Source organism: Pontibacter anaerobius (genome assembly GCF_026241195.1).
Taxonomy (GTDB): Bacteria; Bacteroidota; Bacteroidia; order Cytophagales; family Hymenobacteraceae; genus Pontibacter; species Pontibacter anaerobius.
Map to the genome: position 1 here is coordinate 230,687 of NZ_JAPFQO010000007.1, position 57,005 is coordinate 287,691.

Sequence of the window (57,005 nt, forward strand, 5' to 3'; positions counted from 1 at the left end):
ACTATGTCTGAATCTCAGACAGATGGGTTTGCCAGAACGCTTGATATGACACATCTTATACAGGATAACTCACTTGAGCCAACGTATGTGTATGTGAAGTACTCGCCAATAGACGCGGGTACATATAATGCAACAATCGATCATACTACTGAAGATGCAGATGTTGAGGTGATGGCAATTAGCGGAACAGCAATTATCACCCCTCTCCCAGTAGAACTGATGTCCTTCAACGCGGCGCTGCATAACAACAACGTGCTGCTGACGTGGGTAACGGCTTCTGAGGAGAACAACTCACACTTCGAAGTAGAGATGTCGAACAACCCGAAGAATGGGTTTGAGAAGATAGGTCGCGTAGACAGCAAGGTGACAAACAGTGTACTAAGAACAGATTATGAGTTCACACACAAGTTGGGCAACGAAACAGGTACTATCTATTACCGCCTGAAGCAGGTTGATACCGACGGCACTACAGACTATAGCAAGGTGGTAGCTATTAACGTGAAATCACGTGTGGCACTGCAGCAACTGATGGTAGCCCCTAACCCTATCAACTACAACACGAAGGTGTTTGTGTCGGCAGAAGTAAGCGGCAAAGCGAACCTGGTGATGCACAGCATGACTGGCCAGAAAGTATACAACAATGTGGTAGAACTGCAGGCAGGCCAGAACGAGGTGCAGCTGCCGGTATACGACAAGCTAACCAAAGGTATGTACGTGCTGACAGTAGAACTGAACGGTCAGGTTTCTCAGATCAAAGTGATAAAAGAATAACAACACTAGCATAAGCTAAACTGCAAAGGCCCGGTGCAATAAGCGCCGGGCCTTTGTTTTTATACCTGTACAAATCTGGTGGCAGGAGGAGCCCCGTATATAAACTTCTGAAACATTGGTTTATTCCGGTGCATACTTTAATTTTGGGAGCTTACAAAACCTAACCAAAACTGATGCAAAAAGATACCGCTATATTTGACCTGATTGCGAAAGAAAAAGCGCGCCAGAAGCATGGCATAGAACTGATCGCCTCTGAAAACTTTGTTTCGGAGCAGGTGATGCAGGCCATGGGCAGCGTGATGACGAATAAGTATGCCGAAGGGCTGCCAGGCAAGCGCTATTATGGAGGCTGCGAGATTGTAGACCAGTCGGAGCAGCTGGCCATTGACCGTGCAAAAGAGCTGTTTGGCGTGGAGTGGGCAAACGTGCAGCCGCACTCTGGTGCGCAGGCAAACGCAGCGGTTATGCTGGCGGTGCTGCAGCCGGGTGATAAGATCCTGGGCTTCGACCTATCGCACGGCGGCCACCTGACGCATGGTTCTACCGTGAACTTCTCCGGAAAGCTGTACAACCCGACTTTTTATGGAGTAGAGCAGGAAACTGGTCTCATCGATTTTGATAAAGTAGTAGAGATAGCCCGCCGTGAACAGCCAAAGCTGATCATCTGCGGCGCTTCTGCCTACAGCCGCGACTGGGATTACAAGAAGCTGCGCCAGGCTGCCGACGAGGTAGGTGCCCTGCTGCTGGCTGATATCTCCCACCCTTCCGGCCTGATTGCACGCGGCCTGCTGAACAACCCGTTTGAGCACTGCCACATCGTGACCACCACTACCCACAAGACACTGCGCGGCCCTCGTGGCGGCATGATCATGATGGGCAAGGATTTCGAGAACCCATTCGGGTTAAAGACTCCGAAAGGCGAAACACGCATGATGTCGTCGGTGCTGGATGGTGCTGTGTTCCCTGGTACGCAGGGCGGCCCGCTGGAGCATGTGATCGCGGCCAAGGCTGTGGCATACTTTGAGGCGCTTTCTGACGATTACCTAGGTTATGTGAAGCAGGTGCAGCAAAACGCACAGGCAATGGCCAAAGCCTTTCTGCAGCGCGGCTACAACATCATTTCCGGTGGCACCGACAACCACATGATGCTGATCGACCTGCGCTCGAAAGGTATAACTGGCAAACTGGCTGAGAACACACTGGTTAAAGCTGACATCACCATCAACAAGAACATGGTGCCGTTCGATGATAAGTCGCCGTTCGTGACCTCGGGTATGCGTGTAGGCACGGCTGCCATCACAACACGTGGCCTGAAAGAGCAGGACATGGAGCGCATCGTGGAGTACATCGACCAGGTACTGATGAACCATGACAACGAGAGCAAGATCAGTAGTGTGCGTGGCGACATTAACAGCTGGATGCAGGAATACCCGCTGTTTGCATATTAATCGTAACAGAAAGTATAGGAGGAGCCGCTTTTGATGGATCAACCGTTTGTGGAGGAAGAAGAACCGCAGGAGATGTCCTTTGTGGACCACCTGGAGGAGTTAAGATGGCATATCATCAGGGCTCTGGGGTCTATCTTCGTGTTTGCGACCATTGCTTTTTTGGCGAAGAGCTTTGTGTTTCATGATATTATACTTGCACCCTCGCGCACTGACTTCCTGAGTTACCGCGTGATGTGCCAAGTGGGGCAGTACTTTGGCTCGGATGCACTATGCTTTGACGAGATGGGCTTTACCATACAGAGCAGGCAGATGAGCGGACAGTTTACCATGCACTTGCTGGTATCGGCGATTTTGGGTCTTGCCTGCGCCTTTCCGTATGCTTTCTGGGAGATCTGGCGGTTTGTAAGGCCGGGGCTTTACCCGCAGGAACGCAAAAACTCACAGGGTGCGGTGTTCTTCGTGTCTGTCCTTTTCGCACTGGGGCTGCTGTTCGGGTATTATGTAGTGTCGCCAATCTCGATCAACTTTTTGGCGGGATACCAGGTGGACCCAACCATTGTGAATGAGTTTGATTTGTCGTCCTACATCTCTACGCTCACCACGCTTTGTCTGGCCTGCGCCTTTATGTTCGAGATGCCGGTGATTGTGTTCTTTCTGACGAAAGCAGGACTGATTACGCCAGAAACAATGAAGCTTTACCGCCGCCACGCTTTGGTAATCATATTGGTGGTGGGCGCCATTATCACACCGCCGGATGTGGTAAGCCAGATACTCATCTCCATGCCGCTCATGCTGCTCTATGAGGCAAGTATCCATGTGTCGCAGAACATACGTAAAAAAGATTTGAAGCGACTTAACGAACAAAACTCAGAATCCTAATGGCACTTAAAATAGCAATTGGCGGCGATCATGCCGGTTATACGTACAAGAAAATGCTGAAGGAGGTGTTGGCCGAGCTTGGGCATGAGGTGCAGGACTTCGGGCCTGGCTCCGAGGCATCGGTAGACTACCCTGACCATGTGCACCCGCTGGCGAAGGCCGTGGTGAATAAGGAGGCTGATATGGGTATCCTGATCTGCGGAAGCGGCAACGGCGTGGCCATCACGGCAAACAAATACCAGGAGATACGCGCAGCGCTTTGCTGGCTGCCTGAGCTGGCGAAGCTGGCCCGGGAGCATAACGATGCCAATATTCTGTGCATACCGGCCAGGTTTGTTTCAGAGGAGGTGGCGAAAGAGATGGTGCGTATTTTCCTGAAAACTGACTTTGAAGGAGGTCGCCACCAGAACAGAGTAGACAAGATAGCTGCCTGCTGAGGAAGTATAAAGTATAAGTATAAAATGACAACAGCCACTCTTTTCAGAGTGGCTGTTGTCATTTTAGAGGGGATGCATTAGCATATTCTAGCCCCATCCACGGCAAAGGAGCAAGTATAAATACTGCCTTATTTTAACCTGTAAACCCCGGAGTGCTCTGTCTCCTCATACTTGCCGAAGATATCCGGAAGCTTGTAAGAGAGTTCCGGCATCAGCCCGGCTTTGTCTACCAGGTACTGGGGCATCTCATGCCTGAAGTTATTGTGCAGCTGAAATACCGCCTGGTATTCGCTTAAGTTGCCGAAATGGCGCTGCGCCAGCTCCCAGTTGAGGTAAGGCGTAACCGGCTTGTTCTGCATGTAGTAGCTGATGTCGCTGCCCAGCACCAGCACGGTGCTGTTTTGCATCGGTACCTGGGCCTGCTCCGGCAGCAGCAACGGGGACTCGTCCATCTGCAGCACCTGGTTAATGCCCAGCAGCAGCCGGTAGCGCAGCACCAGCACACTCGCCAGCATCACCAGGAAAACCGTGTTTAGGATCCAGCCCTTGCGGTTGGAAGTGAAGAAGAACTCCCCGAAGTATGCCACCGGCGGCAGCACGATCACAAAGGTCGCCACCGAGATTTCATCCCTGGTAAAGATGACCAGCAGGCTTGCTGTGAGCCACACCCACATGAGTTGCTGAAACTTAACCTGGAACACCAGGCGCTGCGGCAAGGAAGCGGCGCTAAGCAGCGACAACACAAGTATAAGCCCGGGGATGGTCATGAGCTTGGCCACGTCGGCAGGGGGGCGCAAGAAGGCTACCTTCAGGTGCCAGGGGCGTAGCAGGTGCAGCTCCAGAAACTCCTGGTTTGTGTTGGTGTACATGTAATAGGTCATCAGTACCGCATATGGGAAGGCAAAGCCGCAGAGCATGAGCATGCTGCTCCGAAAGGTGTTAGAGGCAAAGAAGATGACGGCAAAAATGCCCACCAGCAGGAACACAGCCAGCGGCAGAAAGCACATAGCCGCCAACCCCAGCATAAACCCGCCCACAAAAAGCCGGTTGTTGTCATACCCTTCGCGGGAGAGGGTGATGATGTAGGGCAGCGAAAGGATAAGGAAGGTATTGCCGATGAGCAGCGGCGTAAGCATGTTATACTCAAACGAGAGGCTGCCGATAACGAGGTAAAGCAGTGCCGGCAGGTAATTTTTGCTGGCGTAAACGTTATGGCGGTTCAGGATGCTGTTGAGCAGCAGCGCTTGGAGCAGAACAAGGGCCATGGCGGTGAGCCGGTACGCCAGGAAAGAGCGCCCTGCCACCACATCCAGCAGCCAGTAAACCAGGGCCGAGATGGGAGCCGTGTTATCGTATATTTCGCGGTACATGTTGTAGCCATCCGCCAGCCGCTCCCCCACCAGCATGTGCAGCAGCTCAGGCGCTGTGGGTTGGAAGCCAAGAAGTATAAGCGGCAGCTGTATCCCAATAAACAGCAAAATCAATAGGAAAAGGCGGGAAGGCAGTATGCTACGGAAGTAACTAATCAAGGAAAGACAGAGTTAGAAGAAACTATATTAGCGTATAAAAAGACACCCGGCAAAGTATAAAAGCTGCCTCGCGCACCATGCTAAAGCGCAAAGTGGTAGCCAGCACAGCAAGTGCCTTTGCCCCAGCGGCGTCTGCTTTAAGTGCCCGACTTGAAATGAGTAAGGCACTTTTGGGGTAAAAATGCGAAATTAATATGATATTTGCATCTTCGTATGGAAAGTAAAAGACAACAGAAATTCTCGCGCCTGATTCAGAAAGAGCTGGCGGACATCTTCCAGAGGGAGGTGCCGCACCTGTTCGGAGGTGCTTATATATCGGTAAGCGTGGTGCGCGTTTCGCCTGACCTGGGTGTGGCCAAAGTATACCTGAGCGTGATGATGGCCCAGAACAACGAGGCCGTGCTGCAGGAGGTGCGCATCAACGCCAAAACCATCCGTCACCAGCTGGCCCAGCGCATCAAGAACCAGGTGCGCATTATCCCGGAGCTCATCTTCTACCTGGATGACACGGCCGAGTATGCCGCCAAAATCGATAAATTGTTCGAAAATATTGACATCCCGCCGGCCAGTGAGGAGGACGAGGACGACGAAACATATCCTAACAAGTAGGCTTTTAGCCGCACATCACCCCTATGCAGTACGACCCTATTAAGCGGGTGCTTGGCGACGTGTTCAACAAGACACCGTTCCTGCGCCGCGTATTTTACAACCTGCTGGACCTGCTGTTGCTGCGTGCCTGGCACGTGCACAAAGAGCTGAATGCATGGGCTGACAACCGCCGTGGCGGGGAGCAGCACATTCTGGATGCCGGCTCCGGTTTTGGACAGTATACGTACAAGCTCTCCGGCATGAGCGGCAAGTGGCGCATACTTGCCGTGGACGTGAAGGAGGAGCAGGTATCGGACTGCAACCGCTTTATGCGCGCCATTGGCCGGCACAACGTGCTGTTCAAAATTGCCGATCTCGTGAAATTCCGGGAGCCCGAGAGCTACGACCTTATACTTTCGGTGGATGTGATGGAGCACATTCTGGAGGATGTGGAGGTGTTCCGCAACTTCCAGGCATCGTTGCGCCCGGGCGGCATGCTGCTTATCTCTACCCCATCAGACCAAGGCGGCTCCGATGTGCACGGCGACGATGAGACCTCGTTTATCGAGGAGCACGTGCGCGATGGCTACAACATCAGGGAGATTGAGGACAAACTGAAAATGGCCGGCTTTAGCAAAGTAGACGCGCGTTACTCGTACGGCAAGCCGGGGCAAATCTCCTGGCGCCTGTCCATGAAGTACCCACTGCTGATGCTGAATGTTTCCAAAATATTCTTTTTGCTGCTGCCGTTTTACTACCTAGTAACCTTCCCGGTAAGCCTGGTGCTGAACTGGCTGGACGTGAACGGCAAGCACCCCTCAGGCACCGGCCTGATCGTGAAAGCCTGGAAGTGATTTAATTGATAAATTGCTACATTGTTTAATTGTTAAACTCGAACAACGGATAACGATTAACAAATAACTAAATAAATGAACGTACCTTTTCTGATAGCGAAGCGATACTTTTTCTCTAGAAAGAAGAGGAACATCATCAGTATTATCTCCAACATTGCCATGATCGGGGTGGCAGTGGGCTCGGCGGCCCTGATTATCGTGCTGTCGGTGTTCAACGGCCTCGAGGACCTGATCCGTGAGATCTACTCCAGCTTTGACCCGGACCTGAAGATAACGGCGGTGGAGGGCAAATCCTTTGAGACGGACACGGAGTTCATGAACCGCATACGCCGCACACCGGGGGTGGCCGTGGTGTCGGAGGTGATAGAGGATAATGCCCTGTTGCGCTACAATGACCGCCAGATGGTGGTGAAGGTGAAGGGCGTGAGCGAGAACTTCTTTGAGCAGAACGACATAGACTCGTCTGTAGTGGAGGGTAGCAGCAATTTATACTTCAATAAGACCTACCGCGCCCTGGTAGGCCGGGGGGTGCAGTACCAACTGTCTATCCGGCCGGGCAACCAGTTTGTGCCGATGCAGTTCCTCTACCCGCGCAACGTAAAGTTTAACCCCCTTAACCCGGAGGGCTCCTTCAATAACATGAACATTCTGCCCGGCGGCATTTTTGCCATTGAGCGGCAGTATGACGACGCCTATGTGTTTGTGCCGCTGAACTTTGCCGAGGAACTGCTGGAGTATGGCCGGCGCCGTACCGCTCTCGAGATAAAAGTGGGCCGTGATTTCCGCATAGAGCAGGTAAAAAAGGAGCTACAGCAGCTGCTGGGCGATAGCTTTAAAGTGCAGAACTCCGATGAGCAGCATACGAGCCTGCTGCGCGCCGTAAAGGTAGAGAAGCTGTTTGTGTTCATCACCTTTGCGTTTATACTTGGCATCGCTTCCCTCAATATCTTTTTCTCGCTCTCCATGCTGGTCATCGATAAGAAGAAGGATATTGCCATACTTGCCTCCATGGGCGCCACTGCCAAAACTATCCGTAACATCTTCCTGATGGAAGGGGCGCTGGTAGCGTGCATCGGGGCGGCATACGGGCTTACGCTGGGCATGCTTATCTGCAACCTGCAGCAAACCTTCGGGCTGGTAAGTATGGGTATGGCCACCTCGGTGGTAGAGGCTTACCCGGTTAAAATGGAGATAGAGGACTTTGTGTTTACCGGGCTGGCGATCGTGATTATCACCCTGTTGGTGTCCATCAGGCCTGCCAACAAGGCCGCCGCCATGTCTGTTACCGAAAACATCTAAGTTCCTCCTCCCCTGCTGCAGTACAATCTTCATACTTCAGAAACATCTGAAGCCGGTTCCTGTTTAAACCTGGAATTTTAGGCAACCTCTCCAAAGTACAAGCCAAACGGTATGCTTTTGATAGGAAATGACCGCCTTTTCTGTTAAATTTGGAGTTCCCAAAATGTCTTTGGCATGAATGTTTATACCACGCAGCCTTTTCAGGTGGTCTACTCGCTCTTCGAGCACGAATACCTGGGTTACCTGTTTGAGTCATTTGTGGTACAGGTAAACTCCAAAGGGCAACTTACTCTGCAGCATCAGAACATCTCGGCAAAAAACGCGGATGAGTTTGCGTCGCGCCTTGATGCGGAGGATTTTAAGCTGATCCAACTCATAGACCAGATACAGCAGGACGCTGTGCTGAAGCGGTTTTCCCCGAAAAAGAAGCTCTCGCCCGCCGATTTCTTCCTGAAAGTATACGACCCCGAGAAGGGCGACAAGGCGCTGCAGGAAACCATCAGCCACTATGTGCAGGGCCACATGGGCAAGATTCTGGAGCTGCTGCGCCCCGGCAAGATGACCTTTATTATGGGCAAGGACGGGGAGCCGACCTGGCGAAAGATCCGCATTGCGCCGGAGCGTGCCACGGTGCTGTTCCATTTCAGGCGCAACCAAGATAATACCCACTATTTCCCGACGGTAAAGTATGGCGGCGAGAAGCTGGAGTTCCAATACAAAAATGCCACGCTGATCTGCCATGAACCTGCCTGGCTGATGCTGAACGACACCGTGTACAGCTTTGAAAAGAACGTGGATGGCAAGAAGCTGCAGCCTTTCCTGAATAAGAAGTTTATCGTGGTGCCACGCTCGGTGGAGGAAAACTACTACCAGAAGTTTGTGGCGCCGCTGGTGGAGCAGTTTGACGTGTACGCCAAAGGCTTCGACATACGGGCGGAGAAGTTTGTGCCCAGCCCATACCTGACCTTTTCGGAGATTGCCGCTGAAGCTCCTGCCGCTTTTGCCACCAGAAACGAGGCGCCTGCACAGGAAAGCGGAAAGATCCTCTTCGACCTCTCGTTTAAGTATGGCGACCACATGGTGGAGACGCGGGAGGCCAAGCGTGTTAGCGTGAGCGTGGAGAAAACCCCCGAGTCCTATGTGTTCCACAAGCTGATCCGAGATGTGAGCACCGAGAAGAAGTATGTGAAAGAGCTGAACAAGCGTGCGCTGGAGGTGAAGAACGGCTACGTGGTACTGGAGAAGAGCACGGCGTTTGCATGGCTCAACAGTAACCTGCAGGGGCTGGAGGAGATGGGCTTTAAGGTGCAGCAGAGCCGGGGCAACGGCAAGAACTACTTTATTGGCGAGATAACGCTGGATGTTGGCATCACGGAGAAGAACGACTGGTTCGATATTTACGGCACCGTGCGTTTTGGTGAGTTCACGATCCCGTTCATCAGGCTTAAAAACCACATCCTTACTAAAAATAACGAGTTTGTGCTGCCTAACGGGCAGGTTGCCATTATTCCGGATGAGTGGTTTACGCAGTACATAGAATTGTTTGCTTTTGCCGAGGGAGAGGAGCACCTGACGCTGAAGAAGCACCACATGGCGCTGGTAAACGACCTGCAGAACGGAAACCTGGCCACCGTTACCATGAGCCGAAAGCTTGAAAAGCTGCGCGAGTTCGATACTATTGAAGACCAGCCGCTGCCGGACGGATTTGTGGGTGAGTTGCGCCCTTACCAAAAAGCCGGCTACAATTGGCTGCATTTTGTCCAGAACTACAAGTTTGGGGGTTGCCTGGCCGATGACATGGGCTTGGGCAAAACCGTGCAAACGCTGGCCATGCTGCAGCACCGCAAGGAGAACGGGGCGGAGTCGGCCTCGCTGCTGGTTATGCCTACCTCGCTGGTGTACAACTGGATGAATGAGGCCCAGAAGTTTACGCCAAACCTGCGCATCCTCAACTATACCGGCACCTACCGCGACAAAAACGTGGAGCTGTTTTCGGACTACGACGTTATCCTGACTTCGTACGGCATCGTGCGCCTGGATGCGGACCTGCTGCAGAGCTATTATTTCGATTACATTATCCTGGACGAGTCGCAGGCCATCAAAAACCCAGACTCCAATACCTCGCGCTCGGTTAGGTCGCTCAAGTCGCGGCACAGGCTTATACTTACGGGCACACCGGTGGAGAACAGCACCATGGATTTGTGGTCGCAGATGTCGTTTATCAACCCGGGCCTGTTGGGCAACCAGCACTTCTTCCGCAACGAGTTCCTGAAGCCGATCGAGAAGGAGAAGGATGAGCAGAAAACCCGGCGGCTGCACGCGCTCATTAAGCCGTTTATACTTCGCAGGCACAAATCGCAGGTGGCCAAAGAGCTGCCGGCAAAGATAGAGCAGACCTCTTTCTGTAAAATGACCGAGGAGCAGGAGCATGCCTACGAGGAGACAAAATCATACTACCGCAACAAGATCCTGACGAGCCTGGAGGAGAACGGGCCGGGCAACACCCAATTTATGCTCTTGCAGGGCCTGACCAAGCTGCGGCAGATCGCTAACCACCCCCTGATGACGGACCCGGGCTACGAAGGTGAGTCTGGTAAGCTGAAAGAGGTGCTGCGGATGACGAAGAATATAGTAGGCAAAGGGCATAAGGTTCTTATATTCAGCCAGTTCGTGAAGCACCTCGAGATTATCCGTAAGGCACTTAACGAGAAGGAGATAAGCTATACTTACTTGGATGGCAACACCAAGAACCGCCAGGAGCAGGTAGAGCGTTTCCAGACAGACGAGAGCATACAGGTGTTCCTGATCTCACTGAAAGCCGGGGGCGTGGGCCTGAACCTGACAGCCGCCGACTACGTGTTCATACTTGACCCCTGGTGGAACCCGGCAGTGGAGGCCCAGGCCGTGGACCGCGCGCACCGCATCGGGCAGCAGAACACGGTGTTCACCTACAAGTTCATCACGAAGGATACCGTAGAGGAGAAGATACTGGCGCTGCAGAATCGTAAGATCCAGCTCGTTACCGACCTCATCAGCACAGACGAAACCGTTATCAAGAGCCTCACCAAAGAGGATATCGATAGCCTTTTGAGCTAAGAACGAATTGTTGATCAGCGCCAGGTTTAAAGTATAAAAAGCCGCTGCAAGTATGCTTGCAGCGGCTTTTTTGTTTAGGTAAGTATAACTTTTGGTTTGGGAGGAGGTTTAAAGAATAAGTAAGAACTCCCCTCCCTTGACTTTGTCGAGAGGCCCAACCCCCAGAAGGGTAAGGGTGGACGGATCCGGGACTACCGCTAATGACATTTTAACCATTCAACAATCTATCAATCAACGCATGCGGCTCCACCTCAAAACCGATGTTGCTCAGGACTACCTGGTGGTGTTTAATGCCTTCGACGAACGGCTGTTCAGGAAGCTGTCGCCGCCCTACCCCAGGCTGAGGCTGCTGCGGTTTGACGGCTCCGAGCCCGGCGATGTGGTGGAGGTAGAGCTGCAGACGGGCGTAAAATCTTTCCGCTGGACCAGCCTGATCACGGATAGAAGTATAACCGGCACCGGGGCATACTTTGTGGATGAGGGCCAGGAACTGCCCCCGCCCCTGCGGTTGTGGCAACACAAACACCTGGTCACCAAAAAAGGCAGCGACGCCACCATCCACGACATTATCACCTACAGCACAGGCTATAAACTGCTGGACCTGCTGCTCTACCCGCTCATGCTGGTGCAGTTTGGCATGCGAGGGCCTGTATACAAAAAGGAGTTCGGGAAAGTATAAAACCTTTCCGCTGGGCTGGTAGTTAAGCACGAAAAGTATAAAACCGTATATTAGGGTATGAGGAAAGCAGCCGTTATCGGGGCAGGGATAGGAGGCATTGCCACAGCCGTGCGTCTGGCCGTAAAGGGCTATGAGGTAACGGTGCTGGAGGCCAACCCTACCTTTGGCGGTAAGATGCACGAATTCTGGCTGGGCGGCTATCGGTTCGATGCCGGCCCCTCGCTGTTTACGCTGCCGCACCTCGTGGACGAGCTGTTCACGCTGGCCGGGCGCACGCCCTCCGACTACTTTCGCTACACCCGCCTCGACCCGATAACGCACTATTTCTGGCCCGACGGAAGCCACGTGAAAGCCTATTCCGACGCCGGAAGGTTTGCGCAGGAGGCCGAGCAGCAGCTGGGCGTGCCGAAGCAGGCGGTGCAGGAGGCGCTGGCCAAAAGCAGCAGGCTCTACAAAGGCACTGCAGACACGTTTCTGCGGAAGTCGCTGCATAAACTGGATACGTACCTGAGCCCGGATGTGCTGAAGGCGCTCAGTTGCCTCTCAGACCTTGGCCTGTCCACCACCATGCATGAGGCCAACGCCAGCCAGTTCTCCGACCCGCGCTTTGTGCAGCTGCTCGACAGGTTTGCCACCTATAACGGCTCTGACCCGTATCAGGCCCCTGGCACCCTCAACATCATTCCGCACCTCGAGCACAACATCGGCGCTTTTTACCCGGAAGGCGGCATCTATGCCATCGCGGCGAGTTTGGTGAAACTGGCTGAGAAATTGGGCGTTGCGTTTAAGTATAATGAGCAGGTAGAGCGCATCATCACTGAAAATAACAAAGCCACAGGCGTAGAAACCAGCAGCGGCAAGTATAAAGCCGATGTGGTGGTGAGCAATATGGATGTGGTGCCAACCTACCGCAGACTCCTCCCCGATCAGCCGGCACCGGAGAAAACATTGCAGCAGCCGCGTTCCAGCTCCGCACTCATCTTTTACTGGGGCATTAAGAGGGAGTTCCCGCAGTTGCACGTGCACAATATCTTCTTCAGCCAGGATTATAAAACGGAGTTCGAGCATATCTTCAAGTATAAAACCGTCAGCCAAGACCCGACCGTGTACATCAACATCACTTCCAAGGCAGACCCGCAGGATGCGCCCGCAGGCAGTGAGAACTGGTTTGTGATGGTGAACGTGCCGCACAACCAGGGGCAGGACTGGCAGCAGTTAACAACAAATACCCGGCAGGCGGTGCTGCAAAAGTTAAGCAACATGCTGGGTGTAAGTATAGAGCCGCTTATCCAGGAAGAGCAGGTGCTGGACCCGCTGCTGATCGAAGGTCGCACCTCGTCGTTTGGCGGGGCCTTGTACGGCAGCAGCTCCAACAACCGCATGGCCGCTTTCCTGCGCCACCCTAACTTCAGCTCCAGGCTCAAAGGCTTGTACTTTTGCGGCGGCAGCGTGCACCCCGGTGGTGGCATTCCGCTGTGCCTGCTCTCGGCCAAAATCGTGGGCGAGCTGGTGCCAGCCGTTGCCCCCTTACCTGCTAAACCCCGTAAACGCCATGCCTGACGCCAAAGCCGCCCCTACGCTGGCACCTGTTGCCACCAAGTATAAAAAGTATGCGCTGCCGGTGGCCGTGGCCATACTTGTCATCTTCCATGCGGTAGGTTTCTGGGGCTTGCTGTTCAGCGGCAGGCCGGAGTATTTCCAGCGGCTAACCCCCATGAACCTGCTGCTCACCAACACGCTACTGCTTGCCTTCCACCGCCGCTGGAGCACGACGTTTATACTTTTTGCCGCAGTGGTGTTCTCCGTTGGGTTTTTCTCAGAGGTGGTGGGGGTGCATACGGGGCTGCTGTTCGGGGACTATGCTTATGGCGCCGCGCTGGGCTTTAAAATATGGAGCGTGCCCGTTCTCATTGGCCTGAACTGGCTGATGCTGGTGTACAGCGCCGGCCATATCAGCAATCTTACGCGCCTGCCCTGGCCAGCCAAGGCTATACTTGGCGCCCTGCTCATGGTACTGCTCGACTACTTTATTGAGCCCGTGGCCATGGCTTTTGACTTTTGGAGCTGGCAGGGTGGTCACATCCCGCTTTCCAACTACGTGGGTTGGTTTGTGGTGGCGCTGGGGCTGCAGGTATACTTTCAGCGGGCAGCCATTGCTAAAGAAAACAGGCTGGCGCCTTATATCTACCTGGTGCAACTCCTTTTTTTCGTGGGCATCCTCAGCTTGCTGTAGCGATATAAGTTGCGCATAACATCAAAAAAATACTTACTTTTGAAGAAGGTGGAGTTTGCTACCGAGCGGCTAGCCTGTCCATTCAGGCTTACACAGGCAGGGCAGCGCCCCTGGTGCAGAAAACAGAGTTATACAGATGGTTTTACCGGAAACGATTTTAGGTCAGATTCTTCAGATATTCAGAAGCGAGGGGATAGAGCGGCATTCTGAGGGTGAGCTGATAGAGCGGTTGGGGATAGATGAAGATGACTACAACGCGTTGTTTACCAGCAAGGCAGACATGGTGCAGAAGGTGATACGCTATGACCTGGAACTAAGCGAGCAGCGCGACAAGGAACTGCTGCAGCATGCCGAGAATCCGGTGGAGGAGATATTCCTGCTGCTGCTAAACGGCATCAAAGAACTGCGATCCATCAGCCCGGCTTATATCATAGACATGCAGCAGTACTACCCGCAGGTGTGGCAAATGTGTCTGGATCATCTTAACTCCTATAACCACGACCTGAACTACACGGTGATAAATAAAGGCGTGGTGCAGGGCTACTTCCGGAAGGATATTAACCTGCAGCTGGTTACTAAGATCATCCTGGAGCAGTTTAACATGATCATCAACCCTGTTGTTTTCCCGCCTGACCGCTACGATATGGGCGAGGTGTTCCGGAGTGTGTACCTATACTATGTGCGCGGCCTGTGCACCGACCAGGGCAGCAGGCTGGCAGAAAATTACTTCTCCAGAAACAATATTTAAGAAGCTGATACAAAGTAAAAGCGCTGCTGCCGAAGTATAAACTTTGGCAGCAGCGCTTTTTTATGGATTTGTGTACCGGTGTTAGCTGATGGACACGCGAACCTTCTGCGTATAAGAGCGCAGGGCGGTTTTAAAATCGGTGCCGTTGTCTTCCATCTCGTTCAGGATCCAGACGGCGGCCAATACGTGCGTCAGCTGCTCACCCTCGTCGTCGCCGTCTACTTCAATGGCAGGCTGCTGCTCCTCCACAATGGCGGCCTCGGCGGCCATCAACTCCTCCAGTTTGTGGTTCTCAACCAGTTTCTTTATAGCAGGTATCTTCATGTTTATACTTACACGTCTAGTTTATGGATCAGTTCACGAACGGCCTCTTCTTTGCTGGCAGCCACAGAGTCTACCAGTTGGCCGTTTTTGAAAATAGCGAAGGTAGGCAGGTTGGTAACGTTGGCCATTTTGCGCGCCTCCGGGCTTGTCTCGGCGTTCACGTCCACGAAAGCCACGTTCGTGAAAGCCTCGTCGTCAGACATACGCTTGAACTTAGGCGAGAACAGGCGGCAGCTGCCACACCAGTCGGCATAGTATTTCACCACCACTTTCTGGTTTGAGTTCAGTACTTCGTTAAAATCGTTGTCAGTTGCTACAATAACAGCCATATTTCTTCTTTTTGTGATTTACTTGATTAAACTCTATCACTATTTAACTCAAGTCAAAAGTAAATGTTTCAACCGAAAGTATGCCAATAGCCCGGATAGATTTAATTTATCCGCTTATAGATAAAAACTATATTTTTGCGCCGATTTTATAGTGCAAACCCTCCTGAAACTATACGTCCGTCTTTAAAGTTATAGCATAGAACACATAAGGCGGCAGAATTATAGTTGAGCGGAAAAGCGGATAACAAAATCTATAGCCCAATTTTTGTATCTTTGCAGCCTAAAACCAGAGAAGCACGATGTTAGATAAGTTAGAAGCCATTAATCAGCGTTTTGAAGAGGTAAGCCAACTGCTTATCCAGCCGGATGTGGTTAGCGACATGAAGAAGTATAAGTCGCTGAATAAAGAGTATAAAGATCTGGACAAGATCGTAACAGAATATAAGAAGTACCTGAACATCCTGAGCAACATAGACAACGCCAAGCAGGTGATTGCCACAGAGAAGGATGAGGACTTCAGGGAGATGGCAAAAGAGGAGCTGGACGAGTTGATTCCGCAGCGCGACGAGATGGAGGACACGCTGAAGGAACTGCTGATCCCGAAAGACCCGAACGACAGCAAGGACATCATCATGGAGATCCGTGCGGGTGCGGGTGGCGACGAAGCCTCTATCTTTGCCGGAGACCTTTACCGCATGTACAGCCGCTTTGCCGAGAAGCAGGGCTGGAAAATGGAGCTGATGGATGCCACTGAAGGTACATCGGGCGGTTACAAAGAAATTATCGTGGGCGTATCCGGCGAGGACGTGTACGGCAAGCTTAAGTTCGAGTCAGGTGTGCACCGCGTGCAGCGTGTGCCGGCCACCGAAACGCAGGGCCGTATTCATACTTCGGTAGCCTCAGTAGTGGTGCTGCCGGAGGCGGAGGAGTTTGACGTGGAGATCGACATGAACGATATCCGCAAAGACCTGTTCTGTTCGTCAGGACCGGGTGGGCAGTCGGTAAACACTACTTACTCTGCCGTTCGCCTGACGCACATCCCAACCGGTATCGTGGCCCAGTGCCAGGACCAGAAATCACAGCTGAAGAATTACGATAAGGCGCTGGCGGTACTCCGCTCACGTATTTTTGAGGTAGAGTTGGCCAAGAAGAACGAGGCCGAGGGTGCACAGCGCAAGAGCATGGTAGGCGGCGGCGACCGTTCCGACAAGATCCGTACCTACAACTATCCGCAGGGCCGTGTTACCGACCACCGTATTGGCTACACCGTGTATAACCTGCCTTCTGTAATGGATGGCGGCATCGACGATTTTGTGGAAGAGCTGCGTATTGCTGAAAACGCTGAGCGCCTGAAAGAAGGAGCCACAGCAGAATAAGCATTCGCCAAGTATAAATCAAAGGGATGCAGTGAAGCAAGTATAGCGGCGCTGCATCCTTTTTTTATTGTTGCTGGTTAAATTGCTAAATTGCTGTACTTCATAAGAGTGTCCATACTTCCAATAACCAATAACGAACAACTAAACTTTGAAGCTTCTGCTCGCCATATTGCCCCTGTTGCTGCTGCTGTCGGTGTTCGGCTGCGAGCCGAAGGATGAGGTGATAACCACAGACCCGGATGCGGTGCTGCAGTTTTCGGCTGATACCGTGCTGTTCGATACCGTTTTCGTGAGCCGCGGCAGCATCACCAAGCGTTTGAAAGTATATAACCGCAACGAGAAAGCTGTGCGCATCAGCGAGATCACGCTGGCGGGTGCTGCCTCTTCCCCCTATCAACTTACCATTAACGGGGTGCAGGCGCCGCTGGCAAATAACCTGGAGCTGCGCGGCGGCGACAGCCTGTATGTGCTCGTAAAAGCCAACATCAACCCAACAGACCAAAACCAGCCTTTCCTGGCGGCAGATTCCATACTTTTTACCACCAACGGGCAGCAGCAGAACGTGAAACTGGTGGCCTATGGGCAAAATGCCTACTTCCACCGCAAAGGCAGCATCGGCACCACCACCTGGCCCGCCGATAAACCGCACGTGCTGCTCGACTCGGTGCTAGTGCGCGAGGGCGAAGTGCTTACCATTGAGAAAGGAGCCCGCGTTTATGGCTATAACAAGTCAGTATTGCTGGTGGCGGGGCAGCTACAGGTACAGGGCACGCCGCAGGAGCGGGTTGTTTTCAGTGGCTACCGCCGCGAGAAAGAATACCTGACAGCGCCGGGCCAATGGGAGGGCATCCGGGTTCTGGCAACCAGCGGGGGCAACAGTATAAAGTATGCCGACATAAAAAATACACTGTACGGGCTGCGCATCGGTAACCCGGATAAGGCCGGCACGCTGGTGGAGGGCTGCACCGTGGCACACGCACTGCAAGGGGGCGTAGTGGCCTTTACCTCGGAGGTGCAACTGGTGAACACACTCATCTATAACTGCGGGCAGTACGGCTTCGGCGGTTTGGGGGGAGGTGCGTATGAACTGCTGTACTCCACCATCGTGAGCTACCAAAACCCGCTGACGCGCGAAACGCCACTGCTCACCGTGGTTGATTTTATACCTGAGACCGAGATTGAGAACCAGCCCACCTCGATTAGGGTGCTTAACTCTATTGTGTATTCTGATGGGGGGAGCACGGTGGATGAAGTACTGATAGAGCCGGCTGGCGCAGCCACCGAGGTTAGTAACAACCTGCTGCGTACCGAAAGGCATAGAGAGCAGTTTAGCGAAAACAACATCCTGAACACAGCCCCAAAGTTTAAGGCGCCGGCAAAGTATGATTTCAGCCTCGATACCCTCTCCCCTGCCAGTGGCGCCGCGAAAGTACTGCCGAACATACTTCAGGACATAAAAGGTGTAACCCGCAGCAGCACCCAACCCGACGCAGGCGCGTATGAGCGTACCATAGACTAACAATCAATGCTGAATGAGTGAATGTGTGAAGAAGTTGAAGTGAACTTTACGCTTATACTCATACTTGCACAGGTAGGGTGAAGCCAAACAGGAAGTATAAAAAAGGCTGATTTGAACCCTCAAAAATAAAATCACTCATTCACACATCCTCTCATTCAAAATTATACTTATGTGGTTTCAGAAAGAGATAAGGCTACCGGCCGTTAAGCGCGGCTTTCATTTAATAACAGACCTGCTGGAGGCGCAGCTGCCGGAACTGGAGGAGGTTTATGTGGGGCTGGCGCATATTTTCATTAAACACACCTCTGCCAGCCTCACCATTAACGAAAATGCCGACCCCACTGTGCGGCAGGACTTTGAGAGCCACTTCAACCACATGGTGCCGGAAAACCAACCCTACTACCGCCATACCCTGGAAGGCTCCGATGACATGCCTGCGCATTTAAAGGCCGCCATACTTGGCACCTCTGTTACGGTGCCCATCCGAAACGGGGAACTGAACCTCGGAACTTGGCAAGGCATCTACCTCTGCGAGCACCGCGACAACGCCTCCAAACGCACTATAGTAGTTACGCTGCAGGGTGAGGGAATGCATGGGTAATGGTTTAGTTATTAGATGTTGGTTGTTGGGGGAAATTATAAAAAAGCATAAACTCCTACTTCCTTAACTCACTCTGATAACGAATAATTAACAACTAGTAACCATTCACTACCCTTACCGCACAACACTTACCCGCCTGATCTCAGTGCCATTAGTGCTAACCAGGCGCATGAAGTATACGCCAGGCGGCAGGTGGCGTACATCCAGTTGCAGTGTGCGGCTGCGGGCCTCCGCTGTAAGTATGGTTTTGCCTACGCTGTTTATAAGCTCCACGTGTCGCACAAGTATACGCGCAGGCTGTTCAATGTACAGATAATCCGAGGTTGGATTCGGGTATACCGTCAGGTCGCTGACCGTTACGTGCACAAAGTCCTCCTTTACCTCGCTGTCGGTTACAGTGCCATTGCTCACCGTTAGCTTTACATCGTACTGGCCAGGCTGCGGATAGGTAACGGTGGGGTTCTGCTGCGTAGAAGTAGCCGGTATGCCTCCCTTAAACTCCCAGAGCCACTCAGTAGCCCGAACGCCTTCCGGTGTGGCAGCAAACTGTATACTACTCCCAGCAACTACCAGTGTGTCGCTTTCCTGCGCCAAACCAAAATCAGAGCGGATAGAGTTTGTGCAGGCAAGCGAGTAAAGTAGTTGGCTGCGGCTGGTGCTGATCACGGCGTTCATGTAGGCGGCCTGGCCATGCGTGAACAGGTTCATGCAGGCATCGTTGCTGTAGTCCATGTAATTCTGGTACATATTGCCGTAGGGACCATTGCCGCAGGATACCTCGATGGCGCCGGTGCAGTCGGTGGTATAGCTTTCCTGGTTGGGTGTGTCGTCTATGCCGTCAGAGTCGGAGCAGCTGGCATCATCCTCCCCCCAAATATGGCTTAGGCCGAGCCAGTGGCCCACTTCGTGCGTGGCGGTGCGGCCCAGGTTGTAAGGCGAGTCGAACTTGTTGGCAGGCGCTGCGCCCACAGCGGCATAATGCAGCACCACACCATCCAGGTGCGGTAAAGTGGCTCCCGGCATGCTGGCATAGCCCAGTACGTTATCTTTTATATCCCCTATCCAAATGTTGAGGTAACGGTTGGTGTCCCACGCATCTGTGCCTCCGTTAGCGGATTTCTTAATGTAGTCGGTAATATAATTGAACTCGGTGCGGTAAGTCTGGGTGCGGGTAATGCCGGTGGTAGGGTCTCCGTTAGGGTCAATGGTTGCCAGGCAGAACTCGATGCGGGTATCGGCGGCATAGGGCGCAAAGTATGAGGGGGTATTCACGGCATCCGCATTGCGTCTCCTGAAGTCAGCGTTCAGTACGGCCAACTGCGACAGGATCTGCTCACCCGAAACGTTTTCTTCCTCTTTATCATACAGCACATGAAACACAACCGGGATGGTGATGGTGGTGACGGTACGGAGGTTTTGCCACTGGCGCTTCTGCTGTAGCGTTTCCTGTACGGCCTGCTGTACTTGTTGCTGCTTCTGCTCCAGCGATGGGTGTTGCGCCTTTAGTGCCTCTGCGTAGGTATTGGTGGCGCAACTGCGGTCACCCGTTAGCTGCTGGGCAAAGCCGGGAAAGACAATGCCAAGGCAAAGAACGGCCGTAAGGGCAATCGTACGCATGTGATAAAGGTAGAGGGTTCGCAAAATTCACGGGCATCTTATGTGCCTGTAGCTATGCAAGATAAGGAAAATAGGGAAAGTATGGCAAGGCTGCAGGGCTTTTGTGAGCCCGTGCTACAGGTTGGCCTGCACCTCGTAGCGCAAGGAATCCCCGAAGATCATTTTCTGCACCCCCTCCACATGGTAGCTGGAAATATTGCCTGACTGCGGATCGGTGCTCAGCTCTACGGCGCGGCGCGAGAAAAAAATGATGTTCTTGTCCTGCAGCCGGGCATTGAGGTGTTTCAGCTTACCCGCAGGGCTCAGGACAAGGCGCAGGTAGTGCACCTGCGGCTCGGCATCCTCCAGTTTAGTAAACTCGATGGCCACAGAGCCATCCTCCAGCACCTGCTCCTGGCGCGTATAGAACTCCTGCAGCGAAGGGCGGCTCAAATCAGCTTGCTCAAACACGGCCAGCTCATCTTCCCAGTCAATATCGGGTGTTTCCACCACCTCCGGTTCTTTGCCCTGGGCGGCTACCGATTTCAGTACCATGGGTTGCTGGGTTTCCAGCCTTTGCCGCTGCTCCTGCAGGTAAGCGGTAAGGTTAAAAGCGGCCCGCCGCGCCTCGTCCGTTGCGGGTGGGGCAGGCCGTTCACAGGCAACAGTGGCCAGCAGCAGGCCCACAAAAAAGAGCAGTTTATACTTGGCCACAGGTATAAGTTTAATGGTTAATCAGGGATTCTCCTGTCATCTCCTCCGGCTTCTCAAGGTGCATCAGCTCCAGAATGGTTGGGGAGATGTCGCCCAGCTTGCCGGGGTGCAGGGTTCCTTTAAAGTCGTTGCTCACCAGCACGCAAGGCACCAGGTTGGTGGTGTGGGCGGTGTTAGGAGATCCGTCCGGGTTAATCATCATGTCGGCGTTGCCGTGGTCGGCTATCACGATGGTATCGTAGCCGTTTTCAAGGGCCGTGGTGATCACTTTGGCAGAGCATTCGTCCACCACTTCGCAGGCCTCTACGGCCGCCTCAAACACGCCGGTGTGGCCCACCATGTCGGGGTTGGCGAAGTTAAGGCAGATAAAATCGGCACTCTTCTTCTCCAGCTCCGGCACAATCGCGTCGCGGATGTCGTAGGCGCTCATCTCCGGTTTCAGGTCATAAGTGGCTACTTTAGGCGATGGGCACATGATGCGGCTCTCGCCCTCAAACTGGGTTTCGCGGCCACCCGAGAAGAAGAAAGTAACGTGCGGGTATTTCTCTGTTTCGGCAATGCGGATCTGCTTTTTGCCTGCTTTGGCCAGCACCTCGCCCAGTGTGTTGTTCAGGTTATCCTTCTCAAAGATGGCCTCTGTGTTCAGGAAGCTCTCGTCGTAGTTGGTCATCATCACGTAGCGCAGGTCCAGTTTGTGCATGTCCTGCTCCGGGAAGTCGCGCTGCGTCAGGGCCTGGGTAATCTCGCGGCCACGGTCGGTACGGAAGTTAAAGCAGATGACCACATCTCCGTTCTTGATCGTGGCGATAGGCTCCTGTTTGTCGTTCACCTTCACGATCGGTTTGATGAACTCATCGGTAACGCCCGCATTATAAGAGTCGAGCATGGATTTGATCAGGTTCTGAGAAGGTTCCCCCTCCCCTTTCACCATCAGGTCGTAAGCCAGTTTTACACGCTCCCAGCGGTTGTCGCGGTCCATGGCGTAGTAGCGGCCCACTATCGAGGCGATAGTGCCGGTTGTTTGCTCCAGGTGCTCCTCCAGCTCGTTGATATACTTTACCCCACCTTTAGGGTCGGTGTCGCGGCCGTCGGTAAAGGCATGGATGTATACTTCGTGCAGTTCCTGGTCATGCGCCACAGAGCAAAGCGCCTTCAGGTGGTCTATGTGCGAGTGCACGCCGCCATCCGACACAAGGCCGATCAGGTGCACAGGCTTTTTGTTCTCCTTGGCATAAGTATAGGCATTGGCAAGCGCCGGCATAGAGGCCAGCTTGCGCTCTGCGATAGCCTTGTTGATGCGCACCAAATCTTGGTACACCACGCGGCCCGCGCCAATGTTCATGTGGCCCACTTCCGAGTTGCCCATCTGCCCCTCCGGCAAGCCAACGGCCTCGCCGGATGCCTGCAGTGTAGTGGCCGGGTATTTTTCAAAAATAGAATCAACGAAAGGAGTGTTGGCTTTATGAATGGCCGAAGCCGCCAGGTCGGTGGCTATTCCCCATCCGTCTAAAATCACTAAGAGTACCTTCTTATCCATGGTGCAAATATAACTATAATCTTTAGAAGCTGCAGGCGGTAAATACGCGTTGCTCTCTACTGCCGCTACTGTGTAAGTGGTGCTAAGGTTCTGCCCGGCAACTATAAAAGTATACGATTTGCGAGGCCCGGGTTCTTTCTTTATCTGGATAATCGTGTTATATTAGAGACACGAAATCTCCTCCATTACTTGGCATAGTTTTGGCTCATACATGAGCAAGTAATACAAACAGCATTTATGAAAAACTTTAAACACTTTGCAGTTGCCTTCTCGATGTTATTAGTAGCTTTCTTAATGACGGCGGGGCAGGCTGTGGCGCAGGGCGATGCTATGAACAACGTGAAGCAGGCTATGAAGGCCGGCTCAGCCAAAGATCTTTCCAGAAACTTTGGCAACATGGTGGAGATTACGCTGGACGGTGCTGAGGCAACCAGCTATAGCAGCACGCAGGCTGAGTTTGTGATGAAGAACTTCTTCTCCAAAAACGCCCCTGTGGATTTCAGCGTGAACCATAACGGTACTTCCGACAAAGGCCAGCTGTACGCCATTGGCACCTATTCCTCCAAGGGCGGTTCGTATACAGTGCTGATCCGGATGAAGTCTTCAGGAGACAAATACCTCATCCATTCGATGAACTTTATAAAAGATTAAGACGATACTAATGAGATTTTTACAAAGGCTCGGAGTTTATACCGAGCCTTTTTTTATTTTTGCACCGTGAAACCGATATATCTGACCAAAAAAAGTATAAATGCCTTCATCGCAGCGGCGCTGGCCGAAGACGTAGGCGACGGCGACCACTCCTCGCTGGCGTCCATACCTGCCGATGCGCAGAACCAGGCGCGCCTGCTGGTGAAAGGCAACGGTATACTGGCGGGTGTAGAGCTGGCCGGCTATATCTTTAAAGCCGTGGACCCAGACCTGCAGCTGGATGTGCTGATGCACGACGGCAATGCGATGAAGTATGGCGATGTGGCCTTTACCGTGAAAGGAAAGGCCCAAAGTATACTTACCGCCGAACGCCTGGTGCTGAACTGCATGCAGCGCATGAGCGGTATCGCCACCTATACCAACCACATGGTACGCCTGATTGAAGGAACCGGTGCAAAACTGCTGGATACCCGCAAAACAACCCCTAACTTCCGGATAATGGAGAAGTGGGCCGTTGTGATTGGCGGCGGCGAGAACCACCGCTTCGGCCTGTATGATATGGTCATGCTGAAGGATAACCACGTGGACTATGCCGGTGGTGTGCGCGAGGCCATTACAGCCACGCACAAATACCTGCAGGAGAAAGGCAAAGACCTGAAGATTGAGGTGGAGACACGTAACCTGCAGGAGGTGCAGGAGGCGCTGGAGACAGGCGGCATCCACCGTATTATGCTTGATAACATGAGCACCGACATGATGCGCGAGGCCGTGGCCATGATCGGGGGAAAGTATGAAACGGAGGCATCCGGGGGCATTACAGAGGAAACCATCCGCGCCGTGGCAGAGTGTGGCGTAGATTATATCTCAGTAGGAGCTCTTACGCACTCCATTAAAAGTATAGACTTGAGCCTGAAGGCTTTTTAAGATAATGCGTTACCCTTCGTAACAGAGGGTTTTTACCTGATTTTGCTCTGCAGGCCTGGCCGGAGGGGCTGGAAAAGAAGAAGACAGAGACGATTTTACACTATATCATTTATGCAGCAACCAAACCAAAGAGGTCGCCGGATGGCGCAGGGCGCTAACCCGCTGGCTATCCGTACAAAGAAGTACCAGTTAGACAAGAACGATTATACACGCATGGCCCTGGGCCAGGTATGGAGCAAAAGCTGGTGGCAGGCACTTATTCCGCTGGTGCTGTTCCTGCTGCCCGCCGTGTTTAGCTTCTCGTGGTGGTGGGTGGCCACTGCCATTATTGTAACGCTGCTGTTTGTGCTGCTGCGCTCGGCGCAGGTCATGAGCGTAACGCAGGTGGAGCAGGGAAGCCCGCTGTTCGAGAAGTTGACGTATGAGGTGGACCAGCGCCAGATCCTGCTGAAGCGCAACGAGCGCGAAGGAATGGCCCTTACCTGGGATATGATCGAGCGTGCCCAGAAGAAAGATAGTGGCTATATGCTGTGGCTGCAGCCGCCAACCAACGCCCAACTGCCTAGCGGCTGGAAAGGCTGGGTGGCCCGAACCTTCCAGGTGCCGGTGTTTATCCACATGCCGTTCCGTATCTTTAACAGCCCCAACGACCTGAAGCTGATGGAAAGCTACCTGCGCCGCAAGAACCTGCTGGCGTAGTGGCGGTTTAACCCGGTGCGGGCTCGTTGCCGTAAAGTATCTTTAACTAAGGCTTTGTTGCTCTATGCATAGCAAGGCTTTGAAATCGGAAGTATAAAAACGTATAAAAATGAATAAGAACGTAACAGCAGTATTTGCCGCCGTGTGCGGTTTGTTTATGGCTTCTTGCGGTACTTCGTCAGACCTTAGACCTGATGAGAAAGTTTCTGTAGATACAGTAGAGCCAGGTACACGCGAGACTTTTAATGTGTCTGATGCAGGCAGCAAAGAGGCTACCGCTGGCGCGGTGCAGGGCGACATCGAGCACGAGCAGGTAATGCCAGACCGTGATCTTGGTGGCAACACGCTGCAGCCAGGCGACAGCGTTAGCGAGGCGGTAGAAACAAACACCAAAGCAGGCGCTACAAAAGAATAATTCCGGCTTTGTCCGTAGCCTGCCGCTACTGCTCCATCAGCAGCGGCAGGCTTTTTTTTGCCCTTGTATGCGACTAAAGCCACACTTGGGCCTCATCTTACCGGGAGAGTGTGCCTGGCCCATGATTATTTCTTTATATTTGCAACAAAATTGCTTTTAGGCCCGCATGGCAGCACAACAGGAAACAGCAGCATGGTTTAGTACCTGGTTCGACTCGCCGTACTACCACATCCTTTACCACAATCGCGACCAGCAGGAGGCGCAGCAGTTTATGGACAGGCTTTTGGCGCATCTGCATCCAAAGCCCACCGATAAAATTCTGGACCTGGCCTGTGGCATGGGACGCTATTCGGTTTATCTGAGCCAGAAAGGCTACGATGTAACCGGTATAGACCTTTCGGAGAGAAGTATAAAGTATGCCTGGCAGTTTGAGCATGAGCGGCTGCATTTTGCGCGCCACGACATGCGGGAGGTTTTCCGGCCCGACTACTTCGACTTTATCTTAAATCTTTTTACCAGCTTCGGCTACTTCGATAACGACACCGAAAACGTGGTGGCGCTGTGTGCCACTGCCGGCAGCCTAAAGCCCGGAGGAAAGCTTGTGATCGACTTTATGAATACCGATAAGGTGATCAATAACCTGGTGGCTGAGGAGGAGAAGGAGGTGCAGGGAATAAACTTTAAGATAACGCGTGGCGTAGAGAATGGCTTTATCGTGAAAAGCATCCGGTTCCGCGACAAAGGGCAAGACTATAGCTTTGAGGAGCGTGTACGGGCGCTGCGGCAGGAGGACTTTCTGGAGTACTTCGGCATGACGCAACTACGCCTGGTAGAGACCTTCGGTGATTATAGGCTAAACCCTTACGACCAGGCCACCAGCGACAGAATGATTTTTGTGCTTAAAAAATAACGGCCCCGCATGATCATAGCTATACTTGCGCTTTTCTTCACGGTAGTGCTGTCCGGCTTTCTGGTAAAGGTCTTTCCGCCTAACAAAACCAAGTGGCTGAAGATGGCATTGGCCTTCAGTGGGTCTTACCTGTTCACCATCACCATCATCCACCTGCTGCCTGATGCGCTGCTGAACAGCCACAACAACCCCTACCGTGTTGGCTATTGGGTACTGGCAGGCTTTTTTCTGCAGTTGGTGCTGGAGCTGTTCTCGCATGGTGTAGAGCACGGCCATATTCACCATCACCATGGGCGCGTGGGCTCTATGCCTTTTCTGCTGCTGGGCTCCCTGTTTGTGCACTCTTTTCTGGAGGGAAGTATACTTGTAGAGGGTGGCCACTCCCACGGCGGCGAGCATATGTACGAGTCAAGCAACTTTTACCTGGTGCTACTGGGTATTACGCTGCACCACATACCGGCGGCATTTGCCCTGATGTCTGTTTTGATGTCGCGGTTGGAGAACTTCCGGAAAGCCTTTCTGTGGCTGCTGATATTTGCGGTAGGCTCTCCCCTGGGCATTATCGTGAGTAATACGGTGCTGGCGCAGGAAGCCTCTGATGGCATGGTGTTTACTGCACTGACGGGCCTGGTGGCCGGCAATTTCCTGCACATCTCCACCACCATCCTCTTCGAGACTAGCCCAGACCACCATTTTAACCGGAACAAGCTGGTGGCCACACTACTGGGCCTTGTACTGGCACTAGTAAGCGACTTTATTTAAGGGACAAGTGTAAACAAGAATGGCCGAAGTATAAACTCCGGCCAAACTCACCTTAAAACACACACAGCGTCCCGGCCGTGTTAATAGTAATAGTCTTCTCGAGGTAATAGACTTTGGTGCAAGGCAAAGGTTTAAAACAAGGGATTTAAATTTTGAATAAAGCTTGCTGTTTCTATTTGCAACCTGAACCAAGGGCTGCATGCGGGTAAGTATAAATAGCTTGATTTCTCCCTATGTATAGAGTGTGATTTTACCCTTGACCAAGTGTAGTTATCTACACCAATTCTCCTGAATTACTGAAATAACATACTTTTTGCTAAGGTTTAATGAACCCATCTGAGCTATGGCGTTCTAAAACCAGCTATTGAGCGGCACTCTATGAGTTTATGGGGCAGCAGCGTTAGCCAGAAAGGGTGGCAGGTCAAGTACAAAATGGTTCGCTGCGTTAGCAGAAGGCAGCAAATAAGTATGCAGAGAAGCAGCTACAGCCTTTTGCAAAGCAGAGCTAAAGCATCATCACGAAAAAGTGAGGTTAAATAACCGTGGACAGCAATGTGGCGATCAAGGCCTTTAAGGTAACCACTACCGCACTGGTTCCTGTGGCAGTATCAGACTCCTCTTCTTCTGAGGAAAAGGCATCGCGGAAATAAGCGAGCGGGCTCTCCAGTACATCTGCGTCCAGTACAGATTTTTCGTGGGGCTTAGTGGTGGCAGTTTTAGGCTTAGTTTTGCCCGTAGTGGCTTTGTGCTCCTGAGTTTGCTGCACCTGCTGCTGCTGTTGGACGGTAGCAGAAGAGCCGTTGTGGTTTACTTCTGCATAAGCTTGGGTGGCAGGCATCACAAGCATGCACAGTAGCAGTAGAGCTACCATCGGCAAGAAATCACGCACTTTTACCCAAGTTTTAGTCATGCACAAATTTATATACAAAACGGGGAAAAGCCAACTATTATTGTAGGTGTTTTAGAGAAACTTATATAATACAGGGTGAACGTATGTGATTGAGCGCGTGTAAATTAAAATGCCAGCTTATTTTACCTTCGATGGCTTCACAACTTCAAGGCGGACGGGGGCTACGCCACTGTTAATCATGTTTACGCGCCTTGCCGCAGCCTCAGACAAATCAACAATCCGACCACGCACAAAGGGGCCACGGTCAGTAATCTCCACTCTCACTGACTTATTGTTTTGCAGGTTGGTTACCTCTACTTGGGTGCCGAAGGGTAGTTTTTTATGTGCTGCCGTTAACTTGTTGCGTCGGTAACGCTCACCGTTGGCCATTTTGCGCCCCTGAAACTTGCGGCCGTAGTAAGAAGCCTTTCCTTCTTCTACATAGCCTTTCTCCCCGAAGCCGGGGGCAGTGGTGGCGCAGGAGCTAAGGCAAAGAGCTACTGTGGCAGCGGCCAACGTACTTTTAGCGGCTCTGGAAAGTATAGGAAAGGGTGATGTAGGTAAAAATGTAAGCATAATCTAAACTGTAACAGTAGGTTTAACGGTTGTTTGCCCGATGAATTGCCTGATATGCTGGCTTAGTTGCTGGACAGGGAGCGTTTCGAGGGGGTGTCGGGTACCGGGGAGCACCTGTAGGCGGGCGTTTGGCAGCAACCGGTAAGCCCAAAGCGTCTCCTCCACCGTCACCATATTGTCGCGGTCGCCGACGGCTACCTGCACGGGTAATTGGAGCTGTGGCAGCGTTTCGGTGGTGAGCAAGGGGTTTTGGCCAAGCTGGCGCATCATACTTGCCGTGTGGCGCATAATCTGTTTCCAATCCTGTGGGGTGTGCCTTTGGGCCAGGGTCTCGGCGAAAGCCGGCACCTTCTCCTCCACTTTGTCCGGGTTCAGCAGCTTTGTCTCTTTCTCCGCCGCCTCCGCTGTCCAGGCATACTTGGTAGCCAAAGTATAAATGCTGCTGATGCGCTGCGGGTGCTGCACGGCCAGGCTAAGCGCAGCGTATCCGCCCATACTATAACCGAAGATGTGCGTGCGCTCTAGCTGTTGCTCCTCCAGGAAAAGAAGTATGTCCTGCACAAATTGCTGCATGGTAAAAGGCTCCTGTGGCAGCGGCTGGCCACCATGGCCCGAAAAACCCAGGGTATGAACCCGGAAGTCATCCTGCAGGGCCAGCTTCAGCGGCTCCAGCATGGCAGCGGAACCCAGGGCCCCGTGTAGCAGCAGTAGGTTTTCCATGTGGGTGTGAGGTTAAAGTATGGAAGGTGCTTCAGTCAAATCTACAAAAAACACCTAAGTCATGCTGCCTAAAGTTACTTAAAAGTATAAATTGCCCGCAGCAAGTATAAAAAGTACAACCCTATGACAATTGAAGACCTGCAGGAGCTGTGCCGGCAGCTGCCCGGCGTAACTGAAAGTATAAAATGGGAGCATGACCTGTGCTTCTGCGTGGCCGAGAAGATGTTTTTGGTGGTGGGGCTGGATAAAACTCCGGTGTCGGCATCGTTTAAGGTAACCGCTGAGGAGTTTGAGGTGCTATGCCAGCGCCCCGGGTTTAGTCCCGCGCCTTACATGGCGCGCCACAAGTGGGTGGCGCTGGATAACCTGAACCGCCTGCAGCCGCAGGAATGGGAGCAGCGTGTGCGGGAGTCGTACAGGCTGGTGAGCGGTAAGTTGCCTAAAAAGGTGCGCAAAGAGCTGGGGCTGGAGGCATAAAAAAAGCCGGAGCTGTGGGCCCCGGCTTCTGTTGCTATTGCTTCAGCTGGTAGTTGTATACTTCCATGGCCTGCGTCAGCTTATCTTTCTGGAAGAGGTTGATGATCAGCTGCGCCCCTAAAATGCCCGCCCCGGCATACATCAGCGGGTTAATGTCTATGCTGGTGGAGCCGTTTACCTCCTGCGAGTTGTTGATCGATTTAACAGCGCCCACAGCCAACAGGCCGGCTCCCACAATAGATACGCCTGTGTTGATCAGCTTATCCTTTTTGTAACGATGCAGCAGGGCCATGCTGGAGGCATTGTCCGATAGCGCCGTCTCCAGGTTATCATAGTTCATGATATACAGCGGGCCTTCATCCTTAGAAAAAAAGTAGATGCGCTTGCGGCTGGTGCGCGGCATTCCATACCCATAGCCGTACGGAGAGTAGCCGTAGCCACCGTCGTAGTAGGTGCGTGTGGTGTAAAACCTGTCGATGCGCGGGCCATCGGTGAGGCGCTTGGCAAAGGAGTTATAACTGCTGCCGGCCTCTACGCGGGCAAAAAAGCCATCCTCGTTCTGGTAAACGTTTACCATGCTCGGGTTAAACTTCAGGGAGTCATCGAGCAGGAAATGGCTGGACTTAAAAAGTGGTGACTTATACTGCAACTTGTTGGCATAAAATACCTGGCCGTCCTGCAGTTGTAGAAAGTAGCGGCCCTGGCCCCGGCTTGTCTGCCCGAAGGCGGTATAGCCCAACAGGAGGCAGAGCATCAGGGGTAGTAGGTTCTTCGTCTTTAGCATACCTAAAAGTATAAAATCTTACGTTTGGTTAAAACAGGAAAAACAGCATCACCACCATTCCCAGCAGAGCCAGGTAAACCCAGCGCATCAGGTGGGGGCGGTGCTTGCCCGGCACAGAGCTGCTCACCACCATAACGGCGGCTAACAGGCAAAGCAAGTATAAAAGTATAAACGTAACTGCCTTTACCCAGTTGGGCACAATGGTGTTTTCTGCCTGGTACTGGTTGCTCATGCCCAAGCCCGACAGCAGCCACTGCAGCCCGAAGAACACCACCAACTCAAAAACAACAAAGTACAGAAGCCATTTCAGCCAGGTGTTTTTGCCGCTGCTCATGCGTGTATGGTTTTATAAAAATGATACCCCTTTATCTGGAACCCCTCCCGGAAGTAAAAACGGTGGGCGGCGCTGTTCGTGACATAGGCATCCAGCATAAGGGCTTCGCAACCCTCCTGCCGCGCCCGTAGCTGCATCCAGTCCAGCAGGAGTTTGCCTACACCTGATCCGCGGTGCGCATCGTCTACCACAAAATTATCTATCTCCAGGTACTTGCCGCTGTAAAGCTTCGCCCCAATCCAGAAGCCTGATAAACCTACACATTTTTCCGAAGCATCGAAAGCGCGCACCATACGATAATTGTGGTGCAGCATCAGGCGGATCAACTCTTCGTAGCGCGCTGGCGTCAGCTGCGGGTTCAGTAGCCGGAGGAGTGGGTAATGCGCCAGCATATCGTGCATATCTGCCGTTTCTTGTAACGTGTATTCGCCCATGATGCATCAGGATATATAAGTATAGTGCTATTTGTGTGTTATGGCCTACTTTTTGCACTATTGTAGCTGAGTGCCCGCAGATGCCCTGCAGCAGTAGTTACGTTATGCAGGCGCTAAAATAAAGCTTATATGCATTAAAATGCTGTTTATCAGCTTTATGAATTTACAAAGAATATAATTGTATTGTTGGCTTTTTTGAAACAAATTTTAGGGTGTATACCGTTAAAATACCAGGAGATTGTAGGGATATGAAGTTAATACGAAATATAACGTTAGATAATTATAAATTTTACACCGGTGGGGAGCCTAGAAAGATCTTTAGTATTGCTTACGAAGATCTTACTACGGTTATCTACTACCAGGACGAGGACAACGTCTTTAAACTGGTGGTAGCCAAAGAGGATGACCCGCCGATACTTGTAGAAAAAGGTATATCGAGGGCCGAGGCCTTTCGTTTAATGAACACCCGTCCGTAAATCGGACGGGTTTTTTGTTGCCTGCTGGCGTATCCCTAGCCCCTGCCTGCGTATAAAGCGGTTATGAACCTCCGGAACACCTACTTTAAAATCGCTTTAGTTGGCTTTATGCTGAGCCTGTTGCTGCAGTTCGTGCTTTTCTTTGCCGTTGATCCCTACCTGGCTTCCGTTATATCTCCCCTCTACCCCATCTGGTTTATACTTTTTGTGGTGGGTTGGCGCAAAGAGCATCCCCGCCGTTAACCTGATTTGATACTTACTGCCTGTCATGGTTGTACTGAGCCTTGTAAAAAGATAGGTAAAATAAAGAAAATGGCCAATTGACGTGCGTGTGTGGCAGAGCGGGCACTTTTTAGGTCTTTTTTTGCTTATAAGGGAGTAGCCAAAGAAAATAACATGAATAAGACCCAAGAAAGAATAATGGCCGACGAAAACCACGTGCAACACATGTTTCTGCGCGTGGAGAACAAAGACTTAGTGTGTGTGATGAATATTGCCGGCCATCCTTACCGCCTGCGCGAGTTGATTTTTATGATGGTGGAGAGCGGTTGCCTGGTTGTGCAAACCGATTCCGACGGCTTTAATACCTTTGAATACGATCAGGAGACCGTGGAAGCGCATGATTTCCTGACGTCTATTATAAAAGCGAGGTTTTTGGAATAACCCCTCCTGGCTTCAAAAGCAAAAAGGCTACCGCTCTGGCAGCCTTTTGTATGTCTTACAGTTGCTTGATTTCAATTTCCCGAGGTTGGTTGGTGCCTTCAAAGTATGGAAGCTTTACTTTTAGCTGGCCGTCCTCGTGCAAGGCCTCTATGCGGCTCAAGTCTACTTGCGGTGGCAGTAAAAAGATTCTGTTAAACAATGGTGCGGCCATTTCCGGGTTGTCTTCGCTTTGCAGCACCGAGAACAGGGTAAGCTGGTTATTGTGCAGTACTACTTTAAACGCCTCTGGCGATACACCGGCAGCCCAAACATTTATTACAGCGCCTTTTTTATACTTCTTGATATCTACGTATGTCTCACTCACACCACCGCCAATAGTGTTGAGCAGGTTAATCTGGTGTGCGATATTTTTTAAAAACTCTTTATCCTTTATCAGTTTCATCTCTTCTCCTTCTTAGTTCTTACGCCCTTTTAATTACAAAGCTAATGCCAAGTGCAACACTGTGTCGAAGCAAGGCTAAACTATGAACTATTTGTGCCAAAATGGCGATAAATAGTGTTTTATGTGCCTTTCAAGGTGTCATAATGGCATTATTAGGGGATTTTGAGGATCATGTATACCATGTGCTCTGATACTGTGCGCACCTCTCGTTTTTCCTCGGCAGCGTTCTTTCTCTCTTCACACCGCTGTCTGTGTGGAGCTGCTTAAGCTCGCTCTTCTCCTATAATGGGAAATGAAATGCCGTAATAATTGATTCTTTCCGAATTCGGGAATTATTGCACTGAAATAGCAATAACAGCAGAAGAAAATTAATCTTATATATACTATATAAGCTGTTTTATTTTAAAGTATAAATATATGAACAGTAGCATGTTGTGTTATGGAGTGTGAGTGAGCTATAGCTAATGTTATATTGCATTGTTTAGGCAAAGTATAAAGTTTTGTGGTTTGGCATGTTTCTTTCTTAAAGAAGCTCGAATGAAACAGTATATAGTACCATGAAACAATTTTACCCCCTTATCTCATTACTTTTCTTTTTAACACTTACAGCCCAGGCGCAGCAGGTGGCTTCTGCGAGTAAAGTGCTTTACGAGCAGAATCTTACAACCTCCCCAACTAACTTATCAGGGTCAAAATGGGCTGTTGGAAATACTTACCTATTTGCCCCCAACAATACTACAAGCGGAAACTTTTTAAAAACGGATAATACACTTACAACAAATAGGAGGGTGTTTGTTGTGCAGGAGCCAGTATCAACACTGGGTTTGGCTGGCGTAACGGTTACTTGGAAGGAGTTCAGAACACAGCACTGGATTCACAACGACAATGGCCTTACTATTAAAAGAGACAAGCAAAATTCTCTCTCTACCAAAATAGATAATACCAACCCCATCGTACTTGAATATAGCTTTGACGGTATAACTTATACCTCAGAGGGTATTACAGTTTCACAGAACATAACAAGCTTCTATACTTGGGCACCGGTTAACTCAGGCAACCTTATATTTCTTCCGGCTCATGTCTTGAATAAAGAAAAAGTATATTTTAGGTGGTCTATAGTGGTTGATGCAACAAACCAGGACTTTTACGCAATGGATGACATCAGAATTGTGGGTGAACAGGATCAGGCAGTAGCCCCACTCCCTGTGCAACTGATGTCCTTCAAAGGAAGCGTTCAGGGAGCAAATGTGAATTTAACCTGGGCTACCGCGCAAGAGCTTGACAACGATAAGTTTGTAGTAGAGCGGAGCCTTGATGGCAGAAGCTTCAGTGAGATCGGTAAAGTAACAGGTCGCGGTAACAGTAGTACACGCATTAACTATACTTTTACCGACACCAACCCGGCAGAAGGCATCAACTACTACCGCCTGCGCCAGGTAGATTTTGACGGAGCAGAGGAAACATCGAATGTGGTGGCGCTGCAGTTTAAAGGCACACAGCACACGCTGAATGGCAATATTGCCAAAGTTTACCCAACCATAACTTCCAGCGATGTAACTGTAAGCTTTGCCCTCCGCAATGCGCAGGTAACGGTGCTAAACGCTAACGGACAACAGGTAGCGCAGTATGGCAATGTAAATAATGCGGTAGTGGTACCTGCTGCTCACCTGCATCCGGGCATCTACTTTGTTAAAGTATCTGACGGCACGCAGCAGCAAACGCAGCGTTTTGTAAAGCAATAGGCAAATAGAAGAACTACTCGTAGTAAGCCCCGGCCCTTCTGTAGGTGTCGGGGCTTTTTTGTGGTTTAGCTGCCTGAAGGCATGCCTGATGCTGGTACGTTATAGGGATGCAGTAAAAACAATGCCACTTAGGCTCCGTACCTAAGAGTACGAACTAATTACACAATAACTATGAAAAAGAATGTATTGCTAATGATACTCGGGGTAGGTTTTCTGAGCGCCTGCAACAATCCTGAGGGTGATGTTGAAAACGATACCATGAGCGAAGCCACTGCCGACTCAGCTGTAGTGTATGATGATGAGCGCGGGCGTGTAGAAGCCGACGCCGTAGAAATAATAGATGTGGGGGAAGACTTCTGGGCTGGTATAGACTGGGATGCGCCTGTTACAGAAGATCCTGAAATGAAGGAAGCGGGGGTCGAAGTTCGCGCCAGCAATGAGTACAATATCTACGGTATGGATGATAAAGTGCTTTTCGATACCGATAAGGCCGAGATAAGGCCGGAAGGGGAAGAAAAGCTGCAGCAGATTGCCGAAGAAATTAAGAGCCTGCCGCCTAATGGCCCTATCCGCATCTTCGGGCATGCAGATGCCCGTGCCGGCAACGAGTATAACAAAGAGCTTTCTGCCGATCGCGCCAACGCCGTAAAAGACTGGCTCCAGAACAAAGGTGGAATAGATGCAAACCGACTCTCTATTGAAGCTATGGGAGAAACAGCGCCACGGGCCACTAACGAAACTGCCCGAGGCCGCCAGCTTAACCGCCGTGTAGCCATTGTGGCCGTGACACGCGAGCCTCAACAGTAGCTAAGTATAACAACAGGCATCAAGCCGCTGGTTGCTCGCCAGCGGCTTTTGTCTAAAGTATAAGCTGTAGCCTTGCAGACGCAAGTCTAAACAAGTTTGTATTTTTCAATATTTTACTTACCTTCTGTTATACTTTCCATCACTCTGTTTATGTTTAAATTATACTTCAGGAACAGCTTTGTGCGCATCTACTATGATAAAGAACAGCGGCTGGGCAAAGCTATCTGGAACGGACATTTAACCGGGGCGGAGTTCCGGGAGGCAACGTTGCTGTGTCTGGACTTAATGGATAGGTATGAGCTGAAAGGGTGGCTGGGGGATAATCGCAAGATGGACTCTATAGTTCCTGCTGACCTGCAGTGGAGCCTGCGTGTGTTTGTGCCCCAGTTGGTAGAAGGGCCACTGTTGCGTTTGGCAAACCTGCCTTCTGAGCATGAAGGGCATCAAAAGGCGTTGGATGTGATGATGGAAAAGAAAAACAAGCTGGACCAGCAACTGTTGATCCGTGAGTTTGAAGCAGAAGAGGAGGCCATGGCCTGGTTAAGGGAGGTGGCTTACTAAAACTGCCCTTGGGCTTAAGCCTGCAGGGGTACTAATTTTCGCAGCTTAGCGTTTGGCACGCCCTTTTTTTATAACTTACAGCCGCAAGTGCTGCTAAAACGGCGTACTTGCCTCTTTTACTTTGATGATTATGACGAGGCTATGCGTAGTCTTGGTGGGCAGGCAAATGCAACAATACTTTAAAAATAACTTTGTTACCTTTCTTTATGATACCCAGACCCGTTTGGGGAAAGCCGAATGGAGAGGGCATTTAAAGGGTTCAGAACTGAGAGAGGCTTATCTCCTGGTGCTGGATATGATTGATCGGTTTTCTTTAACCAGGTGGCTGGCCGATGATCGCCAAATGGAATCAATAGACCCTGCCGATCTGCAGTGGAGCCTGGAGGTGTTTGTGCCCCGAATCGCTAAAAGTTCGCTGCTGCGCATGGCCCGGCTCCCCTCTCGCTTCGATGAGAACCGGCAGGCCGTAAAGCAAATGATCGTGAAGGGGCATACCTTTGACCTGGACCTGGTGCTCTGCGATTTTTCTGACGAACAGGAAGCGATGGCCTGGCTGATGGAGCCGCTGTAGGCCATTTCTGCGTAGGACTAGCGCTGCGGAATCGAAAACCTTGTAAGCACTTTTGATAAATCCCTGCTCGCTCTCGTACAGGTATAGATGCAAAAAACTGTTTCGCTGGAGCCAAGGAAGTACTACCACCTCTACACCCGGGGCGACAACAGAGACTTAGTCCCTGTAATGTGTTAAGAAGCCGAATAGGTCTTTGTTTTCCTGATAGAACCCAGCAGATGAGTAGGCGTATTCTTCCGGTAGCGCAGCCAGCTGCCACCTCTCCTGAATAGGGTTGTGGTGTATGTACTCTAACTTTTGCTCAGTAACTGAAATAGAATAGCAGTAGATCGACAGCGGGTTACGCTCCCATAGCTGATACTTCCGATCTTTAGCGTTTACCTGGAATCTCTCCAGAACAGCTGGGTGATGCTCACTCAGGTCATACTTTATCTGCTGCGCCGTATACTTCAGGAAATCCCGTTGCACGTCTTCACGCTTGTGGGGGCTTCCATTTTCCAGAGCAGATGGAGGTGGTTTGGCATGATTACAAAAGCGTATACTTTTACCCGTTTCTGCTCCACCAGGTAGCCTAGACTGTCTACAATAATCTGTTTATACTTATCGGGCTTTAGCAGGTGCTTCCACTCCAGAATAGTGGCTGTGAAGAAAGCGATATGCTGTTGCTCATGCATTTACTAAGGTACTACTTTGTACACCCAGATGTTGCGTGGTGGTCGGCTGTTCCTCCTTGCCTTTGCCACCCTTCTTATCGCCTGCCGTGCCCGCCGTTGTAATATCTGTGTGTCGCAGATATCATGTCGGCTGCTGTTTTCACCTACCGTGTCCGCCGTTGTTGGTGTTTTCACCAACAACCACTTTTAGCTAACCGACAGCGGCTGCTCATATTTCTCTTGCTGCACATATTAGGTCGTTGAGGGTGTAGTTGGCTGTTTCTTCGTTACTACTGTCAGAACTAACCAACAGTAGTAGCCTATACTCCCACATGTGCAGCTTTGGCTATGAGAAGTATGAATTGTTTCTGCTACGTTGCTGTCGTCTTAGTTGTTGGTGAAAACACCAACAACGGCGGAAAGATTATTCAACCGGATAATTTCCTCATGAAGTGGAGTATCATCTTTTGTATATATATATTCTGCGACTTAATTATGTCTGCCGACATATAGTTAAATCCGCTTCCAATGAAGCATACTATTTTCATTTGTTTTGTCTTTACGATGGGCTAAAAGTGAAGGCAACAGTATTCCATCCACTGGCAGGGCGCCAGCAGTAACATGGAATGTGTAAGAGGTAGGAAAAAGAAGAAGGAGGACAACGTGCCCTCCTTCTTTAGTTATTTACGATCCGCAAGCTTCGCAAGCGTCTGGGTTGTCTAGCGAGCAACTCATGTCGCTGCGGTTTTGGTCTTGGCTGTAAACCGGCGAAAGGGTTTCGGCGGCTTGTTTCTCTACGGTAAACTTGATGGCGTCTACAGCAGACTTGGTGCGCAGGTAGTACATACCTGTTTTCAGGCCGCGCTTCCAGGCGTGGAAGTGCATGGAAGTCAGCTTGCCGAAGTTCACGTTCTGCACGTGCAGGTTCAGCGACTGGCTCTGGCAAATAAACGCGCCACGGTCGGCACTCATATCAATCACGGCACGCTGGCTGATCTCCCACACTGTTTTGTACAGGTCTTTGATGTGCTGCGGGATGTTCGGGATATCCTGCACAGAACCGTTGGCAGCGATGATGTCGTTCTTCATCTTATCGTTCCAGATACCTAGCGCGATCAGGTCTTTGAGCAGGTGCTTGTTCACCACCATAAACTCACCACTCAGTACGCGGCGCAGGTAAATGTTAGAAGTATAAGGCTCAAACGACTCGTTGTTACCCAGGATCTGGGCTGTAGAAGCTGTTGGCATAGGGGCCAGCAACAGCGAGTTACGTGCACCATGTTCCATTACGTCTTTGCGCAGGCTTTCCCAGTCCCAGCGGCCTGACTCTGGCGTAACACCCCACATATCAAACTGGAACTTACCTTCTGATAGCGGAGACCCTTTAAACGTTTCGTAAGGGCCTTGTTTCTTGGCAAGGTCTTTAGAGGCCGTCATGGCCGCAAAGTAGATCGTCTCAAAGATATCCTTGTTTAACCCTTTCGCCTCGTCACTCTCGAACGGCATACGCAGGTGAATAAAAGTATCCGCCAGGCCCTGCACACCCAAACCGATCGGGCGGTGACGCATGTTTGAGTTTTGCGCCTCCGGTACTGGGTAATAGTTTATGTCGATAACCTTGTTCAGGTTAACAGTGGCGTGATACGTTACATCAAACAGCTTCTGGTGGTCGAAGGTCTTGTTGCCGTTGTCATCTTCTTTCACAAAGCGCGGCAGTGCCAGCGAGGCAAGGTTACAAACAGCTACTTCGTCTTCGCTGGTGTACTCCATAATCTCGGTGCACAGGTTCGAGCTCTTGATCGTGCCCAGGTTCTGCTGGTTGCTCTTGCTGTTCGCATTGTCCTTGTACAGCATGTAAGGCGTACCTGTTTCGATCTGCGACTCCAGCACATGGAACCACAGGTCCTGCGCTTTTACGGTTTTGCGGGCACGGCCCTCGCGCTCATACTTCTCGTACAGGCGCTCAAAGTCTTTGCCCCAGCAGTCGGCCAGGCCAGGCGCTTCGTTCGGGCAGAACAGGCTCCAGTCGCCGTTCTCCTCCACGCGCTTCATGAACAGGTCTGGTGTCCAGAGGGCATAAAACAGGTCGCGGGCGCGGTTCTCTTCCTTACCATGGTTCTTCTTCAGCTCCAGGAACTCGAAGATGTCGGCATGCCACGGCTCCAGGTAAATCGCGAAAGCTCCTTTGCGCTTGCCGCCGCCCTGGTCCACGTAGCGGGCTGTGTCGTTAAACACCTTCAGCATCGGGATGATACCGTTAGAAGTGCCGTTGGTGCCTTTAATATATGATCCTGTGGCGCGCACGTTGTGGATGCTCAGGCCAATACCGCCAGCGCTCTGCGAGATCTGGGCGCACTGCTTCAGGGTATCGTAAATGCCTGGTATGCTATCGTCCTTCATGGTTAGCAAGAAGCACGAGGACAGCTGTGGCTTAGGCGTACCGGCGTTAAATAAGGTTGGGGTGGCGTGCGTAAACCACTTCTCAGACATGAGGTTATAAGTCTCAATGGCAGATTCGATGTCCTCCTTGTGGATACCCACGGCCACACGCATCAACATGTGCTGCGGACGCTCCACAATCTTGCCGTCCAGGCGAAGCAGGTAGGAGCGCTCCAGTGTCTTATAGCCGAAGTAATCGTAGTTGTAGTCGCGGTCGTAGATGATAGTAGAATCGAGCAGGGCCGCGTTTTTACGGATAATCTCATACACATCCTTGGCGATCAGCGAGGCGTTCTCACCGGTTTTAGGGTCTGTGTAAGTATACAGGCGCTTCATGGTGTTGGAGAATGACTTGCTCGTAACCTTGTGCAGGTTAGAGATCGCCACACGGGCGGCCAGCACGGCATAGTCCGGGTGCTTGGTCGTCAGCGACGCAGCGGTCTCGGCAGCCAGGTTGTCCAGTTCTACAGTTGTAACACCATCGTAAATTCCGTCAATCACTTTCTTGGCTACCTCAATCGGTGACACATAATCCATGTGCAAGCCATAGCACAGCTTCTCGATGCGTGCGGTAATCTTGTCGAATTTGACGGACTCGCGTCTGCCGTCTCGTTTAACTACTAACATAGCGTATACAATTAACGGGTGTAAAAGACCCGGGTGGTTAATAAAAGATATATAAAAGGCCGCTGCCGCTGCAGCAGGTGGTTGTACTTTAGAGATACATACAATCAGCCCATACGCAAGTGCGTGTGTAAGCCGTTGTAGTACAAATGATTATGCGCAAAGCTAAATGCTTTTACTATATAGAAGGGTTGAGATACCCTTTTAGGTGGCGGTGATGCCACCTACGGTTCCGGTTGCGGATTTGCGGTCACCTCTGTTGCTTCTACTGCCGCCCGGCATTACGGTAATATAAGAGTATGTTCAGGTGGGGAAAGAAGGTGTGCTTTTTCCCTTTGGTCACCTAAACATACAAAGGAATATCTAATCTTAAAAGTCTTCGTCCAGAGAGAACATCTTTTTGTCTTTGTCGCCCAGTACGCCGGCCTTCTGGTACTCGCCCACGCGTTTCTCGAAGAAGTTGGTCTTGCCCTGCAGCGAGATCATCTCCATAAAATCGAATGGGTTAGTGGAGTTGTAGATCTTCTTGCAGCCCAGCTCGCCCAGCAGGCGGTCGGCCACAAACTCAATGTACTGGCTCATCAGTTTGGCGTTCATCCCGATCAGGTCTACCGGCAGCGCATCAGTTACAAACTCCTGCTCTATGCTTACCGCATCGCGGATAATTTCATGCACACGGCTCTCCGGCAGCTTGTTTACCAGCATCTTGTACAGCAGGCAGGCAAAATCGCAGTGCAGGCCTTCGTCTCTCGAGATCAGCTCGTTAGAGAAGGTGAGGCCCGGCATCAGGCCGCGCTTCTTCAGCCAGAAAATAGAGCAGAAAGAGCCCGAGAAGAAAATACCCTCCACAGCCGCAAAAGCGATCAGGCGCTCAGCAAAGTTCTCGCTCTCGATCCACTTCAGCGCCCACTCCCCTTTGCGTTTCACGGCAGGCACCGTTTCCAGGGCGTTAAACAGGTGGTCTTTCTCCGCCTGCTTCTTTACATAAGTATCTATAAGGAGCGAGTAAGTTTCGGAGTGGATGTTCTCCATCATAATCTGGAAGCCATAGAAGCAGCGCGCCTCCGGTATCTGTACCTCGTTCATGAAGTTAACGGCCAGGTTCTCGTTCACGATGCCATCGGAGGCAGCGAAGAAGGCCAGCACGTGGCTGATAAAGTGGCGCTCGCCGTCATTCAGGTTCTCCCAGTCCTTCAGGTCCTGGCTAAGGTCAATTTCCTCGGCTGTCCAGAAGCTGGCTTCTGCCTTCTTGTACATCTGCCATACCTCGTCGTTCTGAATCGGGAACAGTACAAAGCGGTTAGGGTTCTCTTGCAGTATTGGCTCCATAATTTTGTAAATAAGCGTTTTATTGGTTGAAGGGGTAAGCTGATTAGCTTAGAAAACACCCCGTTTAAATTTCTTTTTGGGTGGATGTCTGATCTGGCACCCGGTAGTATCCTGACTTCAAATATATAGAAATGAACTTGATTTCGAGGGTTAAAGTTGTTCAATTTATGCACATGCCCTTGCCGCTGAATTTAGGCCGGTTTTGCTCGTAATGCACATGGTTATCCACATTGTAATTCACGTATATGCAAAGTATGAAATATTAGCAAAAGTACATGTATTGCCTGTTTAGTGCATTTGAGCATGATTTGGGGAAGGAAATGGGTAGATTTTTCTGAAGCGGAGGGTGTGTGCACAGGTTTGTACTTGCTGCCGAAGAGAAAGCATAGGGGTGGACACATTCTTTGTTTACGCTTTTGTGGAAAAGTATGGCACGGTAGATCGGGTGCAAGTATTTGATGTAAAACTGCTTATGCGATTTATTGACAAGTTGTGAAATTGTATATACACATATACACATACTTTTCCACATGCCTGTGTAAGGGAGGTGGCGTAGAGGAACAATTTGTTATACAAGCCGTTGCAAATATCAAAATGAAGCCGTACTTTTGCGGACTAAATCTTTTAAACATACATTGAAGCTGATGTACGCAATTGTAGAAATCGCAGGTCAACAGACCAAAGTAGAGAGCGGTAAGTTCATCTACGCTAACAAGCTTTCCGGCAATGAAGGTGACGCCGTTGAGTTCGCCAATGTTCTTCTAACAGACGACAACGGTACAATCACTGTTGGTGCTCCTTTCGTGGATGGTATCAAGGTAACCGGTAAGATCTTGGGTGAGGTGAGAGCCGACAAGGTTCATATCTTCAAGAAGAAGAGAAGAAAAGGGTATAGAAAGTCGAGAGGTCATCGTCAGAACTATACTAAAGTTCTTATCGAAAACATTGGTTAAGCAGTAAGAAGAAATTAATCGTAGAACCTTTTGGGCTTAGCTTGCTAACCCAATTAAATAGTAAAAGAAAATGGCACACAAAAAAGGCGTTGGTAGTTCCAATAACGGCCGCGAATCGCATTCTAAACGACTGGGTGTTAAGATTTACGGTGGCCAGGAGATTATTGCAGGTAACATCATTGTAAGACAAAGAGGTACTGCACACCACCCAAGCACTAACGTGGGTATGGGTAAAGACCACACACTGTTTGCTCTGACTGACGGTGTGGTACAGTTCAGAAAAGGTAAGAAAAACCGTTCTTACGTTTCTGTAGTACCAAATAACGTAGAGGCAGAAGCTTAATTAAGCTTTATTGCTACAAGACAAGAGAGGGGTGCCCAACGGGTGCCCCTCTTTTTTTGAAAAATAATTGACGCAAGCGTAACATCCCGCTAGAGCCGGCGTACATATAAGCAAGGATCGGATTCGTGATTAAACGAAGAAGATTCTAAAGGAAAAGGACACGATAAGTGTCCTTTTCTGTTTTTATACCTCCCATACTTCTCTCCGCTCGCCATTTTCGTGTAACTAATTTCTTTTTTCCACGGATATACCTTTACTTTGTTATTCTTATCAAGAAAGACTGAGGGACAGGGCCCGATGACGTCTTAGCAACCATGTATAAAGCTTGGTGCTAACTCCCTCCTGGTGCAACAGCAGCCAGGGAAGATAAGATTGATCCTGCCTTACCTCAGGTGTCCTTCTTGATAAGCCGCGTAGAAGACTTATGAGAAGAAAGACATCGACCATGACCAAAACACATCCGATTTATACTTTGCTGCAGGAACGCGTGCTCGTGCTCGACGGCGCCATGGGCACCATGATCCAGCGTTACGAGCTTACGGAAGCAGATTTCCGTGGCGAGCGTTTCAAAGATCACCCCTCCGACCTGAAAGGCAACAACGATTTACTTTCCATTACCCGCCCGGATATCATCAAAGCCATTCATACCGAGTACCTGGAGGCTGGTGCCGATATTATCGAAACCAACACCTTTAGCGGTACAAGTATAGCCATGGCGGACTATAGTCTGGAGCATATTGTGTATGAACTGAATTATGAGTCGGCAAAAATTGCACGTGAAGCTTCGGATGAGGTAGAGGCTAAAGATCCTTCGCATAAACGCTTTGTAGCTGGCGCTATCGGTCCGACAAACCGTACCGCTTCGCTTTCCCCGGATGTGAACAACCCTGGCTACCGTGCCATTACTTTCGACCAGCTGGTAGCCGCTTACTATGAGCAGGTGCGTGGTTTGGTTGATGGCGGCTCTGATCTGCTGCTGGTTGAAACGGTTTTTGATACGCTTAACTGTAAGGCGGCTCTTTTTGCTATTCAGCAGTTTGTAAATGATGGCGGCAAAGAACTGCCGATCATGGTATCAGGCACAATCACAGATGCCAGCGGACGCACCTTGTCTGGCCAGACCGTAGAAGCCTTTTATAACTCGATCTCGCATGCGCCTATACTTAGCGTGGGCTTTAACTGTGCTTTGGGCGCACGGCAGCTTAAAACGCACATCCAGGAGCTGTCTCGCATCTCGGATTGTTACATCAGTGCGTACCCGAATGCCGGTTTGCCAAATGCTTTTGGTGGCTACGACGAGACAGCCCAGCAAATGGGCGCTATAGTTGAAGAGTATTTAAAAGAAGGTTTGGTTAATATACTGGGTGGTTGTTGTGGCACCACGCCAGTACATACCAAAGTAATTGCAGACTTAGTGCGAAAGTATAAACCGCACGTTCCTACCCCGGTTGCCCCACTCCCTCGTTACAGCGGCCTCGAGCCACTAACTATAACTCCCGAAAGTCTTTTTGTAAATGTCGGCGAACGCACCAATGTTACCGGCTCCAAAATGTTCTCCCGCCTAATCGTTAACGGCCAGTTTGAAGAAGCCTTAGCAGTTGCCCGTCAGCAGGTAGAAGGTGGCGCGCAGATCATCGACGTGAACATGGACGAAGGCATGCTTGACTCAGAGCAGGCCATGGCCAACTTTCTTAACCTGATCGCTTCTGAACCGGATATTGCCAAACTACCTATCATGATCGACTCTTCTAAATGGAGCGTGATTGAAGCAGGCTTAAAATGTGTGCAGGGTAAATCTATCGTTAACTCTATATCGCTGAAAGAAGGCGAAGAAGCCTTTAAAAAACTAGCCCGCAAGGTGCGTCAGTATGGTGCTGCGGTGGTGGTGATGGCTTTTGATGAGCAGGGCCAGGCTGACACGCTGGAACGGAGAAAAGAGATTTGCGAACGCTCTTACCGCATATTGGTGGATGAAGTAGGCTTCCCGCCGCAAGACATTATTTTTGACCCGAACATACTGGCTATTGCCACCGGCATAGAAGAGCATAACAACTATGCTGTTGATTTTATAGAAGTAGTAAAATGGATAAAAGCCAACCTGCCGCACGCACAGGTAAGCGGTGGCGTAAGTAACCTGTCATTCTCTTTTAGGGGTAACGATGCCGTGCGTGAAGCGATGCACACCGTGTTTTTATACTATGCCGTGCAGGCTGGTATGGACATGGGTATTGTGAATGCCGGTATGCTGGGCGTGTACAGCGAAATACCAACCGACCTGCGCGACCTGATAGAAGACGTGATCTTTAACCGCCACCCGGATGCAACTGAGAAGCTGGTAAACTATGCCGAAACTATAAAAGGTAAAGGCAAGACTGCCGCTGCCGCCGACACCGCCTGGCGCGATGCCCCTGTTGAGGAACGCCTGAAGCATGCATTGGTAAAAGGTATAATTGAGTTTATAGACGAAGACACCGAGGAAGCCCGTCAGAAAGCGGCCAAAACGCTTGATGTGATAGAAGGACCGCTGATGGCAGGTATGTCAGTGGTTGGTGACTTGTTTGGTGCCGGTAAGATGTTTTTGCCGCAGGTAGTGAAAAGTGCCCGCGTGATGAAGAAATCGGTGGCGTACCTGTTGCCGTTTATGGAAGCAGAAAAGCTGGCTGGTGATACGTCTAAATCTACAGCCGGGACTATACTGATGGCAACTGTAAAAGGCGACGTACACGACATCGGGAAGAACATTGTGGGCGTGGTACTGGCCTGTAACAATTATGAAGTAATTGACCTGGGTGTAATGGTACAGCTGGACAAGATCCTGTCTGAAGCCGAAGCGCATAAAGTAGATATCATTGGATTGAGCGGATTGATCACACCATCGCTGGATGAAATGGTATATGTGGCGCAGGAAATGGAACGGCGTGGCATGAAGATTCCGCTGCTGATCGGTGGTGCAACTACATCGCGTGTGCATACGGCCGTTAAGATAGCTCCACAATACAGCGGTCCGGTAGTGCACGTGCATGATGCCTCACGAAGCGTAACCGTGGTTAGCAGTTTGCTGAGCAGCGAACGCGAGAGTTACATCGCCGAAATAAAAGCAGAATACGAAAAGTTACGCCAAGATCACCTGAGCCGTACCAAAGACCGTGCTTTTGCAAGTATAGAAGAAGCCCGTGCCAACAAGTTTAAAGTAGATTGGAACAGCACAAAGCCAACGAAGCCAAGCTTTATCGGCAACAAAGTATACACCCATTATCCTTTAGAGGAGATCGTGCCTTACATCGACTGGACACCTTTCTTCCATACCTGGGAGCTCAAGCGCCAATACCCGAAAATCCTGAGCGATCCGGAACTGGGAGCAGAAGCCACCAAACTATTTGCAGATGCCCAGGCCATGTTGAAGGAGATTGTGGAGAAGCAACTGTTGGAAGCGCGAGCCGTGGTTGGTTTTTACCCTGCAAACGTTGAGGCTGACGATACCATCGAAGTATACGCCGATGATTCACGTGAAAACGTGCTGACGGAGTTCCATACCTTAAGGCAGCAGGGCAAAAAGGGCGCCAGTGTGCCAAACCTGGCTTTCTCTGATTTCGTGGCTCCGAAGGAAAAAGGCGTGCAAGATTACATCGGGGGTTTTGTGGTTTCGGCTGGTTTCGGTATCGAGAAGCTGCTAGCCAAGTATGAAGCCGAGCACGACGATTACAAAGCCATCATGGTGAAAGCGTTGGCTGATAGATTAGCCGAGGCCTTTGCCGAACTAATGCACCTGAAAGTTCGAAGAGAACTGTGGGGATACGCGCCGAACGAGCAGCTGGACAACGAAGGCCTGATCAAAGAGCAATACAAAGGCATCCGTCCGGCCCCGGGCTACCCTGGCTGCCCGGATCATACCGAGAAAATCACGTTGTTTAACCTGCTGGATGCCGAGAGAACATCAGGCGTTATACTTACCGAGAACCTGGCCATGTACCCGGCGGCTTCGGTGAGCGGCTTATACTTCTCGCATCCGGAATCACGCTACTTTGGCTTGGGTAAGATTGGCGAAGACCAGGTTTCTGACATCGCGCAGCGCAAAAGTATGACCAAAGAGGAACTGGAACGCTGGCTGTCGCCGAACCTGAACTATGAGCCAAAGCCAGTAGAGCAGCAGGCGGTGTAAGAATCAAACCACCCCTGCCCCTCCTTGTCCAAGGAGGGGAGCCTGCTATTACTTTATTACATTTCAAGTTTTATAACTGAAGGCTATTGAATGCAATAGCACAAACTATGAACTCTAAAAATTGAAGTTGTAGGTAAAGTTCCCCGCCTTAGACAAGGAGGGGTTAGGGGTGGTTGGACCCGGCAATGCAAACCAGCCATGTAACAACTAAGCAATTTAACCATCATCATAAATTGAAAGTAACAGACCACTTCAAAAACGCTAACGGCAAAACGCTGTTTACTTTTGAGATTCTGCCTCCGCTGAAGGGCGAGAACATGAAAACCCTGTTCAGCCACATTGACCCGCTGATGGAGTTCAAGCCGCCTTTTATTGACGTGACCTACCACCGCGAAGAGTACGTGTATAAGCAGCGCGAGAATGGTTTATTGGAGAAAATTACCACGCGAAAGCGCCCCGGTACGGTAGGTATTTGTGCCGCCATCCAGAACAATTATAAGGTAGACACGGTGCCGCACCTGATCTGCGGGGGCTTTAACAAAGAGGAAACCGAGAACGCCCTTATCGACCTGCACTTCCTGGGCATAGACAACGTGCTGGTGCTGCGTGGCGACTGCGTAAAGAGCGAGCAACGCTTTGTGCCGGAGCCGGGAGGGCATCATTACGCGTCGGAACTGATAGAGCAGGTGGTGGAGATGAATAATGGTTGTTATTTAGACGATGAGCAGGTAAGCAACAGTTGCACCGATTTCTGCATTGGTGTGGCCGGCTACCCGGAGAAGCACTTCGAGGCACCTAACTTAAAATCGGATCTGCGCTGGCTGAAAAAGAAAGTGGAGCTAGGCGCGGAGTACATCGTCACGCAGATGTTCTTCGACAACCAGAAATACTTCGATTTCGTGAACGCCTGCCGCGCAGAGGGTATTGATGTGCCGATAATACCAGGTTTAAAGCCGATGACCACCAAAACCCAGCTCACTTTGTTGCCAAGCCTGTTCCACATCGAAATACCCTGCGACCTGGCCGATGCTATTGAAGCCTGCCCGGATAACAAAGCAGCGGCGCAGGTTGGCGTGGAGTGGGCCATACAGCAATCAAAAGAGCTGATGGAGTTTGGCGTGCCATGCCTGCACTACTACTCTATGGGCAAATCGGGCTCGGTGCGTAAAGTGGCCGAGGCTTTATTTTAAGAACACCTTTTACTAATCTATACTTTCTAACCTGAGGCCGGGGCGCATGCTCCGGCTTTTTATTTGTTCTGCCGCAAGTTTCCAACTTGTGGCTATACTTGGCGCCAGTTTTTAACTGGCGTTGCTCCATACATTACTTATGCCAGTTATAAACTGGCATTCATACTTAACCACCTTTACCGCTGCGCTCAAACTGGCGGTATTTATGTGTCACAGATAGCGCAGACTGTCCCCTTGAGGGGGTCGCAGGGGTGTTTACACATGCAAACTCATCAGTTTTGCTATCAAAAGCATTTCGCTCCGCGAGCTTAACATCCCTATTGACTCATGGTCGCAAGTTTCAAACTCTCGTTCTCACTTGTCCTCAAGGGGACAATTAGCTAAAGAAATACAGGAGGCGACAAACTGCTCGCGGCCTGCCTCCTCTACAACTTGGCAAACTCCGGCGATAAAGTATAAAGTACCGGTTTGCTGGGGCTGGCATCGAGTTGGAGGCTGGCGATCTGGATGTTCAGTAAGTATAAACCATCAGCAATATAGTCTGGGGCGTAAATAAGCTCGGTAATGGTGGCCCCGCATCGCGTGTTTTCCGGGTACTGCCAGAAGGCGTGGTGGCACAGGAGCTTGCCCTCGTCCATTTCCCTATCTACAGAAGGCAGATCGAGCAGCAGGTGCTGTATACCTTGCTCCGCCAGGTATTGCCCGATGGTGTACTCTAAGTATGGCGGGTTAGTGCCGGAGTAGTGGCGGGTGAGCTTATCATCGGAGTTAGGCAGGGTTCGGATAATCACAGCTTCAGGCTTCAGGTTTTGCAGCTGCGCTTTCACATCTTCCAGCATTACTACTTCATCACCGTTTTCCTGTTTTTGCGGAGTTATAGTTATGAGCTGTGCCACAAATAAAAAGCGCTTCAGGCAGTTGTGTATGGTGGCGATTTCATCAGCGGAGATGTGGCCGTAGCACTCGGTATGGGTGCCGTTGCCGTGCGGGGTTACATGCACACGCTTATAGTTGGTGCTGCCGCCTTCTGCCACGCTTCCCACAAAGTCCCCTACCCTAATTACATCAAAAGCTACCGGCTCTGCCCAAAAGCACTCGGGTTGCACTTCTCGGTCATGCAGCGGCATCGAAATATCCAGCGGCTGTAGCGGATCGAAAGTATAAGTCTGGTTTTGGTAGGTGATGGTGGCTTTCATGGTATGGCGGGCTTTTTAGCAAGTATAGCTTAAAAGTATGAATATTGCCCGACAAATAAAGTATGGCTTCTCGGTTAGCGTTACCCCCGCAGCCACAGCAGGGCAGCCTCATTGCTGGGGAAATTCCTGATTTCAAAGTTAACGGTGCCTAAAGCCTCTGCTCTGGTCACCACAGACTCGAACGAAAGTTTGTTGAACAGGTTATAGGGCAGCACCCGGGCCAACTTCTTTAGGCCCAGTTCTGATAAAGACTTGTAATAGGTGGTGGAGAGCCACTCCTTTGTCTCGGCTGACAGCGACCCTGTCGCCAAAGCGCTCAGCAGTAGTTTGTCGGTGCGGTTTTCCAGCATCAGCTGATGTAGCTTACTGGCTGTTTGCAGCATTTCCTCGTGCTTTACCTGGCGCAGCCACGTGTGGGATATCAGGTTATGCACACGATCTATGGCAATCTTGCTGATGTCGTTTTGGGAAAGCGTTTCGAGTTGCTGCATCGGGCATGGTCAGGTAACAGCCAAAGCTACGAATAAATCTTATTTAAAAAAGTACATAGAATTCGGTAGCGATCATTCCGCAAACAGGTCGAGCGTGATCTGGTCGGCCAGCAGCTTTCCCTTGTCCGTTAAGTATAGTATGCCGCCTTTTATACTTGCCAGCTCCTTTTGCTGGAGCTCCTGCAGATAAGCGGCGTGTGTTGCCTGCACATCATAGGTATACTTATCGCGCAGCAAAGTTAAATCGCAGCCCCAGATGGTGCGCAGCGTGGTAAGCAGGTAATCGTTTGCCTGGTCAGCCAGCGTAAGCTCTTCCACATCGGCCGGCACAGTGCCCTGGCTGATGGCTTCGGTATACTTGCGGTTGTTGGCTACGTTATACTGCCTGCTGTGGCCATTAAAGGAGTGCGCGCTCGGCCCCACACCCAGGTAGTGCACGCCGCGCCAGTAATTGCTGTTGTGCTTCGATTCGTGGCCGGGCTGGCTGAAGTTAGAGATCTCGTACTGCACGAACCCATGCTGCGCCATCTGCTCCAGCAGAATTTCGAACTGGCGGGCCGTAAATTCATCCCCGGAGGGTTTGAACTTGCCTTTCTTGCTCCAGCGGCCCAGCGCCGTGTCTGGCTCAATGGTGAGGGCGTAGCAGGAAACGTGCTGCACGTTCAGCGAGAAGAGTGTCTGCAGGTCCTGTTGCCAGATAGTATGGTCCGGTGCCGGGATGCCGTAGATCAGGTCCACGGTGATGTTATCGAAGCCGGCGGCCTGGGCATCGCGCACGCACTGCAGGCTCTCCGTGGCGTTGTGGGCGCGGTTCATCATGCGCAGGTGCGGCTCATGAAACGACTGCAGGCCTATACTCAGGCGGTTGATGCCGGCGGCTTTCAGCTCCTGCAGCTTCTCAGGCGAGAGGTCGTCGGGGTTGGCCTCCAGCGTTATTTCCGCCTCCCCCGAAACTATAAACAGCCTTTTAATGGTTTGCAGGAGTAGCTCCAATTCCTGCTGCGTGAGCAGCGAGGGCGTGCCGCCACCGAAATATATCGTGCGCACGGTCTGCCCCTGCAGGTACTCTTGCCGCAGCTCCAGTTCGCGGGCAATGGCCTCTATGGTAGCCGCCTTGTGTCCCATCGAAGTGCTGAAGTGGAAGTCGCAGTAATGGCAGGCTTGTTTGCAGAAAGGTATATGGAGGTATATGCCGGACAAAGTCGTATTTAATTCTTAAATTGATGGATGTCTAAACTGTTGATGGTCTGCAAACTGTACTTCTCTTAAAGTATAAAGTAAACCAGAACCCCTTACCTTTGCAGGAATAAAGTATAAACCGAACTTAGTTGTTGATCCATACATCCTTTTAACAATTTTACCATTTAACAGTTCAACCGCACAAATGTACAAAATAGCTGCCTTCTTGTTTTGCCTGATGCTGTGTCAGCCGCGGGTGCGTGCGCAGGAGGTGCAGCCGCCAGCCCCGGTGAAGCAGGAGCAGGCAAAGAAGCCGGAGGTGAAGCAGCCCGAAAAGGCAGACAAAGCACCGCCTGCCAACCGGGTGCAACTGTCGGTGAAGGCGTTGGATGCCGGCGGCAAACAGGTGCTCCGGCAGTATAACTTCCGGCAGTCGCTGCCCGACTCGGCCGAGGCCGTGAAGGAGGTGCGGGAGCTGGTGTACCGGCTGCAGCAGGACGCCTTTCTGCTGGCCTCCGCCGACAGTTTATACCTTGCCCGCGACACGCTCCACGTGAAACTTCATGTTGGCCAGCCTTTTGAGTGGGCGCAGTTGCGCAACGGAAACCTGAGTGAGGGGCTACTGGTAGAGGCGGGATTTAGAGAGAAATTTTACAACAACGTACCCTTTAAGCCAGCCGAGTTCGTGAAGCTGCAGCAGCGCATCCTGGACTACGCCGAGCGCAACGGCTATCCCTTCGCCAACGTGTGGCTCGATTCAGTAAGTATAACCGATAACAAAGTGGCTGCTACGCTGATGGTGGAGAAGGCTTTTGTAGTGAAGTATGATACATTGGAGATCGTAGGCAAGACCAAGACACAACCTAAATTTCTGATGCGCTACCTGCAGCTGCTGCCCGGCCAGCTCTACAACCAGGACCAGATAAACGCTTCGCAGCGGATGCTAACGCAGCTGTCCTACATCAAATCCACGCGCTCGCCGCAGGTGCGCTTTACCAGCGACAAAGCCAAAGTATACTATTACCTGGAGGATCGGCAGGCTAACCAGATCGATGGTGTGGTAGGCTTTCTGCCAGACCCCAACCGGCAGGACAAGCTGCTGATCACCGGCGAGGCGAACCTGAACATCCGCAATATCCGTGGCTCCGGCAAGCAGCTGGGGCTGCAGTGGCGGCGGGTAAGCGCAGGCTCGGTTATACTTAACGGGGAGTATTTGCACCCCAACTTTCTGGGCAGCCCCTTTGAGGTCGGCACCAAATTCAACCTGCTCAAGCAGGACTCCACCTTTATTACCGTGCAGCCGCGCCTGCAGCTGGGATATTATACTTTAAAGTATGGTAAGTTTAGTGTGTTTACAGAGTGGCGCAACTCCCGCATACTTTCGGAGGTGAGCCCACGGCGCCTGCAGCAGCTCGACCTGGCCGACGCCCAGACCACCACCTACGGCCTGAACTACCTCTGGAACAACCTCGACGACTTTTACTTTCCGCGGCGCGGGCGGCTGGCGGAGCTGCAGTTTGCCGCCGGCACCAAAAAGCTGCTGCGCAACGCCGACCTGGAGAAAAGCTTTTACGATACCCTGGACATGAAGAAGTCGCAACTGAGCCTGAGCATGCGGCTGGAGAACTTCCTGCGGCTGGGTAAGAACAGCGCCCTGCTTACCAGGCTGCGCGGCGAGGCCCTCTTCAGCGACCGCATTTTCCTGAACGACATGTACCGGCTGGGTGGCCTCTCCTCCCTCCGCGGCTTCGACGATTATTTCTTTTATGCCTCCAGCTATGCCGTGGGCACCCTGGAGTACCGGCTCTTCACTGCCTCCGACTCCTACGCCCTGCTTTTCTATGACCAAGGCTATTTTCGGCGTGATCTGGAGCGGGTATCGGTGGATGATTATCCTTTCGGGGTGGGCGCAGGGATCAGCTTCAGCACCGGTGCGGGCATTTTCCAGCTGGTATACTCACTGGGAAAGTCCGAACAGCAGCCGCTGTCGTTTAAGTATTCCAAGATTCACTTTGGGATAACAAGTAAATTCTAACGCAGGCCAACTTTTTTAGGGTTTTTAGGTATAAACACTTGCATGGTAAACTTCTTTAGTCTACTTTTGCATCATACTAACAGTGCGGGGTGGAGCAGTTGGTAGCTCGTTGGGCTCATAACCCAAAGGTCGCAAGTTCGAGTCTTGTCCCCGCTACCTCAGAAAAACGCCTGATTCAGAAATGAGTCAGGCGTTTTTGCTTTTGTGCGCTGATGTTGCATCTCCTCTTGCAAGCCCCTTCAGGTATGAAATCCAACCTCAAAGTATAGCATCTGGAATTATATTTTAAGCAGACGCTGAAACAATATGTGATATCTAGTATATTGTGCCCTTGTTTATACTTAGTCTTACGGTAGCCTATACTATTTGTGCTGTTGTCGCTGGTGCTGCAGCGGCGCTTGTACTTTTTCTATAGTCTCTCGTGAAATTGTCAAACCAACCTTTTTACCACTTTTTTATGAAACAACTTTACATGTTAATGGCGCTCTTTATGAGCGTGTTCCCTGCTTTTGCCCAAACAGACTCGCTGCAACTGCAGATCCAGGAAATTGAAAACTCCCTTCAATATCAGTATGGGGAGATATCGTTAGGCGACGGGCTGGCAAAGATCAAAGTGCCGGAAGGCTTTAAGTATTTGGATGCGGAGCAGTCGGAGTATGTGCTGACGGAGCTTTGGGGCAACCCTGCGTCTGGCACTACCATGGGCATGCTTGTGCCTAAGGATAAGGGTGTGCTGGACGATGATGCGTGGGTGTTCGATATCGAGTTTGATGAAATCGGCTACGTAGAGGACAAAGATGCGGAGGATATTGACTATGCTGAGCTGCTGAACACGATGAAGGATGACATGATTGCCGGCAACGAAGAGCGCGTGGCCAACGGCTACGAGAAGATTCAGCTCATCGGCTGGGCTTCGGAGCCATACTATGACCAGGAAAGCAAGATACTGCATTGGGCCAAAGAGGTAAAGTTCGGAGAGGCCGAGACAAACACGCTCAACTATAACGTCCGTATACTTGGTCGCAAAGGAGTTCTGATGCTCAATGCCATTGCCAACATGGAAAGCCTGCCGGAGGTAAAGCAAAACATTCCTTTAATTACCAGTAGCGTTTCCTTTGAGCAGGGGCACAGTTATTTTGACTTCAACCCGGATGTGGATGAAGTGGCCTCCTGGACAATTGGAGGACTGGTTGCCGGTAAAGTACTTACAAAAGTAGGCTTCTTTGCCCTGCTGCTTAAATTTTGGAAAGTTATAGCTGTTGCTGTGGCTGGCTTGGGCGGCTCCCTGTGGAAACGCTTTAGAGGTAAAAAAGAGGACGCAGCGGCCGTGGAGGAAGAAGTGCAGGAAAAAGTAACCGGTTAATTTACCGCAAGCTATATCAGGAAAGCGCCTGGTTCATGTATGAGCTAGGCGCTTTTGTTTTTTATAGTTTGTTCTCTGTCTTCCACTCCTCAGCTTCAATATAAGTTCAGTGTGGTTTTATCGCAATTTTCAGACTGTCAATCCGTTATACATTCACATATAATAAAAATCGAAGAAGCCACGTAACCTTTTACAGGTTTTGGCAATAGAGGTATAAGCGGGCATAGTGCCAAGTTGTTTCCTCTGCGGCTAATGGCCCGCCTTTTTCTGCTGCCAAGGGGCGTTGTATTACCCCTTATGGCCGGTACAAAGCTAAACGCTTGTGTATCTTAATATATATAATTTTCGTAATGCATAAACTCTGAGCCTATAGATCACCCTTAACTCCTACCTTGATGCACCTTCTTTTACAAAGGCATTTGTTTCTTAGCTTGCTCCCTCTGCTGTTGCTGTTTGCTAATAGTGGCTGGGCGCAGAGCTGCCCTACTACTATTACCGTGAACGGGCGTACTGTGCTTTGCGAGGGAGAGACTACTGAACTGATAGCGCCTGAGGGGTACAACTACCAATGGATTAAGGATGGTGCAGACTTAACCGGGCAAACAGGGCGAACACTGCAGGTAGGTCAATCTGGGTCCTATCAGGTGCGTGTGTCAGGAGGTGCTGGAACCACATGCGACACAAACACCTCCAGCGAGCGTGTAATTACAGTTAATCCACTTCCTGCCACTCCTACTTATACAGTTTCGCCTGCACCGGCACCCAACAATCCTGTGTGTGCCGGTGATGAGCTTACTTTCTCCTTAAACTTTCCGCCAGAACCAGGCGTGACTTATACTTGGGATTTTGGGGATGGCAGCACCGCAAGGGGGGCAGAAGTAACGCATACGTATACCTCTACTGGTGTAGGGGCAGAGCCATTTCCTGTGACAGTTGTTGCCACCAGTGCAGCTGGTTGCGAGGTAAGCGCTGCGCCCAGAGATGTTGTAGTAAACAGCCTTCCGGAAATCAGCTTTTCAGAAGAGGCCAACTTTCAGGTATGCTTACCGGATTCTGTAGAGGATAGTGAAATAGAGGAGTTCGCGATAATCAACAATGAAGTAGCAGAGCCTTACCTTTCCGACATCCGCACATACTTTGTGGATTGGGGAAACGGCGACCCGGAGCAGCAGTACAGCCGCGGCGACTTTCCGGTCTCAAACCCTACCGCTTACGATACCATCGGCACATTTCCTATCACCATCAGGGCGATTGCCGGCAACGGTTGCGAAGTAACCTTTACCCAGGACTTTAATGTGAACAAGGAGCCCAAGGCCAACTTCTCGATAGAGAAAAAGGAGCGGGTAGAGGAAGATCAGGTGCCGCCCTGCGTGCCTGTTATCGTAACGCTGGCTGATAGCGCCACCGGTGGCGGCTTAACCTATAAATGGTCGGTGCAGCCGGCGCAGGGGTGGTTTTTTGAGTCTGGGGATTCCACATCGGCAGAGCCGCAGATACAGTTTACGGAGTCGGGGGTTTACACCATAGAGCAGATCGTGACCAACGGCTGTGAGTCTGACACTACCTCCCAGGGGATTGTGGTAGGCTGGCCGCAGGTGCAGTTGCCGCCAAGCGTGACGGTTTGCGGTCCTACCGAGATAGACTACAGCAGTAGCGGACCGGGGGGCGGATTTGGAGGAGGATTGTTTGTGGATAAGAACCTGGGCGAGAACATAACCGTCAGGCTTACCATCACTGGCCCTGCAGGCACTACGCAAACCTTCAACTCTGATGTGTTTACCTATAGGCATACCTTTTCCCAACCCGGCAGGTACACTGTGTCTTTGGAGGCAATAAACGAGTGCGGTAGCTCCAACGCTATTTACCAGGGGCAGCCGGCGCCCGTGCAGGAGGTGGTTATACTTCAGCAGCCGGCAGCGCCAATTGTACAGGCTCCAGGCATAGCCTGCGCTGGCGATACCGTACGGCTTACTCCCTCCGGCCCGGGGCCCATCTTTGCCTGGTTCGATACGAATGACCCCACTGCAGTGCCTTTGCAAACAGGTCCGTCTTTCACCACTCCATCCCTTACAAACGATGTAACTTATTATGTGGCGGCTATCGACACAGCTAACAGCGTCATCTGTATCAGTGATCTTACCGCTATCCCGATCAGTGTGGTGCCGGGCATCACGAATAATACTATAGAGGTGGAGGGAGAGCAGGTGCAGAGTCTGTGTAAAGGAGATGTACCGCCTGTGCTAACAGGTTCCGTTCCTTCGGGCGGTGACCCTAATTCTCCGCCACGCTACCGCTGGGAGATTAGTACTGCGGGCCCTAACGGAGGCTTTGAGGCGGCACCCGGCACAAACAACACCCAGAACTATACACCTACGCAGGCCGTCTCGGGTAATACCTGGGTCAGGCGCCTGGTTTTTTCCGGTAGCTGTACCGAAAACATAAGCAATGTGGTGGCAATTGTAGCGGTGGATCCGGTGCCTGCCAGCGCCAATACCATTACTACCGAAACGGCTGAGATCTGCGAAGGCGATACGCCAGCCCCGCTTATTGGCTCGGAGCCATCGGGTGGAGGCGGCAGGCCTTACACTTTCCTGTGGGAGGTAAGCACTACGGGGCCGTCTGCGGGTTTTGCAAGTGCCCCAGGCACTAACGATGAT

The 57,005-nt window shown here is 51.2% G+C and carries 56 protein-coding genes, 1 tRNA gene and 1 riboswitch (2 of these 58 running past the window's edge); of the genes, 37 read left to right on the top strand and 20 right to left on the bottom strand.

What is annotated here, in order from left to right; genetic code table 11:
* The 4 genes from OO017_RS11695 to rpiB form a co-directional block, all read left to right on the top strand.
* Positions 1-771, top strand: the 3' portion of a protein-coding gene (locus OO017_RS11695) for an IPT/TIG domain-containing protein (protein WP_266052677.1). 2,721 nt of this gene lie to the left of the window's left edge; only the last 771 of its 3,492 coding nucleotides appear in the window; its start codon lies beyond the left edge, outside the window; its stop codon occupies positions 769-771.
* Positions 772-944: 173 nt separating this feature from the next.
* Entirely contained in the window at positions 945-2,219 is a 1,275-nt protein-coding gene (glyA, locus tag OO017_RS11700) for a serine hydroxymethyltransferase (protein WP_266052678.1), read from the top strand.
* A 33-nt stretch (positions 2,220-2,252) separates the two neighbouring features.
* On the top strand, positions 2,253-3,098 hold the full coding sequence (gene tatC / locus OO017_RS11705; protein WP_266052679.1) for a twin-arginine translocase subunit TatC: 846 nt from the start codon (positions 2,253-2,255) through the stop codon (positions 3,096-3,098).
* Positions 3,098-3,535: a ribose 5-phosphate isomerase B gene (gene rpiB, locus OO017_RS11710; protein WP_266052680.1), complete on the top strand. Its 438-nt coding sequence runs from the start codon at positions 3,098-3,100 to the stop codon at positions 3,533-3,535. The genes tatC and rpiB overlap by 1 nt, the downstream gene beginning before the upstream one ends.
* A 128-nt stretch (positions 3,536-3,663) precedes the next feature.
* On the opposite strand, the gene OO017_RS11715 is transcribed toward rpiB, so the two are convergent.
* Positions 3,664-5,019, bottom strand: a complete 1,356-nt coding sequence (locus OO017_RS11715; RefSeq protein ID WP_266052681.1) for a hypothetical protein — start codon at positions 5,017-5,019, stop codon at positions 3,664-3,666.
* A gap of 258 nt (positions 5,020-5,277) precedes the next feature.
* Between OO017_RS11715 and rbfA the strand changes: the two genes are divergently transcribed.
* The 8 genes from rbfA (at position 5,278) to OO017_RS11755 (ending at position 14,561) form a co-directional block, all read left to right on the top strand.
* Positions 5,278-5,673, top strand: coding sequence for a 30S ribosome-binding factor RbfA (gene rbfA / locus OO017_RS11720; RefSeq protein ID WP_266052682.1), 396 nt, complete (start codon positions 5,278-5,280; stop codon positions 5,671-5,673).
* A gap of 23 nt (positions 5,674-5,696) precedes the next feature.
* Entirely contained in the window at positions 5,697-6,506 is an 810-nt protein-coding gene (locus OO017_RS11725) for a class I SAM-dependent methyltransferase (protein WP_266052683.1), read from the top strand.
* Between the two features lie 75 nt (positions 6,507-6,581).
* Positions 6,582-7,805, top strand: a complete 1,224-nt coding sequence (locus tag OO017_RS11730; protein ID WP_266052684.1) for an ABC transporter permease — start codon at positions 6,582-6,584, stop codon at positions 7,803-7,805.
* 174 nt (positions 7,806-7,979) lie between these two features.
* The gene (locus OO017_RS11735; protein WP_266052685.1) at positions 7,980-10,901 is read left to right on the top strand and encodes a DEAD/DEAH box helicase; all 2,922 of its coding nucleotides are present in this window, start codon (positions 7,980-7,982) and stop codon (positions 10,899-10,901) included.
* Between the two features lie 238 nt (positions 10,902-11,139).
* Entirely contained in the window at positions 11,140-11,580 is a 441-nt protein-coding gene (locus OO017_RS11740; RefSeq protein ID WP_266052686.1) for an SRPBCC family protein, read from the top strand.
* A 57-nt stretch (positions 11,581-11,637) separates the two neighbouring features.
* On the top strand, positions 11,638-13,140 hold the full coding sequence (gene crtD, locus OO017_RS11745) for a 1-hydroxycarotenoid 3,4-desaturase CrtD (RefSeq protein ID WP_266052687.1): 1,503 nt from the start codon (positions 11,638-11,640) through the stop codon (positions 13,138-13,140).
* Positions 13,133-13,813 (top strand): carotenoid biosynthesis protein, encoded by a 681-nt coding sequence (locus OO017_RS11750; RefSeq protein ID WP_266052688.1) that lies wholly within the window; start codon positions 13,133-13,135, stop codon positions 13,811-13,813. Before crtD ends, OO017_RS11750 begins: the two co-directional genes overlap by 8 nt.
* A gap of 136 nt (positions 13,814-13,949) precedes the next feature.
* Positions 13,950-14,561: a TetR/AcrR family transcriptional regulator gene (locus OO017_RS11755; RefSeq protein ID WP_266052689.1), complete on the top strand. Its 612-nt coding sequence runs from the start codon at positions 13,950-13,952 to the stop codon at positions 14,559-14,561.
* Positions 14,562-14,642: 81 nt separating this feature from the next.
* Here OO017_RS11755 and OO017_RS11760 read toward each other — a convergent pair whose 3' ends face one another.
* The gene (locus tag OO017_RS11760) at positions 14,643-14,885 is read right to left on the bottom strand and encodes a DUF6952 family protein (protein ID WP_266052690.1); all 243 of its coding nucleotides are present in this window, start codon (positions 14,883-14,885) and stop codon (positions 14,643-14,645) included.
* Positions 14,886-14,893: 8 nt separating this feature from the next.
* Positions 14,894-15,214, bottom strand: coding sequence for a thioredoxin family protein (locus OO017_RS11765; protein ID WP_266052691.1), 321 nt, complete (start codon positions 15,212-15,214; stop codon positions 14,894-14,896).
* A gap of 299 nt (positions 15,215-15,513) precedes the next feature.
* Here OO017_RS11765 and prfA point away from each other — a divergent pair, with 299 nt between their 5' ends.
* The 3 genes from prfA (at position 15,514) to OO017_RS11780 (ending at position 18,710) form a co-directional block, all read left to right on the top strand.
* Positions 15,514-16,590 (top strand): peptide chain release factor 1, encoded by a 1,077-nt coding sequence (gene prfA / locus OO017_RS11770; RefSeq protein WP_266052692.1) that lies wholly within the window; start codon positions 15,514-15,516, stop codon positions 16,588-16,590.
* Between the two features lie 148 nt (positions 16,591-16,738).
* On the top strand, positions 16,739-18,109 hold the full coding sequence (locus OO017_RS11775; RefSeq protein ID WP_266052693.1) for a hypothetical protein: 1,371 nt from the start codon (positions 16,739-16,741) through the stop codon (positions 18,107-18,109).
* A 169-nt stretch (positions 18,110-18,278) separates the two neighbouring features.
* Positions 18,279-18,710, top strand: a complete 432-nt coding sequence (locus OO017_RS11780; RefSeq protein WP_266052694.1) for a secondary thiamine-phosphate synthase enzyme YjbQ — start codon at positions 18,279-18,281, stop codon at positions 18,708-18,710.
* Between the two features lie 114 nt (positions 18,711-18,824).
* On the opposite strand, the gene OO017_RS11785 is transcribed toward OO017_RS11780, so the two are convergent.
* The 3 genes from OO017_RS11785 to gpmI all read right to left on the bottom strand — a co-directional run bounded on the left by OO017_RS11785 (position 18,825) and on the right by gpmI (position 22,557).
* Positions 18,825-20,327: a M43 family zinc metalloprotease gene (locus OO017_RS11785; protein ID WP_266052695.1), complete on the bottom strand. Its 1,503-nt coding sequence runs from the start codon at positions 20,325-20,327 to the stop codon at positions 18,825-18,827.
* A gap of 114 nt (positions 20,328-20,441) precedes the next feature.
* Entirely contained in the window at positions 20,442-21,020 is a 579-nt protein-coding gene (locus tag OO017_RS11790) for a hypothetical protein (RefSeq protein ID WP_266052696.1), read from the bottom strand.
* Between the two features lie 10 nt (positions 21,021-21,030).
* A complete protein-coding gene (gpmI, locus tag OO017_RS11795) occupies positions 21,031-22,557 on the bottom strand; it encodes a 2,3-bisphosphoglycerate-independent phosphoglycerate mutase (RefSeq protein WP_266052697.1) in 1,527 nt (508 codons plus the stop codon).
* A 237-nt stretch (positions 22,558-22,794) separates the two neighbouring features.
* On the opposite strand from gpmI, the gene OO017_RS11800 reads away from it, so the two are divergent.
* The 6 genes from OO017_RS11800 to OO017_RS11825 all read left to right on the top strand — a co-directional run bounded on the left by OO017_RS11800 (position 22,795) and on the right by OO017_RS11825 (position 26,918).
* Complete coding sequence (locus tag OO017_RS11800) at positions 22,795-23,208, top strand: DUF4783 domain-containing protein (protein WP_266052698.1); 414 nt, start codon at positions 22,795-22,797, stop codon at positions 23,206-23,208.
* Between the two features lie 66 nt (positions 23,209-23,274).
* Positions 23,275-24,132: a carboxylating nicotinate-nucleotide diphosphorylase gene (gene nadC, locus OO017_RS11805; protein WP_266052699.1), complete on the top strand. Its 858-nt coding sequence runs from the start codon at positions 23,275-23,277 to the stop codon at positions 24,130-24,132.
* Between the two features lie 111 nt (positions 24,133-24,243).
* Complete coding sequence (locus tag OO017_RS11810; protein ID WP_266052700.1) at positions 24,244-24,831, top strand: hypothetical protein; 588 nt, start codon at positions 24,244-24,246, stop codon at positions 24,829-24,831.
* Between the two features lie 109 nt (positions 24,832-24,940).
* Complete coding sequence (locus OO017_RS11815; protein ID WP_266052701.1) at positions 24,941-25,246, top strand: hypothetical protein; 306 nt, start codon at positions 24,941-24,943, stop codon at positions 25,244-25,246.
* Positions 25,247-25,412: 166 nt separating this feature from the next.
* Entirely contained in the window at positions 25,413-26,156 is a 744-nt protein-coding gene (locus OO017_RS11820) for an SAM-dependent methyltransferase (protein ID WP_266052702.1), read from the top strand.
* A gap of 9 nt (positions 26,157-26,165) precedes the next feature.
* A complete protein-coding gene (locus OO017_RS11825) occupies positions 26,166-26,918 on the top strand; it encodes a ZIP family metal transporter (RefSeq protein ID WP_266052703.1) in 753 nt (250 codons plus the stop codon).
* A gap of 532 nt (positions 26,919-27,450) precedes the next feature.
* Here OO017_RS11825 and OO017_RS11830 read toward each other — a convergent pair.
* From OO017_RS11830 to OO017_RS11840, 3 genes are all read right to left on the bottom strand, one after another.
* Positions 27,451-27,828 carry a hypothetical protein gene (locus OO017_RS11830; RefSeq protein ID WP_266052704.1) on the bottom strand — a complete coding sequence of 126 codons (378 nt, stop codon included), beginning with the start codon at positions 27,826-27,828 and terminating at the stop codon, positions 27,451-27,453.
* Between the two features lie 117 nt (positions 27,829-27,945).
* Positions 27,946-28,383, bottom strand: coding sequence for a septal ring lytic transglycosylase RlpA family protein (locus OO017_RS11835; protein WP_266052705.1), 438 nt, complete (start codon positions 28,381-28,383; stop codon positions 27,946-27,948).
* Between the two features lie 3 nt (positions 28,384-28,386).
* Complete coding sequence (locus OO017_RS11840; protein WP_266052706.1) at positions 28,387-29,103, bottom strand: alpha/beta fold hydrolase; 717 nt, start codon at positions 29,101-29,103, stop codon at positions 28,387-28,389.
* Positions 29,104-29,226: 123 nt separating this feature from the next.
* Between OO017_RS11840 and OO017_RS11845 the strand changes: the two genes are divergently transcribed.
* Positions 29,227-29,580 (top strand): MmcQ/YjbR family DNA-binding protein, encoded by a 354-nt coding sequence (locus OO017_RS11845; protein WP_266052707.1) that lies wholly within the window; start codon positions 29,227-29,229, stop codon positions 29,578-29,580.
* Positions 29,581-29,614: 34 nt separating this feature from the next.
* Here OO017_RS11845 and OO017_RS11850 read toward each other — a convergent pair whose 3' ends face one another.
* Genes OO017_RS11850 through OO017_RS11860 form a run of 3 tightly spaced genes read right to left on the bottom strand, consistent with a single transcriptional unit; the run spans position 29,615 to position 31,132 of the window.
* Positions 29,615-30,364 (bottom strand): hypothetical protein, encoded by a 750-nt coding sequence (locus OO017_RS11850; RefSeq protein WP_266052708.1) that lies wholly within the window; start codon positions 30,362-30,364, stop codon positions 29,615-29,617.
* A gap of 28 nt (positions 30,365-30,392) precedes the next feature.
* Positions 30,393-30,698 (bottom strand): hypothetical protein, encoded by a 306-nt coding sequence (locus tag OO017_RS11855; protein WP_266052709.1) that lies wholly within the window; start codon positions 30,696-30,698, stop codon positions 30,393-30,395.
* Positions 30,695-31,132 (bottom strand): GNAT family N-acetyltransferase, encoded by a 438-nt coding sequence (locus tag OO017_RS11860; protein ID WP_266052710.1) that lies wholly within the window; start codon positions 31,130-31,132, stop codon positions 30,695-30,697. Before OO017_RS11860 ends, OO017_RS11855 begins: the two co-directional genes overlap by 4 nt.
* A gap of 248 nt (positions 31,133-31,380) precedes the next feature.
* On the opposite strand from OO017_RS11860, the gene OO017_RS11865 reads away from it, so the two are divergent.
* The 3 genes from OO017_RS11865 (at position 31,381) to OO017_RS11875 (ending at position 32,271) form a co-directional block, all read left to right on the top strand.
* A complete protein-coding gene (locus OO017_RS11865; protein ID WP_266052711.1) occupies positions 31,381-31,608 on the top strand; it encodes a hypothetical protein in 228 nt (75 codons plus the stop codon).
* Between the two features lie 63 nt (positions 31,609-31,671).
* Positions 31,672-31,851, top strand: a complete 180-nt coding sequence (locus OO017_RS11870) for a hypothetical protein (RefSeq protein WP_266052712.1) — start codon at positions 31,672-31,674, stop codon at positions 31,849-31,851.
* A 153-nt stretch (positions 31,852-32,004) separates the two neighbouring features.
* Positions 32,005-32,271, top strand: coding sequence for a hypothetical protein (locus OO017_RS11875; protein WP_266052713.1), 267 nt, complete (start codon positions 32,005-32,007; stop codon positions 32,269-32,271).
* A gap of 55 nt (positions 32,272-32,326) precedes the next feature.
* Here OO017_RS11875 and OO017_RS11880 read toward each other — a convergent pair whose 3' ends face one another.
* On the bottom strand, positions 32,327-32,713 hold the full coding sequence (locus tag OO017_RS11880; RefSeq protein ID WP_266052714.1) for an Hsp20/alpha crystallin family protein: 387 nt from the start codon (positions 32,711-32,713) through the stop codon (positions 32,327-32,329).
* A 1,151-nt stretch (positions 32,714-33,864) separates the two neighbouring features.
* Between OO017_RS11880 and OO017_RS11885 the strand changes: the two genes are divergently transcribed.
* The 4 genes from OO017_RS11885 to OO017_RS11900 all read left to right on the top strand — a co-directional run bounded on the left by OO017_RS11885 (position 33,865) and on the right by OO017_RS11900 (position 36,394).
* Positions 33,865-34,455, top strand: a complete 591-nt coding sequence (locus tag OO017_RS11885) for a T9SS type A sorting domain-containing protein (RefSeq protein ID WP_266052715.1) — start codon at positions 33,865-33,867, stop codon at positions 34,453-34,455.
* 171 nt (positions 34,456-34,626) lie between these two features.
* The gene (locus tag OO017_RS11890; RefSeq protein WP_266052716.1) at positions 34,627-35,262 is read left to right on the top strand and encodes an OmpA family protein; all 636 of its coding nucleotides are present in this window, start codon (positions 34,627-34,629) and stop codon (positions 35,260-35,262) included.
* Positions 35,263-35,412: 150 nt separating this feature from the next.
* Positions 35,413-35,823: a hypothetical protein gene (locus OO017_RS11895; protein WP_266052717.1), complete on the top strand. Its 411-nt coding sequence runs from the start codon at positions 35,413-35,415 to the stop codon at positions 35,821-35,823.
* 130 nt (positions 35,824-35,953) lie between these two features.
* Entirely contained in the window at positions 35,954-36,394 is a 441-nt protein-coding gene (locus tag OO017_RS11900) for a hypothetical protein (protein ID WP_266052718.1), read from the top strand.
* A gap of 156 nt (positions 36,395-36,550) precedes the next feature.
* On the opposite strand, the gene OO017_RS20040 is transcribed toward OO017_RS11900, so the two are convergent.
* The 4 genes from OO017_RS20040 to OO017_RS11915 form a co-directional block, all read right to left on the bottom strand.
* A complete protein-coding gene (locus OO017_RS20040) occupies positions 36,551-36,862 on the bottom strand; it encodes a hypothetical protein (protein ID WP_369426429.1) in 312 nt (103 codons plus the stop codon).
* The gene (locus tag OO017_RS20045) at positions 36,844-37,068 is read right to left on the bottom strand and encodes a hypothetical protein (RefSeq protein ID WP_369426430.1); all 225 of its coding nucleotides are present in this window, start codon (positions 37,066-37,068) and stop codon (positions 36,844-36,846) included. The genes OO017_RS20040 and OO017_RS20045 overlap by 19 nt, the downstream gene beginning before the upstream one ends.
* Before the next feature lie 663 nt (positions 37,069-37,731).
* Positions 37,732-40,113 carry a ribonucleoside-diphosphate reductase subunit alpha gene (locus tag OO017_RS11910; RefSeq protein ID WP_266052719.1) on the bottom strand — a complete coding sequence of 794 codons (2,382 nt, stop codon included), beginning with the start codon at positions 40,111-40,113 and terminating at the stop codon, positions 37,732-37,734.
* Positions 40,114-40,479: 366 nt separating this feature from the next.
* Entirely contained in the window at positions 40,480-41,439 is a 960-nt protein-coding gene (locus OO017_RS11915) for a ribonucleoside-diphosphate reductase small subunit (protein WP_266052720.1), read from the bottom strand.
* Between the two features lie 644 nt (positions 41,440-42,083).
* On the opposite strand from OO017_RS11915, the gene rplU reads away from it, so the two are divergent.
* The 4 genes from rplU (at position 42,084) to metF (ending at position 48,084) form a co-directional block, all read left to right on the top strand.
* The gene (gene rplU, locus OO017_RS11920; RefSeq protein WP_266052721.1) at positions 42,084-42,392 is read left to right on the top strand and encodes a 50S ribosomal protein L21; all 309 of its coding nucleotides are present in this window, start codon (positions 42,084-42,086) and stop codon (positions 42,390-42,392) included.
* 70 nt (positions 42,393-42,462) lie between these two features.
* Positions 42,463-42,735, top strand: coding sequence for a 50S ribosomal protein L27 (gene rpmA, locus OO017_RS11925; RefSeq protein ID WP_266052722.1), 273 nt, complete (start codon positions 42,463-42,465; stop codon positions 42,733-42,735).
* A gap of 264 nt (positions 42,736-42,999) precedes the next feature.
* Positions 43,000-43,108: riboswitch (SAM riboswitch) on the top strand.
* Positions 43,109-43,159: 51 nt separating this feature from the next.
* Positions 43,160-46,894, top strand: a complete 3,735-nt coding sequence (gene metH / locus OO017_RS11930; RefSeq protein ID WP_266052723.1) for a methionine synthase — start codon at positions 43,160-43,162, stop codon at positions 46,892-46,894.
* 233 nt (positions 46,895-47,127) lie between these two features.
* On the top strand, positions 47,128-48,084 hold the full coding sequence (gene metF / locus OO017_RS11935) for a methylenetetrahydrofolate reductase [NAD(P)H] (RefSeq protein ID WP_266052724.1): 957 nt from the start codon (positions 47,128-47,130) through the stop codon (positions 48,082-48,084).
* Between the two features lie 425 nt (positions 48,085-48,509).
* Here metF and OO017_RS11940 read toward each other — a convergent pair whose 3' ends face one another.
* From OO017_RS11940 to hemW, 3 genes are all read right to left on the bottom strand, one after another.
* Complete coding sequence (locus OO017_RS11940; RefSeq protein ID WP_266052725.1) at positions 48,510-49,280, bottom strand: cyclase family protein; 771 nt, start codon at positions 49,278-49,280, stop codon at positions 48,510-48,512.
* Positions 49,281-49,360: 80 nt separating this feature from the next.
* Complete coding sequence (locus OO017_RS11945) at positions 49,361-49,771, bottom strand: hypothetical protein (RefSeq protein ID WP_266052726.1); 411 nt, start codon at positions 49,769-49,771, stop codon at positions 49,361-49,363.
* Positions 49,772-49,843: 72 nt separating this feature from the next.
* Positions 49,844-50,971, bottom strand: a complete 1,128-nt coding sequence (hemW, locus tag OO017_RS11950; protein WP_266052727.1) for a radical SAM family heme chaperone HemW — start codon at positions 50,969-50,971, stop codon at positions 49,844-49,846.
* 184 nt (positions 50,972-51,155) lie between these two features.
* On the opposite strand from hemW, the gene OO017_RS11955 reads away from it, so the two are divergent.
* The 4 genes from OO017_RS11955 to OO017_RS11970 all read left to right on the top strand — a co-directional run.
* Positions 51,156-52,985: a BamA/OMP85 family outer membrane protein gene (locus OO017_RS11955; protein WP_266052728.1), complete on the top strand. Its 1,830-nt coding sequence runs from the start codon at positions 51,156-51,158 to the stop codon at positions 52,983-52,985.
* An 83-nt stretch (positions 52,986-53,068) separates the two neighbouring features.
* Positions 53,069-53,141 (top strand) — tRNA-Met (locus tag OO017_RS11960).
* Positions 53,142-53,442: 301 nt separating this feature from the next.
* Positions 53,443-54,348 (top strand): DUF2167 domain-containing protein, encoded by a 906-nt coding sequence (locus OO017_RS11965; protein WP_266052729.1) that lies wholly within the window; start codon positions 53,443-53,445, stop codon positions 54,346-54,348.
* Positions 54,349-54,845: 497 nt separating this feature from the next.
* Positions 54,846-57,005, top strand: partial view of a DUF8696 domain-containing protein gene (locus tag OO017_RS11970; RefSeq protein ID WP_266052730.1) — the 5' portion only. Its footprint extends 1,437 nt past the window's final position; 2,160 of the gene's 3,597 nt are visible here — the first part of the coding sequence; its start codon is at positions 54,846-54,848; its stop codon lies beyond the right edge, outside the window.

Excerpts from the sequence above, each read along its gene's own strand:
- glyA (WP_266052678.1), top strand. The coding sequence starts at position 945 with ATGCAAAAAGATACCGCTATATTTGACCTGATTGCGAAAGAAAAAGCG.
- tatC (WP_266052679.1), top strand. The coding sequence starts at position 2,253 with ATGGATCAACCGTTTGTGGAGGAAGAAGAACCGCAGGAGATGTCCTTT.
- rpiB (WP_266052680.1), top strand. The coding sequence starts at position 3,098 with ATGGCACTTAAAATAGCAATTGGCGGCGATCATGCCGGTTATACGTAC.
- rbfA (WP_266052682.1), top strand. The coding sequence starts at position 5,278 with ATGGAAAGTAAAAGACAACAGAAATTCTCGCGCCTGATTCAGAAAGAG.
- OO017_RS11725 (WP_266052683.1), top strand. The coding sequence starts at position 5,697 with ATGCAGTACGACCCTATTAAGCGGGTGCTTGGCGACGTGTTCAACAAG.
- OO017_RS11730 (WP_266052684.1), top strand. The coding sequence starts at position 6,582 with ATGAACGTACCTTTTCTGATAGCGAAGCGATACTTTTTCTCTAGAAAG.
- OO017_RS11735 (WP_266052685.1), top strand. The coding sequence starts at position 7,980 with ATGAATGTTTATACCACGCAGCCTTTTCAGGTGGTCTACTCGCTCTTC.
- OO017_RS11740 (WP_266052686.1), top strand. The coding sequence starts at position 11,140 with ATGCGGCTCCACCTCAAAACCGATGTTGCTCAGGACTACCTGGTGGTG.
- crtD (WP_266052687.1), top strand. The coding sequence starts at position 11,638 with ATGAGGAAAGCAGCCGTTATCGGGGCAGGGATAGGAGGCATTGCCACA.
- OO017_RS11750 (WP_266052688.1), top strand. The coding sequence starts at position 13,133 with ATGCCTGACGCCAAAGCCGCCCCTACGCTGGCACCTGTTGCCACCAAG.
- OO017_RS11755 (WP_266052689.1), top strand. The coding sequence starts at position 13,950 with ATGGTTTTACCGGAAACGATTTTAGGTCAGATTCTTCAGATATTCAGA.
- OO017_RS11760 (WP_266052690.1), bottom strand. The coding sequence starts at position 14,885 with ATGAAGATACCTGCTATAAAGAAACTGGTTGAGAACCACAAACTGGAG.
- OO017_RS11765 (WP_266052691.1), bottom strand. The coding sequence starts at position 15,214 with ATGGCTGTTATTGTAGCAACTGACAACGATTTTAACGAAGTACTGAAC.
- prfA (WP_266052692.1), top strand. The coding sequence starts at position 15,514 with ATGTTAGATAAGTTAGAAGCCATTAATCAGCGTTTTGAAGAGGTAAGC.
- OO017_RS11780 (WP_266052694.1), top strand. The coding sequence starts at position 18,279 with ATGTGGTTTCAGAAAGAGATAAGGCTACCGGCCGTTAAGCGCGGCTTT.
- OO017_RS11785 (WP_266052695.1), bottom strand. The coding sequence starts at position 20,327 with ATGCGTACGATTGCCCTTACGGCCGTTCTTTGCCTTGGCATTGTCTTT.
- gpmI (WP_266052697.1), bottom strand. The coding sequence starts at position 22,557 with ATGGATAAGAAGGTACTCTTAGTGATTTTAGACGGATGGGGAATAGCC.
- OO017_RS11800 (WP_266052698.1), top strand. The coding sequence starts at position 22,795 with ATGAAAAACTTTAAACACTTTGCAGTTGCCTTCTCGATGTTATTAGTA.
- OO017_RS11810 (WP_266052700.1), top strand. The coding sequence starts at position 24,244 with ATGCAGCAACCAAACCAAAGAGGTCGCCGGATGGCGCAGGGCGCTAAC.
- OO017_RS11815 (WP_266052701.1), top strand. The coding sequence starts at position 24,941 with ATGAATAAGAACGTAACAGCAGTATTTGCCGCCGTGTGCGGTTTGTTT.
- OO017_RS11820 (WP_266052702.1), top strand. The coding sequence starts at position 25,413 with ATGGCAGCACAACAGGAAACAGCAGCATGGTTTAGTACCTGGTTCGAC.
- OO017_RS11825 (WP_266052703.1), top strand. The coding sequence starts at position 26,166 with ATGATCATAGCTATACTTGCGCTTTTCTTCACGGTAGTGCTGTCCGGC.
- OO017_RS11830 (WP_266052704.1), bottom strand. The coding sequence starts at position 27,828 with ATGACTAAAACTTGGGTAAAAGTGCGTGATTTCTTGCCGATGGTAGCT.
- OO017_RS11835 (WP_266052705.1), bottom strand. The coding sequence starts at position 28,383 with ATGCTTACATTTTTACCTACATCACCCTTTCCTATACTTTCCAGAGCC.
- OO017_RS11840 (WP_266052706.1), bottom strand. The coding sequence starts at position 29,103 with ATGGAAAACCTACTGCTGCTACACGGGGCCCTGGGTTCCGCTGCCATG.
- OO017_RS11845 (WP_266052707.1), top strand. The coding sequence starts at position 29,227 with ATGACAATTGAAGACCTGCAGGAGCTGTGCCGGCAGCTGCCCGGCGTA.
- OO017_RS11850 (WP_266052708.1), bottom strand. The coding sequence starts at position 30,364 with ATGCTAAAGACGAAGAACCTACTACCCCTGATGCTCTGCCTCCTGTTG.
- OO017_RS11855 (WP_266052709.1), bottom strand. The coding sequence starts at position 30,698 with ATGAGCAGCGGCAAAAACACCTGGCTGAAATGGCTTCTGTACTTTGTT.
- OO017_RS11860 (WP_266052710.1), bottom strand. The coding sequence starts at position 31,132 with ATGGGCGAATACACGTTACAAGAAACGGCAGATATGCACGATATGCTG.
- OO017_RS11865 (WP_266052711.1), top strand. The coding sequence starts at position 31,381 with ATGAAGTTAATACGAAATATAACGTTAGATAATTATAAATTTTACACC.
- OO017_RS11870 (WP_266052712.1), top strand. The coding sequence starts at position 31,672 with ATGAACCTCCGGAACACCTACTTTAAAATCGCTTTAGTTGGCTTTATG.
- OO017_RS11875 (WP_266052713.1), top strand. The coding sequence starts at position 32,005 with ATGAATAAGACCCAAGAAAGAATAATGGCCGACGAAAACCACGTGCAA.
- OO017_RS11880 (WP_266052714.1), bottom strand. The coding sequence starts at position 32,713 with ATGAAACTGATAAAGGATAAAGAGTTTTTAAAAAATATCGCACACCAG.
- OO017_RS11885 (WP_266052715.1), top strand. The coding sequence starts at position 33,865 with ATGGATGACATCAGAATTGTGGGTGAACAGGATCAGGCAGTAGCCCCA.
- OO017_RS11890 (WP_266052716.1), top strand. The coding sequence starts at position 34,627 with ATGAAAAAGAATGTATTGCTAATGATACTCGGGGTAGGTTTTCTGAGC.
- OO017_RS11895 (WP_266052717.1), top strand. The coding sequence starts at position 35,413 with ATGTTTAAATTATACTTCAGGAACAGCTTTGTGCGCATCTACTATGAT.
- OO017_RS11900 (WP_266052718.1), top strand. The coding sequence starts at position 35,954 with ATGACGAGGCTATGCGTAGTCTTGGTGGGCAGGCAAATGCAACAATAC.
- OO017_RS20045 (WP_369426430.1), bottom strand. The coding sequence starts at position 37,068 with ATGCATGAGCAACAGCATATCGCTTTCTTCACAGCCACTATTCTGGAG.
- OO017_RS11910 (WP_266052719.1), bottom strand. The coding sequence starts at position 40,113 with ATGTTAGTAGTTAAACGAGACGGCAGACGCGAGTCCGTCAAATTCGAC.
- OO017_RS11915 (WP_266052720.1), bottom strand. The coding sequence starts at position 41,439 with ATGGAGCCAATACTGCAAGAGAACCCTAACCGCTTTGTACTGTTCCCG.
- rplU (WP_266052721.1), top strand. The coding sequence starts at position 42,084 with ATGTACGCAATTGTAGAAATCGCAGGTCAACAGACCAAAGTAGAGAGC.
- rpmA (WP_266052722.1), top strand. The coding sequence starts at position 42,463 with ATGGCACACAAAAAAGGCGTTGGTAGTTCCAATAACGGCCGCGAATCG.
- metH (WP_266052723.1), top strand. The coding sequence starts at position 43,160 with ATGAGAAGAAAGACATCGACCATGACCAAAACACATCCGATTTATACT.
- OO017_RS11940 (WP_266052725.1), bottom strand. The coding sequence starts at position 49,280 with ATGAAAGCCACCATCACCTACCAAAACCAGACTTATACTTTCGATCCG.
- OO017_RS11945 (WP_266052726.1), bottom strand. The coding sequence starts at position 49,771 with ATGCAGCAACTCGAAACGCTTTCCCAAAACGACATCAGCAAGATTGCC.
- OO017_RS11955 (WP_266052728.1), top strand. The coding sequence starts at position 51,156 with ATGTACAAAATAGCTGCCTTCTTGTTTTGCCTGATGCTGTGTCAGCCG.
- OO017_RS11965 (WP_266052729.1), top strand. The coding sequence starts at position 53,443 with ATGAAACAACTTTACATGTTAATGGCGCTCTTTATGAGCGTGTTCCCT.